Genomic DNA, 54,989 nt, shown 5'->3' with positions numbered 1-54,989 from the left:
GCTCGGAGATGTGTATAAGAGACAGATCCGGGGGTTGTCACCACCGCCGTCTAGCGTTCGCGACATGGTGACGAACACGCAGACGAATCCGACCGCGGTGCAGGGCTGCCTCGACGATCTCGGCACCCCGTTGCACGACGTCACCTTCGTCATCGTCGACCTCGAGACCGCCGGGGGTCGCCCGGGCGCGCAGGGCATCACGGAGATCGGCGCTGTCAAGGTCCGTGGCGGCGAGGTGCTCGGCGAGTTCGCCACCCTCGTCGACCCCGGCTGCGCGATCCCACCGCAGATCCAGCGGCTCACCGGCATCACGACGGCGATGGTGCACGACGCGCCGAAGCTGGCATCGGTGCTGCCCGCATTCTTCGAGTTCCTCGGGCCCGACGCCGTCCTCGTCGCCCACAACGCACCCTTCGACGTCGGCTTCCTCACGGCGGCCGCACGGGATCTCGAGGTCCCGTGGCCCGCTCCTGCGGTCGTCGACACGGTCAAGCTCGCCCGCGCCCTCGTGCCGCGCGACGAGGTCCGCAATCACCGCCTCGGCACGCTCGCGGCCCACTTCGGCGCAAGTGTCAACCCGAATCACCGCGCCCTCGCTGACGCCCAGGCCACCGTCGACGTCCTGCACGCCCTGCTCTCGCGAGCCGGCAGTCTCGGCGTCACCTCGCGTGAGGAACTGCTCTCCTTCAGCGCGAAGGTGCCGGCGGCGCGGCGCCGCAAGGCCACCCTGGCCGACGGCCTGCCCGCCGAGCCCGGCGTCTACGTCTTCGAGAACGAGGACGGAAAGCCGCTGTACGTCGGCACGTCCGGCAACCTCCGCACCCGCGTGCGTTCGTACTTCACCGCGTCGGAGAAGCGTCGCGAGATGGGGCTCATGGTCGATCTCGCCGCCCGCGTGACGCCCATCCCCTGCGCGACGGCGCTCGAGGCACACGTGCGTGAGATCCGGCTCATCGCCGAGCATCGGCCACGGTTCAACCGACGCTCGAGCCGGCCGGAGAAGATCGCATGGCTCAAGATCACCGACGAGAAGTTCCCGCGCCTGTCCGTCGTGCGCGAGCAGCGAGCCGACGAGGCGACGTACCTCGGCCCGTTCCGCACGATGGTCGCCGCGCGGCTCGCCCGCGATGCGGTGCACGACGTCCGCCGCATTCGCCAGTGCACCACGCCCATCCGCGCCAAGGGCGGCACGGCGTGCGTCCTGGCGGAGATGGATCGGTGCGATGCGCCCTGTATCGGAGGCATCACCCAGCGCGATTACCTCGACCTCGTGTCGAGGTTGAGGCAGGAACTGCTCAACGAGCCCGGGTCCATCGTCAATGACGTCGAGGCGCGCCTGGCCCGCCTCGCGGGGCAGGAACGCTTCGAGGAGGCCCGCGCTGGGCGCGACGCCCTCATCGAGCTCCTGCGTGGGCTCGACCGTCACCAGCGCCGGGCACCCATCGTCAACAATCCGCATCTCATGGCGGCACGGCCACGTCGGGGCGGCGGCTGGGAGTTCGCCGTCATCCGACACGGTCGGCTCGCGGCGAGCGGTGCCTCACGACCCGGTCAGGATCCACGGCTGACGATCGAGGCCTTGCGGGCGACGGCCGAGGCCGTCGCGACCCCGCCTGCACACCGTTCCGCAGCGCTCGAGGAGGAGACGGAGGTGCTCCTGCGCTGGATCGCGCGCGCAGGCACCCGCATCGTCGAGACGGACGCGCCGTGGGTCAGCCCGCGGGATGCCGCGACACGCTACCTCGACGATCTCGATCCCGTCGTCCGCCGCGCGCACGAAGCGGCAGCCGTCGAATCCGGCGTGCTCGCGCATCCCGGACAGGGGCGGGCGACGACCCGTCAGTCGTCGAGCCCCAGATCGAACCCCGCGTCGAGATCGCGTTGGGAGTAGGTGCGAAAGGCCAGGTGCGTGTCGGTCTCGAGCACGCCGTCGACCTTGTTGATGCTTCCGGAGATCACCTCGGCGAGTTGCTCGTACGCCGTGACGCGCACCATCGCGATGAGGTCGACGCCTCCGGTCACCGAGTAGACCTCCGTCACCCCGGGCACGTCGGCGACGTGCTGGGCCACCTCGGGGATGCGTGCGACGTCCGCCTTGATGAGGACGATGGCGGTGATCATCGGGTCTCCTTCATGAGGGGCTCGGAATCGGCGTCTACGGCACTCGAACCGTGGATCCAGACGTCGAGGGTGCGTTGCGCGGCGCTGGAATCGACGGCCTCGGCAGCGCGCGTCATGCCCGCACGGATGCCGGACGCGAGGTCGTCCGCGCCACCGAAGAGGCTGCCGCGCTCGTACTGGGCGACGAGTGCGAGAGCCGCGCCGGCGTTGAGCAGGACGGCGTCGCGCACGGGCCCGCGCTTCCCGGCGAGGACGTCACGGACGACCTGAGCGTTGAACGACGCGTCTCCGCCGCGCAGCGCCTCGATCGGGGCTGGCGACAGCCCGACCTGCTCGGGCGAGATGCTCTCTTCGATGACCTCGCCGTCGTGCACCCACCACAGGCTCGACGTCGTCGCCAGGGTGAGCTCGTCGAGGCCGTCGTCACCCCGGAAGACCGCCGCATCGGCGCCGCGTTGCGCGAAGACGCCAGCCATGACCGGTGCCATCCGACGGTTCGCGCAACCCACAGCAGCGATGGCTGGGCGCGCCGGATTGGTCAGGGGGCCGAGGAAGTTGAACGCGGTCGGGACGGCGAGCTCCCGCCGCGTCGCGGCGGCGTGCCGCATGGCGGGGTGGAAGCTCTGGGCGAACAGGAACGTCATCGGGGCATGCGTCACGTCTTGCTGCAGCTCGTCGACGTCCGCGCTCAGGTCGACCCCGAGCGCTTCGAGAACGTCAGCCGTCCCGGTCGAGCTCGAGCTGGCTCGGTTGCCGTGCTTGGCCACCTTGACCCCGGCACCGGCGCACACGAGCGCGGCCATCGTCGAGATGTTGACGGTGTGTGCCATGTCGCCGCCCGTGCCGACGATGTCGAGGGCCGGCACGTCGAGCCTGAACGGCCGGGCGTGCTCGACCATGACGTCGGCGAGCCCCCGCAGCTCCTCCACCGTCTCGCCCTTGCTGTGAAGTGCGACGAGGAACGCCGCGAGCGGAACGGGGGCGACCTCCCCGTTCATCACGGCCGTCATCGCGGCGTGGGTCTGCTCTGGCGTCAGGTCCTCCCCACGCATGAGCTGGGCCACGAGGCTCGGCCACTTCATGACGGATCTCCTTGCACGTCGTTCGTCGTACCACCACCCTAAGCGGCGCCGTGACCGTGCGACAGGCGCGTCCACCGACGTCCCGCGTCACCGTGCTAGGCGCTGACGTGCGGGGTTGCAACCGCGTCAACACACACAGGAAGAACACCCTTCAACACCCAGCGAGCACACAGAGCAGATAACGAATATGTGTCCAATTGGGGGGCCGCTGTCATGATCGCTGCCAGGGCAGGACATAATGTCCGGGTGGCGACCGCAACTACAGCTCAGACGAGCGAACACGGCATCCCCGCCGGGCACGCACCGGCGACCCGACCCAACCTGACTGCCGTAGGCACGATGGTGTGGCTCGGGAGCGAACTCATGTTCTTTGCCGGATTGTTCGCGATGTATTTCACGATCCGCTCCGTGGCAGGCGACCTGTGGCACGAACGCACGTCGCACCTGAACGTGACGCTGGCGGCCATCAACACGACGATCCTCGTGATCTCGTCCGTGTGGTGCCAGCTCGGCGTGTTCAAGGCGGAGCACGGCATCCCCCACCGCACGGGCAAGCTGCTCGAGGTCGGCAAGTGGGGAATGCGTGAGTGGTACTCCCTCACCTACCTGTTCGGCGCGATCTTCGTCTCCGGCCAGATCATGGAGTACGCCACGCTGCACGAGGAGGGCATCTCCCTCGACAGCGACGCCTACGGCTCGATGTTCTACATCACGACCGGCTTCCATGGCATCCACGTGACCTGTGGCCTTCTCGCGTTCCTGCTCATCATCGGACGCACGTTCACCTCGCGCACCTACAGCCACCACCAGGCCACGGGCGCGATCGTGACGTCCTACTACTGGCACTTCGTGGACGTCGTGTGGATCGCGTTGTTCGCTGCCATCTACCTCCTCAAGTGATGCGCGACACCACTAGCAGAACCCGAACCCTGACTCCCCCGACCGCCGACAGGATGTCCTTGTGAGCACTCTCGCCGCCCGCCGCCGACACCCGGCCTCCCTGTTCGTCGTCCTGCTGCTGGCCCTGGTCGTCACCGGTGGCCTGTACGCAGCCTTCGCGCCGAAGAGCGCCAAGGCCGAGACGACGTCCGCCAGTGACGTCAACGCTGGCAAGCAGCTGTTCCTCGCGAACTGCTCGACCTGCCACGGCACGAACGCCACCGGCACGTCCGCCGGCCCCTCCCTCGTGGGCGTCGGCGCTGCCGCCGTCGACTTCCAGGTGGGCACCGGCCGCATGCCGCTCGCCGCGCCAAACACGCAGGCGCAGCGCAACACGAAGCAGTTCAGCGACAAGGAGATCGCCCAGATGGCCGCCTACGTGGCCTCGCTCGGCACCGGTCCCAACGTCCCCGAGAAGCAGTACACGACCCCGGGTGGCAACTCGGCCAAGGGTGGCGAACTGTTCCGCGTCAACTGCGCCATGTGCCACAACTTCGCCGGCTCGGGTGGCGCGCTGACGCGAGGCAAGTACGCGCCGCCGCTGACGTCCGTCTCGGGCAAGCACATCTACGAGGCCATGCAGACGGGCCCGCAGTCCATGCCGGTGTTCAACGACACGAACCTGTCGCCGCAGGACAAGAAGGACATCATCACCTACCTCAAGGACATCGAGAAGCAGCCTGCGCAGGGTGGTCACACCCTGGGCAACCTCGGCCCGGTCTCCGAGGGTCTGTTCGTGTGGACGTTCGGCATCGGCCTGTGCATAGCGGTGGCTGTCTGGCTCGGACGTAAGGCAGCGTGATGAAATTCCCCCGCTTCGGCTCTGACTCGTCAGACAGGAAACGCAACGAAATGAATGAAACCGGCGCGCATGCGCTCCCCGGTGACGGCCACCCGGACAACGCTCCGGTGAGCCCGAACGACGGGCACGTCGAGCGTTCGGGCGCACTACCCGAGCACTTCTCCGACCCGGGCCTGCCCCCGCACGTCCACCGTCTCGGTGACGAGGATCCGGCTGCGGCCAAGCGCTCCGAGCGCCAGGTCGCCATGCTGTTCCTGCTCTCGATGATCGCGACGATCGCGTTCGTCGTCTGCTACTTCGCGGTCGGCCGCGAGTCGATCATCTCGGTTCCTTTCATCGGCCCGATGAAGGCGCTGCACTTCGCTCTCGGCCTCACGATGGCGATCTCCATGCTGGGCATCGGCCTGGGTGCCATCCACTGGGCTAAGACGATCATGCCCGACGAAGAGGTCGTCGAGGAGCGGCACGAGCTCAAGTCCGACGACGAGGCCTGGGAAGCCGCCGCCAAGATCATGACGGGTGGCGCGGAGGCCGCGCAGCTGAAGCGTCGCCCGCTGCTCAAGTGGACGCTCGGTGGCGCTCTCGGTCTGTTCGCCGTCCCGGTGGCTCTTCCGCTGCTCGGTGGTCTCGGCCCCATGCCGAAGAACGACCTCGCGACGACGCTCTGGGACGAGAAGATCAACGGCCGCGGCCGCCGCCTCATGCGCGACCCCGAGGGCACCGCGATCCGCGCCTCGGACGTCACGCTGGGTTCGGTCTTCCACGTCCTGCCGGAGGGCATCAACACGACGGAGCACCCCCTCAACGAGAAGGCGAAGGCCTCCGTGCTGCTCGTGCGGCTCGACGAGGAGAAGATCAAGTCGGAGCGTCAGCGCAAGTGGGGTGTTGACGGCATCGTCGCCTACTCCAAGATCTGCACACACGTCGGCTGCCCCGTCGGCCTGTACGAACAGCAGACGCACCACCTGCTGTGCCCGTGCCACCAGTCCACGTTCGACATGACGGATGACTGCAAGGTCATCTTCGGCCCCGCCAAGCGTCCGCTGCCGCAGCTGAAGATCTCGGTCGACGACGAGGGCTACCTCGTTGCTGACCAGGGCTTCAAGCGCCCGGTCGGCCCGAGCTTCTGGGAAGACAACGGGAAGGAACTCAAGTCATGAGCACCGCTGCCTCTTCCGCGAGCGCAACGCACCCCACGACACAGCGTCAGGACCCGCAGGGCGGCCTGGCTGGCATGTCCAACTGGTTGGACGAGCGCACGGGCGGCGCCAAGGGCGTTCGCTTCCTCATGAAGAAGGTGTTCCCCGACCACTGGAGCTTCATGCTCGGTGAGGTCGCGCTGTACTCCTTCGTCATCCTCATGATCACCGGTACGTTCCTCACGTTCTGGTTCGTGCCGTCGCAGGGCGAGACGATCTACAACGGTCAGTACGTCCCGATGCAGGGCATCCAGATGTCGGAGGCCTACGCCTCCGCGATCGACATCTCGTTCGACATCCGTGGTGGGTTGCTGATCCGTCAGCTCCACCACTGGGCGGCGCTGCTGTTCATCGTGTCGATCATGATGCACATGTTCCGCGTGTTCTTCACGGGCGCGTTCCGCAAGCCCCGCGAGATCAACTGGGTCATCGGCACCCTGCTGTTCATGCTCGCGATCATCGAGGGCTTCATGGGCTACTCGCTCCCGGACGATCTGCTCTCGGGTACGGGTATCCGCGCCATGGAGGGCTTCATCCTTTCGGTCCCGATCGTCGGCACGTACATCTCGTACGCGCTGTTCGGTGGCGGCTTCCCCGGCGAGATGATCATCCCCCGCTTCTTCACGCTCCACATCCTCATCATCCCGGCGATTCTCGTCGCGTTGCTCGCCGCACACCTCATCCTGCTCGTCGTGCACAAGCACACCCAGTACCCCGGCCCGGGCCGCTCCGACAAGAACGTGGTCGGCTTCCCCCTCATGCCGGTGTACATGGCGAAGGCCGGTGGCTTCTTCTTCGTCGTGTTCGGTATCACGGCGCTGATCTCGGGTCTCATCACGATCAACCCGATCTGGATGTACGGACCGTACGAGCCGACGCAGGTGACGGCCGGTTCGCAGCCTGACTGGTACATGGGCTTCGCCGACGGTGCTCTCCGTCTGCTGCCCGGCGTGTTCGAGTTCCAGCTGTTCGGCCACACGTGGAGCATGAACATCTTCCCGGGTTCGATCGCCTTGCTGCCGTTGTTCTTCGGCGCCATCGCGGTCTACCCCTTCATCGAGGCCTGGGTCACGGGCGACAAGCGTGAGCACCATGTGCTCGACCGTCCGCGCAACGCTCCGACGCGCACGGCGATCGGCGTGGCGTTCGCGACGTTCTATGCGGTCCTCATGTTCGCGGCCGGCAACGACCTGATGGCGATCAAGCTGCACATGTCGATCAACGACATCACGTACTTCTTCCGCGTCATGGTCTTCCTCGGCCCGATCCTCGCCTACCTCCTGACTAAGCGCATCTGCCTCAGCCTGCAGCGTCGCGACCGCGACCTGGTGCTGCACGGGCGCGAGTCCGGACGCGTCATCCGCACGCCGGAGGGTCGATTCTTCGAGGCGCACGAGCCGCTCGACGAGTACACGCGTTGGCAGCTCGTGAGCTACGAGGCCGGTACTCCGAGCCAGATCGAGCTCGATGGTCTTTCGGGCAAGGAGCGGAGGAAGGCGAAGCGTCGCAACCGCTGGACCAACTTCTACTACAAGGACAGCATCGCCCCCGTCACTCCGGCCGAGCTCGAGGCAGCTCACCACCACGGTGACGACCACGCTCTCGAGGGCGCTCACTGAGTCGCCCGCGAGGATAACGCCGAAGGCCCCCGACATCACTGATGTCGGGGGCCTTCGGCGTATCTCGGCCGGGAGGCGTCAGGACGACGCTCCATGGCCACCTCAGGTGGGCCGGCCAGGGAGGAAGGGCAGCTTCCCGGGTGCAGGCGTCTGCGGGTGCCAGGTCGCCACGCGCTTCGGGTGGCGGAGTTCCGCGAGGCTGCCGGCCTCGCCCGGGATGGTGCTCTGGACGCACCGCATCGCCTCGATCCCCCTCGCCCGCGTTTGTCTCGCATTCGTCACCGGTCGTGAGGGTGTCGCCCACGCATCAGCTCATGCGTCCACGTGGTCCGGAGGGATTCTCCCCCGTCTCATCGTGCCGTACAGCGGTGCCTCGCTCGGCGGCCGGAGCCGTTCGCTCATCGCGCCCGGAGCCGCCTCGTGCTCACGTCAGGGCAACGTCGACATCGTGGCCGGAGCCGCCTCCTACTCGCGTCAGAACAATGTCGCCATCGTGCCCGGGGCCGTTTCGTCGTCGCCTCCCGGCCCCGGTCGTCGCTCAACGGCTGGTGGTCGTGGGGAGACGGCCGACGCCATACCAGCCTGCCCTGCCCCCGCCTGCGAGCGGGCACCCCTACAAGCGGGCATGAGGGCGCCGCCTCGGGAGGCAAGGAGCGCGCACCACGCTGTGAGAGGCGGCGGGCGCCCAGCAGCGTCTCTGCATGGTCCTTCGCCTGAGCTGATGGCGGCGCGCCCAGCAAGTCGCCCGTCGGTGCCCTGCGATGACGGCGGCGATTGGCCCTGGCCTGCTGTGCCGGCAGCGTAGCCGCGGCGCAGATGAGTCCCTGATTGTGGTGAAACACCGGTCGTCGCGCCCCCGGCCTCTTGGACGTGGGCGCAGCCACCGCGTGATCCTTCGAGTCAACCTCCTACAGAATCCTCGAACGGAGTCATCACGATAACCGCACCTCACATTGTCGACCCTGCCAGCGTGCTGGGCGAAGCCTTGTCCGAAGCAACCCGGACATGGTGCGCCACCTACTGCAAACCATTGCTCAACGCTCTGCCGTCCGCCGACGCTGACGCCGTGATCGGCGCCGAGTGGGGCCTACCCAGCCCGACACGCACGACCCACCGCAATGGCTACCGCCACCGCGACCTCGACACCCGCCTCGGCACCCTCGACATGGCTGTGCCGAAGCTGCGCTCAGGCGCCTACTTGCCGGACTGGCTCATGGAACGACGCAAACGAGCCGAGTCCGCACTCATCACGGTCGCCGCTGACTGCTACCTCGCCGGCGTGTCCACGCACCGCAGGGCTCCCCCGCTGCGCGGGACGCGGGGTTCGTAGCGGGTGGTACCCCCAAGCTGGCGAAAAACCCTCGGCACCAACGCGCCGTCGAGTCCCAGGTCAGCCGTATGGGCGCCGACCTCGACCCGCTCCACGACGACTTCCGCCACCGCCCCCTCGACGATGCAGGCCCGTTCACGTTCGTCACCGCCGACGCCCTCACGATGAACGCGCGGGAAGGACGCCGCGTGATCAACACCGTCGTCTCGCTCGCCACCGGCGTCAACAATGACGGCCACCGTGAAGTGCTCGGCCTGCGCGTGGCCACGAGCGAAACCGGGTCAGCGAGGAACGAGTTCTTCGCCGACCTCGTCGCCCGCGGCCCGAGCAGTGTCCTGCTCATCACCAGCGAGGCCCACCGGTCTGTGCGAAGCGATCAGCGCGAACCTGCCCGCCGCGAGCTGGCAACGATGCCGCACTCACGACGCCGCGAACTCGTCGGAATCTTCCCCAACCGCGACGCGATCGTGCATCTCGTCGGCGCCGTCCTGGCCGAACAAACCGATGAACGGGCCGAAGGACGACGCTACCTCGGCCTCGACGTCCTCGCCCGCTCACACGCGGCCATCCTCACCGACCCGCCCACCGAGCCAGGACACGAACCCATGCCCGCACTCACCGCCTGAACCCACCCCGCGAAGGAACACACCGTTACACCACCGCCAGAGACTTGACCGCCGGCGCGCCCAGGAGCGACGCGCGCGAGCGCGAGCGAGCCGCCGCGATCCCCGCACTCTCGCAAGATCCGCTGCGTGAGTTGATCGTGCTTCGCAGTAGTTTGATCGTGCTTCGCAGTTGCCGACGCGATTCGCAGATGTGCACGTCATTGGCGAAAGGGGGACGGAAATCGCAAACGTGGACGAAAATCGCAGGTACGCACGGGCCGCTGTGGGGCGCCCGGGCGGCTTTGCCGGCCCCGCCACTGTCATCACCGCATGCTCGCGTGACGTCGCACAGCCGAACTAGCGAGTCCGCTTCATCCCAGACATGCAGATCGCCCCGCCCTTCCAGAGGAAGGGCGGGGCGATCTTTGGTGCGAGTGATCAGATGGCGTGCTCGCCACTGAAGTATTCGAACGTCCACAGCACGACTGCAACGCAGACAAGCGGAGCGGCGATGAACACGATCCACCAGCCGACAGCCATCCCGAACGCGAGCAGCGCAATCGCAGCGGCGAGCCACAGCGGCGTCCACGAGTAGGGCGAGAAGAAGCCCTGCTCGCCGGACACTTCGCTGATCTCGCCCTCGGGGCGGTCGCTCGGGCCCGCACCCAACTTGCGGTCGGTGACCGCGAAGTAACCGGCGATCATGAGGCCGAAGCCGGTGCTGAGCGCGAGGCCGACGACACCCACTGGCTCGTCCCAGTGGCTGAAGTGACCGTAGATGAAGATCAGCGGCAAGTAGAAGAGGCCGAGCACGAGGAAGAGCTTGTATGACGTCTTCATGCGGTGTGAGCCTTTCCACCCAGCTGGTCAACCGTGTCCTGCGCCGGCAGGACGGAGAAGACCCCGACCTCCGGGTGGTGCAGGTCGAACGCGGGGCGCTCGGAACGGATGCGCGGGATGCTGTTGAAGTTGTGACGCGGCGGCGGGCAGGACGTCGCCCACTCGAGCGAGGCCCCGAAGCCCCACGGGTCGTCCTCCGTGACGAGCGGCGCCTTCTTCCACGTGATGTACACGTTGTAGAGGAACGGCAGCATCGAGGCACCCAGCAGGAACGAGCCAACGGTCGAGACCTGGTTCAAGGACTGGAACCCGTCCTCCGGGAGGTAGTCGGCGTAACGACGGGGCATGCCCTCGACACCCAGCACGTGCTGAACGAGGAACGTCAGGTGGAAGCCGACGAACAGCAGCCAGAAATGGATCTTGCCGATCGTCTCGTTCAGCATGCGGCCGGTGAACTTCGGCCACCAGAAGTAATACCCCGCGAACATCGCGAACACGACGGTGCCGAAGACGACGTAGTGGAAGTGCGCCACGACGAAGTAAGAGTCGGACAGGTGCAGGTCGAGCGCCGGGCTGGCGAGGATGACACCCGTCAGACCACCGAAGAGGAAGGTCGCGAGGAAGCCGAGCGCCCACAGCATCGGAGTCTCGAAGGTGAGCGAGCCACCCCACATGGTGCCGATCCAGTTGAAGAACTTCACGCCGGTCGGGACGGCGATGAGCATCGTCATGACGGCGAAGAAGGGCAGGAGCACCTGGCCGGTCGCGTACATGTGGTGAGCCCACACCGAGACCGACAGCGCGCCGATGGCGATCGTCGCGAAGACCAGTGTCTTGTAACCGAAGATCGGCTTGCGCGAGAAGACCGGCAGGACCTCGGAGATGATGCCGAAGAACGGCAGCGCGATGATGTACACCTCGGGGTGCCCGAAGAACCAGAACATGTGCTGCCAGAGCATGGCTCCGGCCGTTTCCGAGTCGAACACGTGCGCATTCATCGTGCGGTCGAGGCCGAGGCCGAACAGCGCAGCGGCGAGGACCGGGAAGACGAGCAGCACGAGGATCGAGGTGATGAGCACTGTCCACGTGAAGATCGACGTGCGGAACATTGTCATGCCGGGAGCGCGCATGCAGACGATCGTCGTGACGAAGTTGACCGCACCCATGATCGAGGCGAAACCGGTCAGCGCGAGGCCGTAGACCCACAGGTTGCCGCCGAGACCGGGGCTGTAGGTGGTGCTCGACAGCGGCGCGTACGCGAACCAACCGAACGAGGCCGCACCCTGCGGCGTCAGGAAGCCGGCCACTGCGATGAGGCTGCCGAAGAGGTAGAGCCAGTAGGCGAACATGTTGAGTCGCGGGAAGGCGACGTCGGGCGCGCCGATCTGCAGCGGCATGAGCGCGTTCGCGAAGCCCGAGAACAGCGGCGTCGCGAACATCAGGAGCATCACCGTGCCGTGCATGGTGAACAGCTGGTTGAACTGCTCCGGGTTGTCGACGATTTGCAGGCCGGGCGACCACAGCTCGGCACGGATGACCAGAGCCATCGCACCACCGAGCAGGAAGAAGATGAACGACGTGATGAAGTACAGGTTGCCGATGACCTTGTGGTCGGTCGTCGTCAACCACTTGACGATGGTTCGGCCCGCGTTGAAGTCCTCAGGACGCCGTGCCTCGGGGCGCTGCTGAAGGCCTGCGGCGGGAGTCGTAGCCGTAGCCATTACTTACCCTCCTTGACGATGTCCGGCGCGCCGACACCCTCGGGCAGGTACTGCTGGTCCTGCGGGGCGACGCTGGAACGGTTGAGGGAGTTCGACAGGAAGCCGGACTTGCCCTGCTTGCGCAGGTCGTCCATGTGCTTGTCGTACTCCGCCTGCGAGACGACCTTCACGTTGAAGAGCATCTGAGAGTGGTACGCACCGCACAGCTCGGCGCACTTGCCCTTGAAGGTGCCCTCTTGCGTCGTGTCGACGGCGAACTTGTTCACCTTGCTCGGGATCATGTCGAGCTTCTGCAGGAACTGCGGCACCCAGAACGTGTGGATGACGTCGCGCGTCGTCAGCACGAACTCGACGCGCTTGTTCACGGGCAGGTACAGCGTCGGCAGTCCGGCCTCGGCGCCCGGCTTGCCGGCCTTCATGTCACCCATGACGCCGGTGTCGTAGGTCTTGGCGTCGACGTAGTTGAAGTCCCAACTCCACTGCTTGCCGACGACGTTGATCGTCACGTCGGGCTTCGGCTTGGTGTCGAGCAGCTTGTTCTCCAGCCCGACCGTCTTGCCGAACAGCACGGCGACCATGAAGATCGGCACGACCGTGTAGAGGATCTCCATCGGCACGTTGTACTGCATCTGCGCCGGGAAGCCCGTGTCGCTCTTGCGACGGCGGTAGCGCAGGATGCACCAGAGCATGAGGCCCCAGACGAGCACGCCGACGGCGAGCGCCCAGTACCAGGTGTCCACCCAGAAATCGATCACATGGTGGGAGTTCTCGGTGACGCCCTCGGGCAGCCAGCCGCGGCTGACCTCTCCGGAGCACGCGGTCAGCGGCAGTACCGCTCCACCGACACCGACAGCAGCAATTCGACGACGCCACGAGGGGCTCGTCTTCCGTAAGGGCCGACGCACAGCGTCCACCTTCCTCAGATCCATACCAGGCACATTCAAACCTTATCCCAGGCTCAGACTTCGCCAAGGGTCGGGGGGTATCTCCTGGCTCTAACGATTGCCTAACGGCACCCGCGCGCCCGGCACCAGACCGGTGATCGGCGGCGAGGTGACGAGGTGCGCGACGGCGTCGCGGTACGCCGGACGCTCCATGGTGGTGATGCCCAGGCTCGCGAGGTGGTCCGTGCGCCACTGCACGTCGATCAGACGCGGCCCGGGCTCGGCGAACACGACCTCGCTCAGCGCCCACAGCGCCACCTTCGATGCGTCAGTCGCGACGTGGAACTTCGACTCGCCGGCGAACAACCCACCGAGCGCGAGCCCATAGAGGCCGCCGACGAGTTCGCCGTCCTGTCTCACCTCGATCGAGTGCGCCACCCCGAGGCGGTGGAGTGCGCCGTAGGCCGAGGCGACGGCGGGGGTGATCCACGCGCCGTCACGGCTCGGGTCGGCGCAGGCGGCGACAACGTCGTCGAACGCGGTGTCGATGCTCACCTCCATCGTCCGGCCCGAGCGACGCAGGCTGCGGGAGACGTGGAAGTCACCGCGACGCAGGACGCCGCGCTCCAGCGGCGACCACCAGCCGAGCGGTTCGCCGCCGCCCTCCCCCAGACCCATCGGGAAGACGCCCTGGGAGTACGCCCCGACGATCGTCGCCGGTTCGAGGTCGGCGCCGAGGGCGACGAGGTCGTCATCGGCGTCGAAGTCGGCGTCGGCGAAGTTCCACCGGCACTCGAGCTCGAGCGGGTTCACGACCGCCGATCACGCAGGCGCGCCGCCACCTCGCCTGCCGCGGCGTCACCGTAAGCCGCGCGGAAGCGGTCGAGGAAGGCGGGCGCCTTCAGCACGTACTCCTGGGTGCCGACGGTCTCGATGACGTGAGCGGCGAGCACCGAACCCAGCTGGGCGCAGCGCTCCAGCTCGAGCTGCCACGACAACCCGGCCAGGAATCCAGCGCGGAAGGCGTCGCCGACGCCCGTCGGGTCGACCGCCTGCGCGATCTGGGCGACGGGCACGTCGATCGTCGGCTCACCGCGGCGGTGGATGCTCGCGCCGTCCTTGCCGCGGGTGATGACACGTACCCCGACGCGGTCGAGGATCTCGTCGGCGCTCCAGCCCGTCTTCTGCTCCGTGAGGTGCGATTCGTACTCGTTGGTGAACAGGTACTGCGCGCCGTCGATGATGTCGCGGATGAACGCGCCGTCGCCGAAGGCCAGCTGCTGGGAGGGGTCCGCGACGAACGGGATGCCCCGACGCCGGCACTCCTGCGTGTTGCGACGCATGCCCTCCGGGTCGTGCGCGCCGATGAGGACGAGGTCAAAACCCCCGTGGCGCTCGGCGATCGGGCCGAGTTCGACCTCGCGCCCCTCCGACATCGCACCCGGGTAGAACGACGCCATCTGCGCCATGTCGTTGTCGGTCGTGCAGACGAAACGCGCGGTGTGCTGCGTCTGCGAGATGCGCACCTCAGAGGTGTCGACGCCATGACGCTCCAACCAGGAGCCGTAGTCGGCGAAATCGGCGCCCACGCACCCGATGAGGATCGGGCGCAGGCCGAGGTTGCCGAGGCCGAACGCGATGTTGCCCGCCACGCCTCCGCGGCGGATCTGCAGGTCGTTCACGAGGAACGAGACCGAGATCTTGTCGAGCTGCTCGACGACGAGCGAATCGGCGAAACGCCCGTCGAACGTCATGAGATGGTCGGTTGCGATGGAACCCGTCACTGCGATCTTCACCGCATCAACCTACCGTGAAACGCGTTCGGCGCCCACGCTGCCATCGCAGCAGTGGGCGCCGAGGCGGAGCCGATCGGATCAGCTGAAGCTGTCACCGCACGCGCAGGAGCTGCCCGCGTTCGGGTTATCGATCGTGAAGCCCTGCTTCTCGATCGTGTCGGCGAAGTCGATGGAGGCGCCGTCGAGGTACGGCGCGCTCATGCGGTCGACCACGACCTCGACGCCACCGAAGTCGCGCACGAGGTCACCGTCGAGGGTGCGCTCGTCGAAGTAGAGCTGGTAGATGAGGCCCGAGCAGCCGCCCGGCTGCACGCCGACGCGCAGGCGAAGGTCGTCACGGCCCTCCTGCTCGAGCAGGCTCTTCACCTTGGCTGCGGCGACGTCCGTCAGAATGACGCCGTGGGTGGCCGTCTCGGCCTGGGTGTTCGTCTCCACCGTCATCGTGGATCGATCCTCTCTCACGTCTTCGGTCCTGGTGGTCTCCAGGCCGTTCTTCGTGCAACACCGCGGCGGCCCGCCGTGTTCCCGCCCCACCTTACGCGCCGCCGAGGCGCGCCAGTGACGAGCGGACCGGCTCGAGCACTCCGACGACGGCGGCAGCCGCCGTCAGGCACGCAATGGCGGCGAGCAAGAACACGAACCGCCAGACGAACGCAGGGACGTGACCGACGCGCGCGAGCTCCATCGCGTCGTCACGCCCGACGTGGGGGCGGAACAGCTCGAGCGCGGAGCGCAGCCCGCCGACGAGCAGGAACCACGACGCGCTCGCCACGACGACGTTCGTGACGGGATCGGAGGCCCAACGTAGCGTCGCGACGAGCAACGCCCCGACGCACGCGATGACGACGACGCCGAACGCGTTGCGCAGGAGCAGTGCCATGAGTGCGACGACAACGGCGCCGGCGACGAGCCAGATCCGCGCCTGGTCTGCGCGCAGGGCGACCAGACCCCCGAGCCCGACGATCCCGGGCGCCGGGTACCCGGCCAGGAGGGTCAGCACGACGCCGAGCCCACCCTGTCGGCCGACGCTTACCGCCTCACCTGACGAATCACGGTTGAGCCGCACCGAGCGGACGCTGCGCCCCGCGAGAAGAGCGACGAGGGTGTGCCCCGCCTCGTGGACCGCGGTCACGGCATGACGCAACGGGCCGAACAACCAGCCTGCCAGCGCGCACACGGCACCGACGACGGCGCTCAGCAGCATGAGGTCGTCATTCATGTCCCGACATCGCCCCCTCGGGATGGATGAGGCTCTTGACCCTGGCCTTCACCACAGGCACCCGACAGCGGGTGAGGCCACGCGCCATCACGCAGGCCTCACCCGTCGTCGTCGAGCGCCCGGTGTCACGCGCCGTCCGAGGCCTTCGCGACGCGCTGCAGGAGAACCGCCTCGGCGAGGCAGACCTTCGCGAACTCGCCGAGGTGCAGCGATTCGTTCGCGCCGTGCGCGCGGGTGTCGGGGTCTTCGACACCGGTGACGAGCAGCGCAGCGTTGGGCATCATCTCCGCGAACAAGGAGACGAACGGGATCGAGCCGCCGATGCCGACGTCGACGGGGTCGCTGCCCCAGGCGTCACGGAAGGCGGCGCGGGCCTCGTCGTAGAGCGGGCCGGTGGCGTCGGCGTCGAAACCGGAACCGATCTCCTCGAGCTCCACCTCCACCTGCGCACCCCACGGTGCGTGGGAGCGCAGGTGCTCGGCGAGCGCCTCGTAGGCGGCCTGCGGGTCCTGCCCGGGGGCGACGCGCAGCGACAGCTTGGCTCGCGAACTCGCCGCGAGCGTGTTGCTCGCGACGTCGACGCCCGTCGCGTCGAGCCCGATGACGGTGATGCTCGGCCCACGCCACAACCGCGCGGCCAGCGGGCCCGTGCCGATGAGCTGCGTGCCCTCGAGCATGCCGGCGTCGCGGCGCAGCTCCTCGGGCGTGTAGTCGATGTCGACGTTCTCGTCGGAGTCCAGCCCGGCGACGGCGACGCTGCCCGCGTCGTCATGAAGCGTTGCGAGCAGGCGGCACAGCGTCGTCAGCGAGTCGGGGACGGCGCCCCCGAACATGCCCGAGTGCACCGAGTGCGCCAGGGTGCGGACGGTGACGACGGCGCGGACGGTGCCGCGCAGGGTCGTCGTCAGCGCCGGCGTGCCGACGGCCCAGTTCGCTGAGTCGGCGAGCACGAGGACGTCGGACGTCAGCTCGTCCGCGTACGTGCGCAGCAGTGCGGGCAGGGAGTCGGAGGCGATCTCCTCCTCCCCCTCGATGAAGAGGGTGACGGTGCAGGGCAGGTCGTCGCCCCAGGCGCGGATCGCGGCGATGTGCGCCATGACACCGGCCTTGTCGTCGGCCGCGCCGCGGCCGTAGAGGCGACCGTCGCGCTCGGTCGGTTCGAACGGCGGGCTCTGCCAGTCGGCGTCGTCACCGGGGGGCTGGACGTCGTGGTGGGCGTACATGAGGACACGCGGCGACCCTGCGGGTCCTTCCTTGTGCGCGATGACGGCCGGGCGGCCGCCCTCGGAGACGACCTTGACGTCCATCCCCTCGGCCTCGAGCAGCTTCGCGACGGCGCGCGCGGAGTCGTCGACGTGCTGTTGGTCGAACGATCCGAGGGAGACGCTGGGGATGCGCGTGAGGGCCTTGAGGTCCTCGACGACGCCGGGCATGAGGGTGGCGATGCGCTGGCGGAGATCCTCCGGGGCGCCCGCGTTCACGGTGGCAGTCACAGCCGCCACGGTATCCCCCGCGCGCCCGTGTCGGGGATGGGAGGCGCGCGGGCGTGACGTAAAGTGGCGCGGGTGCGAGCAGTGAAGAAGAAGACGAGCAGCGGCGCCACCGCCGTCGGAGCCACCGCGGTCGAGAAGGATGCGACGCGCGAGCCGGCCGCCCCGACGAATGATGCGGCGCACACTCCGCGCCCCGGTGCGAAGAACCGCCCGACGCCTAAGCGCAGGGACCAGGAGGCCGCTCGTCGGCGCCCCCTCGTCGAGACCGACCGCAAGGCAGCCAAGGCGGCAGAGAAGGAGCGCGCACGCGAGGCGCGCGCCCAGCAGCGCGCAGCCGCCGATCGTGGCGAGGAATCCGCGCTGCCGCTGCGCGACCGCGGCCCCGAGAAGCGCTACATCCGTGACCGCGTCGACGCCCGCCTCAGCCTGGGCGAGGTCGCGATGCCGCTCATGTTCATCCTGATCTTCTCGTGGTTCCTGCTGCCCAAGCTGGCCGCCATCACCCTGGCGCTCGTGTGGGTCATCGTGCTCGCGGGCCTCATCGACTCTGCCCTGCTGTGGCGCCGCATCAAGAAGGACCTCATCGCCAAGTTCGGTGCCGTGCCGCGCGGCGGCGCCCTCTATGCGGTGACGCGCTCGATGCAGATGCGCCGCCTGCGCTTCCCCCGTCCGACGGTGAAGCGGGGCGACACGGTCGCCTGACGCGCCTCACCTCGGCACGTCCAGAACGAACGCATGACGAAGGGGGTCGCACCATCCGGTGCGAGCCCCCTTCGTCATGTCGTCAGAGGAGACGCCGCCGAGGCGGGAGGCGCTCATCGCGTCAGCTGCTGCGCGTCTGCACCTCGACGAACGGCGGCTTCGTGACGACGGCCTCGAGCATGCGACCACGCACGTCGACGACGACCTGGTCGCCCTCGGCGAGCATCGGCGAGACGAGCGCGAGCGCGACGCCCATGCCGAGAGTCGGCGAGAACGTCCCGGACGTCACCTCGCCGAGTTCAGCGCCCTCGGCGTCACGCACGATGCAGTGCGCGCGCGGGATGCCGCGGCCGGTGAGCTTGAGGCCACGCGAGATGCGGCGCGGGCCCTCGGCCTTCTCCTTGGTCAGGGCGTCCTTTCCCCAGAACGCGTCCTTCTTCCAGCCGACGGCCCAGCCGGAGCGCGCCTGCACGGGCGTGATGTCGAGCGAGAGATCCTGCCCGTGCAGGGGGTATCCCATCTCGGTGCGCAGGGTGTCGCGCGCCCCGAGGCCACAGGGCAGACCCTCGTAGGGGGCCGCGGCCTCGACGAGGGCGTCCCACAGCGCGAGGGCATCGTCCCAGCGGCAGACGAGTTCGTAGCCGCGCTCACCGGTGTAGCCGGTGCGGCACACGGTGACGGGGCGGCCCTGCCAGTCGGCCTCGTCGAAGCTCATGTAGTCGTGGTCGACGGGCAGAGCGAGTGCGGAGACGACCTCGTCGGACTTGGGACCCTGGACGGCGAGCACGGCGTATTCCTCGTGCGCGTCGGCGACCTCGATACCCTCCGGCGCGGCCTCCTCGAGGCGGCGCACGACCTCGGCCGTGTTCGCGGCGTTGGGGATGAGGAACAGATCGTCCTCGGCCTTGACGTAGACGATCAGGTCGTCGACGACCCCGCCGCTCTCGTCGCAGCACATCGTGTACTGGGCCTGGCCGGGCCCGATCTTGCGCAGGTCGTTCGTCAGGCACGAGTTGACGAAGTCGAGCGCGCCTGCACCCTTCACCGTCGCCTTGCCCAGGTGGCTCACGTCGAAGATGCCGACGCGCTCACGCACCGCGGTGTGCTCGCGCACGACACCTCCGCCCGGATACTCGATGGGCATGTCCCATCCTCCGAAGTCGGCCATCTTCGCCCCGAGGGCGCGGTGACGCTCGTCGAGGGGCGAGAGCTTGTTCTCAGTCATGCCTCGAACCTACCGCGCCCACCGCGTCCTACGGGCCGTTAAGCTCGGCCCAGCAGCATGCACGCCGATGACCTCGGCATCACCCACGAAAGGGGCCCCCACATGGTCGACATCACCCTCAGCGACAAGAGCGCGGACGCCATCGCAGCCGACGCCACCGTCGTCCTCACCGCACCGACGAAGGACGGCGCCCGCGTCATCGACCCCGTCGGAGTCTCCCCCGCCGCAGTCAAGGCGCTCAACGAGGCTCTCGCGACGCTCGAGGCGAAGGGTCGCGCCGACGAGGTGCTGCGCCTGTCGGGTGCCGGCGACCTGAGCGGCCTCGTCATCGCCGTCGGCTCGGGCGTCGACGCCGAGCAGGCGCCGACGAAGGCCTCCGCGCTGCGTGACGCCGCCGGTGCCGCCGCGCGTTCGCTCACGGGCACCTCGAGCGCCGTCTTCGCCTTCCCCGCGGTCGCCGACGACCTCGTCCAGGCCATCTGCGAGGGCATCGCCCTCGGCGCGTACGCCTACACCGCGTACAAGAGCAAGCCGAAGGAAGCCCTCGCCAAGGCAACGCTGCTCGTCACCGACGCGAAGTCGCCCGGCGCCCTCGCGGGCGTCGAGACCGCGGCGGCCGTCGTGACCGCGCAGAACTGGGCGCGCGACCTCGTCAACATGCCGCCGCTCGACCTCAACCCCGCCTCGTTCGCCGACATCGTCCGCAAGCGCATGTCGGGCACCAAGGTCAAGGTCGACATCATGGACGAGAAGGCCCTCGCGAAGGCCGAGTGCGGCGGCCTCATCGGCGTCGGCCGCGGCTCGGCGCGTCCGCCGCGCCTCGTGACGCTGACGTACAAGCCCGCGAAGGCGACGAAGCACATCTCGATCGTCGGCAAGGGCATCACGTTCGACTCCGGCGGCCTGTGCATCAAGCCCGCCAACGGCATGGCGACGATGAAGTGCGACATGGCCGGCGCTGCCGCCGTCGCGGCCTTCCTCGAGGCCGTCGCCGCGCTCGAGCTGCCGGTCGCCGTCACGGGCTACCTGTGCCTCGCCGAGAACATGACGGGCGCCGACGCGCAGCGTCCCGGCGACGTCATCCGCATGCACGACGGCACGACCGTCGAGATCGACAACACCGACGCCGAGGGGCGCCTCGTCATGGCTGACGGCCTGTGCTACGCCACCGAGGAGGAGCCCGATCTCATCATCGACATCGCGACGCTCACCGGCGCGGCCGTGCTCGCGCTCGGCAACCGCACGGCGGCGATCGTCGGCAACAACGACGAGGTGCGCGACGAACTGATCGCGGCCTCCGAGCGCGTCGACGAGCACATGTGGCCGATGCCGCTGCTCGAGCACCTGCGCCCGAGCATCGACTCCGAGGTGGCCGATCTCAAGCACACCGGCGAGCGCATGGGTGGGCTCATCACCGCGGCGATGTTCCTCAAGGAGTTCGTCGGCGAGAAGAACGGCGAGCAGATCGACTGGATCCACATGGACATCGCGGCGCCCGCGTTCAACGAGGGCAGCCCCTACGGCGTCAACCCCAAGGGCGGCACCGGTTTCGCCGTCCGCACCCTCGTCGAGCTGGCTCGCGCCTGATCGAGCAGGCCCGCGGGTGGGAACGGCCGTTTTCCTACCCGCGGGTATTCGGGGCGGGTTTCCGCAACCCCGTCCGCGAGTGACAAGATGGCCTTGATCGGGGAGATCCGCTCGCTGCGAAGTGCCCCGGAGTTCACAACTTCATCCGCGAAACCAAAGTGAATTTTGGATTGAGGAGACCTCCACCCATGTCTGACCGCGTGACCATGCCGGCCCTCGGCGAGTCGGTGACCGAAGGCACCGTGACCCGCTGGCTGAAGAACGTCGGCGACACCGTCGCCGTTGACGAGCCGCTGCTGGAGGTCTCCACGGACAAGGTCGACACGGAGATTCCGTCGCCGATCGCCGGAACGCTGCAGGAGATCCTCGTCGAAGAGGATGAAACGGTGCCGGTCGGCGCCGACCTCGCCGTCATCGGCGACGGCGACGCTCCCGCGTCGTCCGACTCCGGTTCCGACTCCTCCTCCGACGACTCGCAGGAGGCCGAGCCGCAGGCCGAGGCCGACGAGAAGAAGGACGAGGCCGCCGAGAGCGCGCCGCAGGCGTCCGAGAGCTCGAACTCCTCGAACGACTCCGCCGCTGAGGTCTCCGGCGGCGAGAAGGTGACGATGCCCGCGCTCGGCGAGTCCGTCACCGAGGGCACGATCACGCGCTGGCTCAAGTCCGAGGGTGACGATGTCGCCGTTGACGAGCCCCTGCTCGAGGTCTCCACGGACAAGGTCGACACCGAGGTTCCCTCCCCCGTCGCGGGCAAGCTGACGAAGATCCTCGTCGCCGAGGACGAGACGGTGCCCGTCGGCGCCGACCTCGCCGTCATCGGCGGCTCGGCCGGCTCGAGTTCCTCCGACGACTCGGCCGAGGCCGAGAAGGCGCAGAAGAACCAGGACGAGGTCGACTCGAAAAAGCAGGACGAGGCCGTCGAGGCCGCGGAGTCGAAGAACGAGACGCCGGCCCCGGTCAAGGACGACGAGGCCGCCGAGAAGGAAGCCCCGGCGGCCGAGTCGTCGGCGAGCGAGGCGCCGAAGGACGAGGCCCCCAAGGCCGGCGCCGGCTCCGACAAGCAGCAGGAGACGTCGACGAAGGTCGACAACTCCGGCACCTACGTCACGCCTCTGGTGCGCAAGATCGCGGCCGAGAACAACATCGACCTGTCGACGATCACGGGCACCGGCGTCGGTGGCCGCATCCGTAAGCAGGATGTCCTCGACGCTGCGAAGAAGGCCCAGGAGCCGAAGCAGGAGGCCGCCCCGGCTGCGTCCGCCGCGGCTCCGGCAGCATCCTCCACCCCGGCCGCGTCGACGACGACGCCGCAGCCGTCCGCCGAGGCTCAGGCCAAGCGCGGCACGACAGAGAAGATGTCGCGTCTGCGCAAGGTCATCGCGCAGCGCATGGTCGAGTCGCTCGCCGTCTCCGCGCAGCTGACGGCCGTCGTCGAGGTCGACCTCACGAAGGTCGCGAGCATCCGTGCGCGCAACAAGGAGAGCTTCAAGTCTCGCGAGGGCGTCAACCTCTCCTACCTGCCGTTCATCACGACAGCTGTCGTCGAGGCGCTCAAGGCGTTCCCGCAGGTCAACTCCTCGGTCGACGGTGACAACATCATCTACCACAACGCCGAGCACATCGGCATCGCGGTCGACACGCCGCGCGGCCTGCTCGTGCCCGTCATCAAGGACGCGGGTGACCTGTCGATCGCCGGCATCGCGAAGAAGATCGCCGACCTCGCCGCTCGCACGCGTGACAACAAGGTGACGCCGGACGAGCTGGGTGGCGGCACGTTCACGATCTCGAACATCGGCTCGAACGGCTCGCTCATCGACACCCCGATCATCAACCAGCCGCAGGTCGCCATCCTCGGCACCGGCGCGATGGTCAAGCGTCCCGTCGTCGTCACCGATGAGTTCGGCAACGACTCGATCGCGATCCGTCAGATGATGAACCTCGTCCTCACCTACGACCACCGCGTGGTCGACGGCGCCGACGCCGGTCGCTTCCTCTCGGCCATCAAGGCTCGCCTGGAAGAGGGCGCCTTCGAGGTGTGATCGTCGCGGGCTAGTCTGACCGCATGACTGGACAGCGCATCGCCATCACCGGTTCCTCCGGAGTGATCGGCGGTGCGCTGTCATCATGTCTGCGTCGCCGCGGCGACACCGTCATCCGGATCGTCCGACGACCGGCGGTCACACCCGGCGAGGTGACGCTGCCCGAGGCCCGCAGCTCGAACAGCCGATTGGTCGAGACGCTCGCCACCGTCGATGCGGTCGTCAACCTGGCCGGGGCGGGCGTCGGGGATCATCGGTGGAGCCGCGCGTACAAGGACGCGATTCGCGAGTCGCGGATCGAGACGACGTCGAGGCTCGCCGACGCACTGGCGGAGGTGCCCCAACGGATTCGTCTCGTCTCGGCTTCGGCGATCGGCTTCTACGGCGATCGCGGTGACGAGGTGCTCGACGAGACGAGCGCACCCGGGGAAGACTTCCTCGCTCGCGTCTGCATCGAGTGGGAAGCTGCGGCGATGAGGGCTGCGAAGCGCCACGACGTCGCCCTCTCGCGCACCGGTCTCGTCATGACGGGCGAGGCCGGAGCGTTCGCTCCCCTCCTGACGACGACGCGGCTGGGCGCAGGGGGCCCATTGGGTTCGGGGCGGCAGTGGTGGAGCTGGATCACGCTGCGTGACGAGGTGCGCGCGCTGGTGTTTCTTCTCGACCACCCCGACGTCGTCGGGCCCGTCAACCTCGTCGCACCGCGCGCGAGTCGGCAGGCCGATCTCGCACAGGCACTCGCGCGCTCGCTGCGGCGCCCCGCTGCCCTGCGCGTACCGAAGGGGGCACTGCGCTTCGTCCTCGGTGAGATGGCCGACCAGGTGACCGCGTCGACGCGGGTACGCCCCCACGTGCTCGAAGCTGCCGGGTTCGACTGGCAGGACGAGAACCAGGACCAGGCGCTCGACCGGCTCGTCGCGTCGGCGCTCTGACCGGCGCGCGTCGGGAGGCTGATCGGGCGCGTGGCGCGCTCTCGTCCGGTTCATGGCGGAGATGCGCCTCAGCTCGCTGACCAGGACGAGATGCGCCAGCCCGTGCCGTCGTGGCTGAGGACGAGCCGGACGTCATCGTGACGCGCAGCAACACGCTCGCTCGCGGTCTTGGTGCGGACGTCGTACCCCGACGTCGTGATTCGGCTCGTCAGGCACACCTGGCCACCGCTGCATGACGTCGGCGTCAGCGCGCCGATCGCGTAGCCGAGGCCGTCGTACGACGCGCCCTGCGCGCTCGCCCGCGTGAAGGCCTGCAGGTCGTGCGTGTGAGCAGCCGAGCCCGGCACGAGGCACCGGCCCAGGCCTTCTCGATCCAACGTCGACCAGGCCTTGGCCCGGCAGTCGAGCAGCGCGACGACCTCCTGACGCGTCGGAGCCGTCATCGTGGGCGTCTTCGCACCGGACGCGGGCACCGCCGTCCCCGCCTCCGGGTTGGTCGAGGGCGACACCGCGTTCAGCATCGTCTTCGACGGCGGTGCGGGCGTCACCGTCGTCGAGGACGTCGTCGAGTTCGCCGGTGTCACACCAGGGTTGGCGCGCGCGTAGGCCGCGCTCGTCGAAGATCCGGCGTCATTCGCCGAGTCTCCGCCTGCGTGAACGGGCCACATCGCTGCTGCTGTGACGACGCACGCCCCCAGCAGCGCCGCGGGCACCCAGCGACCAGCTCTCCAGCGCGCGCCCGCCGCGTCAGCACGTCGCCCAGCGTCGACGGCCCCTGGACGCCACGTCCGTCTTCCCCCGACCTCGCCGCGGGTTTCAGCGCCACGACGCCCCCGTCGCCCACGACGTCCGCCCCTGAGTGACGACCCATGGCGCTCCGCGTCGGCCGGCTCGAGGAACTGCCGCCGCTGCGCCTCGTCCCGCAGTCGTCGCGTGATCGACTCACCAACGGCAGGGGTGTCACTCCCCTCGCCAATCGGCACGGCGGTCGGCACGGGCACCGGGCGTGCGGTGGCGACACCGCGCAGCCGGGTCGCCAGCTCCGCGGCGTGCGGGCGCGACGACGGCGTCTGTGCGAGGCACGCCGTGATGAGGTCGACGAGCGCGTCCGGCGCGTCGGGCAGGACGTCGACGAGGTGCGGCCGCAGCGCTGCGACGGGCGGCGGCGTCCCCAGGAGACAGAACCAGGCGAGCGCCCCGAAGGAGTACACGTCGGCCGCAGCGCTGGGCGGTTCACCGTCGACGATCTCGGGTGCGACGAACCCGTAGGTGGCCCAGTCGGCCCCGTCGGCGCGTGCCGCGACACGCGTGGCCCCCAGGTCTGCGATCGCAGGGCGTCCCTGGTGATCGAAGAGGATGTTGGACGGGGTGAGGTCGGCGTGCACGCATCCTCGGTCGTGGAAACCCGCCATGGTCGCCGCGACCGGAGCGAGCGCCGTCACGCACTCGCCGACGGTGAGTCCGCCGCGTCCTCGCACGACGTCGTCGAGGCTGCCGCCGGCCATGTACTCGAGCACGAGCGCGCTGTGGCCCTCGGCGCTCGTCGTGAGATCGAGGGCCTCGACGACGTGGGGCCCCGCGTGGCGCCGCAGCATCCGCCATTCCGAACGCGCGGTGATCGCGGGTTCCGTGCTGACCTTGATCGCGACGGTGCCCTGCGGCCCGGTGGCGCGCCACACCGACGAGCTGCCGCCCTGCCCGATGCGCGCTTCGATGGTGTATCCGGCGATCGTGGGTGCGGTGGCGTCGGGCATGGTGACTCCTGGGTTCGGCGTGCGAGGGGCGCCGCGGTCGGCGTCACTGGTTCCACCATCGCCCAGGCGGGCCGAAGCGTGCGTCGAGTTATCCACAGGCAGGCCGGCGGCCGTCGCGGCGTGTCGGAGAGTAGGCTCGGGGGATGCGTATCCAGCACCTCGGCTTCGCCCCTGACTTCGTCGACTACGAGCAGGCGTGGGAGGTGCAGCGTCAGGTCCACGCCGACGTCGTCGCGGGCGGCGAGGACACGGTGCTACTGCTCGAGCACTCCCCCGTCTACACGGCGGGCAAGCGCACCGAGGCGCACGAGCGTCCCTTCGACGGCACGCCCGTCGTCGACGTCGACCGCGGCGGCAAGATCACGTGGCACGGTCCAGGTCAGCTCGTGGGCTACCCGATCATGGCGCTGCCCATCCCCATCGACGTCGTCGCGCACGTGCGTCGCCTCGAGCAGCTCATGATCGACGTGTGCGCCGAGTTCGGCGTCGACGCCGACCGCGTGGAGGGACGTTCCGGCACCTGGGTGCTCGCCGACGACAAGGGCCCCGACCGCAAGATCGGCGCCATCGGCGTGCGCGTCTCGAAGCGCGCGACGATGCACGGTTTCTCGCTCAATTGCGACTGCGACCTGTCGTGGACGCAGACGATCGTGCCCTGCGGCATCGCCGATGCCGGGGTGACGACACTGAGCCGCGAGGTCGGTCGTGACGTCACCGTCGCCGAGGTGCTCCCTGTCGTGGAGCGTCACCTGTCGGCGATCGTCGCCCCGTCGAAGGCGGCGTGAGCGCCGTCCGCGTACTCGCCGGGAAGTTTTCACCCGCGTACGCTGTTGTTCTGAGCGCTGGCGCGCATCTTCGCGCCGTGTCGCCCTCAATCGCCAAGCTGAGGAGTGCTTTTCTGTGACCGTCGCGCCCGAAGGCCGTCGACTGCTGCGCGTGGAAGCGCGCAACGCCGAAACGCCCATCGAACGAAAGCCGAGTTGGATCCGCACCACGGCGAAGATGGGCCCGGAGTACAACTCGCTGCAGAATCTCGTCAAGGGTGGCGGCCTGCACACCGTGTGCCAGGAGGCCGGCTGTCCCAACATCTTCGAGTGCTGGGAGGACCGTGAGGCCACGTTCCTCATCGGCGGCGACACCTGCACGCGACGCTGCGACTTCTGCGACATCGCGAGCGGCAAGCCGTCCGCCCTCGACCTCGACGAGCCGCGCCGCGTCGCCGAGTCCGTCCGTGAGATGGGCCTGCGCTACGCCACCGTCACCGGCGTCGCGCGCGACGACCTGCCCGACGGTGCCGCGCAGCTGTACGCCGACACCGTGCGCCTCATCCACGAACTCAACCCGAACACGGGTGTCGAGATCCTGCCGCCCGACTTCGGCGCCGTCCCCGAGCTCGTCGGCAAGGTCTTTGACGCCCGCCCCGAGGTGTTCGCCCACAACCTGGAGACGGTACCGCGCATCTTCCGACGCATCCGCCCGGCGTTCACGTACGAGAAGTCGCTCAAGGTGCTGACGATGGCGCGCGAACAGGAGCTCGTGACGAAGTCGAACCTCATCCTCGGCATGGGTGAGGAGGAGCACGAGATCGACCAGGCGCTCGTCGACCTGCACGAGGCGGGCTGCGACATAATCACGATCACGCAGTACCTGCGCCCCTCGAAGCTGCACCACCCGATCGACCGGTGGGTCAAGCCGGAGGAGTTCGTGCACTGGTCCGAGCGTGCCGAGGAGATCGGTTTCTCCGGCGTCATGGCGGGTCCGCTCGTGCGTTCCTCCTACCGAGCCGGCCGTCTGTACGCCCAGGTCATGGCCAAGCGCGGCCAGGAGCTGCCGGAGAACCTGCTGCACCTCGCGGAGGCGGCGTCGTCGCCGGCGCGTCAGGAAGCTGCGTCTTTGGTGGCCCGCGCCGAGACCCGCGTATCCTGACCCCATGGCATCAACCTCCCCCACCAACGAGCCCAAGAAGTCGCGGTTCCGCCGCGGTTCGAGCGGCGGCGCCACGAAGGCCGACGGTGCGTCGAGCACGAGAGGCGAGGCCAAGGAGCCGGGCCGCTCCGCTCAGTTCCGTCAGGTGTTCGAGACGGCGCGCGCCAACGACCCCGCGCTGCTGGCGTGGATGATCGGTGCGTTCGCGCTCGTGTTCGTGCTGCTGCTCATCATCGGCTTCAGTATCGGCCACCCGATCTACCTCGGCATCATCGGCGTGCTGCTGGGTGTGCTCGCCGCACTGCTCGTGCTCGCCCGCCGCGCGAACACCGCGATCTACAAGTCGATCTCGGGTCAGCCGGGCGCGAGCGTCGCCGTCATGTCGTCGCTGCGCAAGGGCTGGTTCGTCGAGCAGGAGCCCGTCGGCGTCGACATGGGCCGCAACCGCCAGGTGCGCGACCTCTCGGGTGCCGCGATGGTGTACCGCGCCGTCGGCAAGCCGGGCGTCGTGCTCGTCGCGGAAGGCCCCAAGGGCATGGCCGAGCGTTTGCTCTCCAGTGAGAACAAGCGCACGACGCGGGTGCTCGGCCCCGAGGTTCCGGTGCACACGCTGCGCGTCGGCACCGACGAGGGCTCCGTCCCCGTCGAGCGTCTGCAGAAGGACATGCAGAAGATGCCCAAGGTGCTCACCGACGACGAGGCCGCTCGCATCACCAAGCGCTTGCGCGCCCTTGGGTCGGGCCGCCCCGCAGCTCCGGCCGGTATCGACCCCACGAAGGCACGCGTCAACCGCGCCGCGATGCGTGGCCGCTGAGCCTCCACGCACGAACACGAGAGCCCGCCACCTCGAGGTGGCGGGCTCTCGTGTGTTCTGGGGCTTGTCGCTTGTTCCCGCGCCCACGTGGTGCGACGCGGCGATGCATGTCGTCCCATCCGGGTGACGGGGCGTGAGGCGGGGCAACCCGCATGGGTCGTGCCATGAAGGTCATGCTGCCTGGGGCGTGCGCGCGGCGAGCGTCAATGTCGCATCGAGTTCAGCGCGTACGGACGATGACGGTGCCGGCAAGCTTGTCGTGCAGCCCGCGTCCGCTCGAGTCGGTGACGACGGCGGGGATCGCGAGGCAGAGCAGCACGGTGCGGACTGCGCCGGCGAGTAGACCGGGGGCGGCGCCGTCGCTGACGCGCTGCACCTGCATCCCCATGACGCGGTGCCCGAGCGTCATCCCGAGGGTGCTGACGAGCAGGAGGTTCTCGACGGCGAAGACGGCGAGCGGTTTGAAGCCCTCGGCGCCGCTCCCGCCCCAGCGGTAGCCCAGCAACCCCATGGCGATGACGGAGCAGAGCGCCCAGTCGATGAGCAGCGCGACGGCGCGCGGGGCCAGCCGCGCGAAGGAACCGGGGCCCTCGACGGGGCGGTTCTCGGCGGGGTCGGCATCGGCGAGGGGGGCAGCTGGGGGCACGTTCGTTTCCGTTCGGTGGTGTCTCGCACTGTGAGTCGTAGCGCGCCCTCCAAGACTAGAGGTGAGGTGCCTGGATAGGTTGGAGGGGTGGTCGCGCGCCGTGCGCCGACCGGCGTGAACTGTTCACATGTTTCGTAACACCGACGAAACATGAGGGCCATGCCCGGGTAATCGGGGGGTCCTAGCATCATGGGCAACACGTGGTGTGGTGTCGACCGGCATCGCACACCCCAGTCAGGAGGATCCATGTTCAAGACCGCTGAAGAGGTCGTGAAGTTCATCGAGGATGAGGACGTCAAATTCGTCGACATCCGCTTCTGCGACCTGCCGGGCGTCATGCAGCACTTCAACATCCCGGCCGAGAGCTTCGACGCTGAGGCGATCGAGACCGGCCAGATGTTCGACGGCTCGTCCATTCGCGGTTTCCAGGCCATCCACGAGTCCGACATGAAGCTCATCCCGGACCTGCAGACGGCCTACCTGGACCCGTTCCGTGAGTACAAGACGCTCATCATCAACTTCTCGATCGTCGACCCGTTCACGGGCGAGCAGTACTCGCGCGACCCGCGCAACATCGCGGCGAAGGCCGAGGCGTACCTGAAGTCGACGGGGATCGCCGACACGGCGTTCTTCGGCGCCGAGGCCGAGTTCTACGTCTTCGACGACGTGCGTTTCGAGACGAAGCAGAACGCCGGCTACTACTACATCGATTCGATCGAGGCGGCCTGGAACACGGGCCGCGTCGAAGAGGGCGGCAACCTGGGGTACAAGACCCGGTACAAGGGAGGTTACTTCCCCGTCCCGCCCGTCGACCACTTCGCCGACCTGCGCGACGAGATGGTGCTGAAGCTGCACGAGGTCGGCCTCGAGGTCGAGCGCAGCCACCACGAGGTCGGCACGGCCGGTCAGATGGAGATCAACTACAAGTTCAACACCCTGCTGCAGTCGGGTGATGACGTCATGAAGTTCAAGTACGTCATCAAGAACGTCGCGTTCCAGAACGGACGCTCGGCGACGTTCATGCCGAAGCCGTTGTTCGGCGACAACGGTTCGGGTATGCACACGCACCAGTCGTTGTGGAAGGACGGCGAGCCGCTGTTCTACGACGAGCGTGGTTACGGTGGCCTGTCGGACATCGCTCGCTGGTACATCGGTGGTCTGCTCAAGCACGCGCCGTCGCTGCTCGCGTTCACGAACCCGACGGTCAACTCCTACCACCGTCTCGTACCGGGTTACGAGGCGCCGGTGAACCTCGTGTACTCCGCGCGCAACCGTTCCGCGTGCGTGCGTATCCCGATAACGGGCACATCGCCGAAGGCGAAGCGTGTCGAGTTCCGTGTCCCGGACCCGTCGGCGAACCCGTACCTGTGCTTCGCGGCGCAGCTGATGGCGGGCCTCGACGGCATCAAGAACCGCATCGAGCCGCCGGAGCCGGTCGACAAGGACCTGTACGAGCTGCCGCCCGAGGAGCACGAGGCCATTCAGCAGGTTCCGGGTTCGCTCGGTGACGTGCTCGACGCGCTCGAGGCCGACCACGAGTATCTGCTCGAGGGTGACGTGTTCACGGAGGACCTCATCGAGACGTGGATCGAGTACAAGCGTCTGAACGAGATCGACCCGATTCGTTTCCGTCCGCACCCGCACGAGTTCGAGATGTACTACGACATCTGAGCCTGGGAGGCAAAGGCCGAGCGGGTTCAGATGTCGGAGAAAAAATGGTCATCTGAACCACCTCTGCATCTGGAGGCGAAGGTTGAGGGCCCGAGGCGGGCAGCGAGCGTGAGCGAGCTGCCCCCCCGGGCCCTCTGTCGTGGCCGAGCGGGTTCAGATGCCGGAGAAAAAATGGTCATCTGAACCGATCTTCAACGCCAGCCCCGCCGTAGCCGAGGAGGATGACCAACGGCCAGCTACGGTGGGCGTCATGGCTGACAACCTCGAATCTGAGATCTTCATCGCTGCTCCCCCGGAGCAGGTGTGGCCGCTCGTCAGTGACCTGCGGCGGATGCCGCAGTGGTCACCGCAGTGTCGCAAGGTGATTGCGCGGGGCCCGATCCGCCGTGGCACGTTCATGCTCAACGTCAATCGTGACGGCAATCTGTGGTGGCCGACGCGTGCCAAGGTGACTGATTTTCACGACCTGCAGCGCGTCGCTTTCCGGGTGCTCGACAACGGCACGACGTGGAGCTTCACGCTCACGCCGCAGGACGGCGGCACCGTGCTGACGCAGCGACGTGACGTGCCGCCGAGCGGTACGTCGAAGGTGTCGGCGCTGCTCGTCGACAAGGTGCTCGGCGGTGAGGACCACTTCGAGGCCAACCTCGTCGCCGGCATGAACACGACGCTGCAGCGCATCCGCGCAGCCGTCGAGGCGCGCTCAGCTCAGGAGTGATAGCCGACGGCTTGGCGCAGCGGGCCCGTCCTCGACCTGAGCCGGCGCCACTCGCGTCGTGCCCAAGAGATGCAGCCCCCGTTCTTGCGCCCAAGTGCACCCGGGTGCACTTGGGCGCAAGAACGGGGTTCACTTCCCCAGGGTGCCGGTTTCTCAGGGCGTGAGTCAGACGTTGGCGGACGCCGGGTGCACGATCTCGGACGCGTCGAGACGGTCGAGAATCCACGCGGTCTCGAACGCCGCTTCCTTCCACGCCTCGTACCGCCCGCTGACGCCGCCGTGGCCCGCGACCATCTCGGTCTTGAGCAGAATCGGTCGCTCGTTCTGGTCACTCGTGACGGTGCGGCGCAGCATCTGCACCCACTTCGCGGGTTCGACGTAGAACACGCGCGTGTCGTTGAGGCTCGTCGTCGCGAGCACCGACGGGTAGTCGACGTCGCGGACGTTCTCGTACGGCGTGTAACTCTTCATGTACGCGTACACGTCCGGGTCGGCGAGCGGGTTGCCCCATTCCTCCCACTCCCCCTGCGTCAGCGGCAGGGACGGGTCGAGCGTCGTCGTCAGAGCGTCGACGAACGGCACCTGCGCGTGCACGGCGCAGAACAGCTCAGGCGCCTCGTTGAGCGCCGCGCCGATGAGGAGGCCGCCGGCCGAACCACCCTCGGCCGCAAGGCGATCGGGGGCCGCCCACCCCGTCTCGACGAGGTGACGCCCCGCCGCGACGAAGTCGGTGAATGTGTTCTTCTTGTGCTCGAGCCGCCCGTCGAGATACCAGGATCGGCCCATCTCACCGCCACCGCGCACGTGCGCGATGGCGAACACGACGCCGCGCTGCAGCAGGCTGAGCCGCAGGACGGAGAAATACGGGTCGATCGACGACTCGTACGAGCCGTACCCGTACAGCAGCACGGGGTTCGTCCCGTCGGGCGTGACGTCGCGGTGCGCCACGAGCGAGACCGGCACCTGGGCGCCGTCGGGAGCCGTCACCCACAGACGGTGCTGCTGGTAGTCGGCCGGGTCGTGGCCGCCCAGCACCTCGCGACGCTTGAGCAGCGTCACCTCGTCCGTCGTCGTGTCCCAGTCGTAGATGGCGCGCGGCTCGATGAACGACTCTGTTGCGACCATGAGCGTCGTCGCCTCGTACGTCGGGTTCGCCCCGACACCGACGACGGTGAGCTCCCCCGCGAACGGCAGCTCGCGCGCCGCCCCGAAACCGTCGCCCTCCTTGGGCAGGAGCCGCACGGTCGGCAGGCCGCCGGCGCGCAGCCCGACGAGCATGAAGTCGCGGTAGGCGGAGACCCCGAGGATGCGCTCGCCCTCGGCGCCCACGAGCAACGGCTGCCAGTTGTCGACGCCGGGGTCGGCGAGCGGCGCCACGGCCACGTCGAAGTCGACGCGGTCACGGTTGTGCACGATGTAGAGCCGGTCCCCGTCGATCTCGATGTCGTAGTCGAGCCCCTCGGTGCGCGGCTGCACGACGCGCCAGCCGGCGGCCTCGTCGTGCAGATCCATGAGGTGGAACTCGGAGGTGTTCTTCGACCCCATCGACAGGATGAGCCACCGATCGTCATGCGTGCCGCCGATGCCGAGCCAGAAGGCCGCGTCGTCCTCCTGGTAGAGCAGCACGTCCTCGCTCGGGTCGGTGCCGACGACGTGACGCCACACCTGGTGCGGGCGCCACGACTCGTCGACGCGCGTGTAGAAGTACGCATCCCCCGCAGCCGACCACACGAGGCCGTACCCGACGTCGGTGACGCTCTCCTCGATCGTCTCGCCCGTGGCGATGTCGCGCACCGTGACGGCGTAGCGCTCGTCACCCGCGAAGTCCATGAGCGCGGCGAGCCGGTTCTGGTCGGGCGTCAGCGCGAGTGCGCCGACCGAGTAGAACTCCTTGCCCTCGGCCTCGACGTTGCCGTCGAGCAGCACCTGCTCCCCCGCGAGCGCCTCCCCCGGCCGCGGCGTCGGACGGGCCTCACCGTCACGGTACGGTGCGCGGCAGCTGATGCCGTACTGCTTTCCCTCGAGGGTGCGCGTGTAGTACCACCAGTCCTTGTCGCGCACCGGGATCGACAGATCGGTCTCCTTCGTGCGCGACTTGATCTCGTCGAAGAGACGCTCGCGCAGCGGCTCCTGCGCCGCGAGCACGGCGTCGGTGTAGGCGTTCTCCGCGTTCAAATGAGCGATGACGTCGGGGTTGCTCTTGTCGCGCAGCCACTCGTAGTCGTCGACGAAGACGTCCCCGTGGTGGGTGCGCTGCGTCGGCACGCGACGAGCGATCGGCGGCATCGGCTGATTCGGCTGAGTCGCAGTGGTGTCGGTCATGGGTGTTCCTTCCGAACGGTCGTCGTGCGTCAGCCGAGGCACGAGGGGCCCAGGAGGGCCTTGAGGTCACCGAACAGCGCGGGCGTCGCGTTGACGCGCAGGCTGTCGTCGAGCTTGACGGTGAGGGTGCGCCCCGGCCGCGAGAGCTTGAGGTGCACCTCGGTGATGCCGGGGTGCTCCCCCAGCACCTCCCTGAGCCGCTCGGCCAACCCCTGCGTCGCCCGCGCGTACGGCAGGTGCAGCAGCACCGGGCCGCGTGGGCCGTCCGTCAGCTCGGGCAGCGTCAGCTCCATCGCGTTGAGCGCGACAGACTCGTCACGACGGTTGACGCGCCCCTTGACGGCGCACACGACGTCCTGGCTCAGCATCGTCGAAACCGTCGCGTACGTCGAGGGGAAGAACAGGCACTCGATCGCGCCGTCCATGTCCTCGACGGTCGCGATGGCCCACAGATCGCCCTTCTTCGTGCGCTTGATCTGCAGGCCCGTGATGAGCCCGGCGATCGTCACCGTCGCGCCGTCGGGCAGCGCGTCCTCGGCGAGCAGGCGCGCGACCGACGTGTCGGAGAACTGCGCGAGCGCGGCCTCGATGCCGAACAGCGGGTGGTCGGAGACGTACAGGCCGAGCATCTCGCGCTCGAACGCGAGCTTCGTCTGCTTGTCCCACTCGATCGGCGGAATCTGCGGTAGCGCGGCGAACTCGATGCCCGGCGCGTCGTCACCGAAACCGGCGAACAGCGAATCCTGCCCGTGCTCCTCCTTGCGCTTCTCGTCGATGAGCGCATCGACGTACGACTCATGGATCTGCACGAGCCCCTGACGCTGATGGCCGAGGTCGTCGAACGCGCCCGCCTTGACGAGTGACTCGACCGTGCGCTTGTTGAGCACCGTCGCGGGGCACTTGCGCAGGAAGTCCTCGAACGAGGTGAAGCGGCCCTTCTCCTCACGTGCCGCGATGATCGCCGCGACGACGTTGGAACCGACGTTGCGGATCGCCTCGAGCCCGAAACGGATGTCCTCGCCGACGGCCGCGAAGTTGCCGATCGACTCGTTGACGTCGGGCGGCAGCACCTTGATGCCCATGTGGCGGCACTCGTTGAGGTACAGCGCCGACTTGTCCTTGTCGTCACGCACCGAGGTGAGCAGCGCCGCCATGTACTCGGCCGGGTAGTTCGCCTTGAGATAGCCCGTCCAGTACGACACGAGCCCGTACGCCGCGGTGTGCGCCTTGTTGAACGCGTAGTCGGAGAACGGCAACAGGATGCTCCACAGCGTCTGCACCGACTCCTTCGAGAAGCCGTTGTCGAGCATGCCCTTCTCGAAGTTGACGTACTCGGCGTCGAGCACCTCCTTCTTCTTCTTGCCCATCGCGCGCCGCAGCAGGTCGGCGTTGCCGAGGGTGTACCCGGCGAGCTTCTGCGCGATCTCCATGACCTGCTCCTGATAGATGATCAGGCCGTACGTCATGTTGAGGATCGGCTCGAGCGCCTCGGTCAGCTCGGGGTGGATGTAGTCGATCTGCTGCTTGCCGTTCTTGCGCAGCGCGAAGTTGGTGTGCGCGTTGGCGCCCATCGGGCCGGGACGGTACAGCGCGAGAGCGGCGGAGATGTCCTCGAAGTTGTCGGGCTGCATGAGACGCAGTAGCTGGCGCATGCCGCCGCCGTCGAGCTGGAACACGCCGAGCGTGTCACCTCGCGCGAGCAGGTCGTACGTCTTAGCGTCCGTCATGTCCTTGCTCAGCGCGTCGAGGTCGATGTCCTCGTCACGGTTGGCCTTGATGTTCTTGAGCGCGTCGTCGAGGATCGTCAGGTTGCGCAGGCCGAGGAAGTCCATCTTGACGAGGCCGAGCGTCTCGCAGCTCGGGTAGTCGAACTGCGTGATGACGGCGCCGTCCTGCAGGCGACGCATGATCGGGATGACGTCGATGAGCGGTTCGCTCGACATGATGACGCCCGCCGCGTGGACGCCCCACTGACGTTTCAGCCCCTCGAGGCCGACGCCCGCGTCGAAGATGTTCTTGAACGTCGGGTCGGAGGCGATGAGCTCACGGAACTCGCCGCCCTCGGCGTAGCGCGGGTGGCTCTCGTCGTACATCTTCGCCAGCGGCACGCCCTTGCCCATGACGTCGGCCGGCATCGCCTTCGTCATCTGCTCGCCGATGGCGAACGGGAAGTCCATGACGCGCGAGGCGTCCTTGACGGCCTGCTTCGCCTTGATCGTGCCGTACGTGACGATGTACGACACGCGATCCTCGCCGTACTTGTCGACGACGTACCGGATGACTTCCGAGCGCCGACGCTCGTCGAAGTCGACGTCGAAGTCGGGCATCGACTGACGTTCGGGGTTGAGGAAGCGCTCGAAGATCAGACCATGCGGGACGGGGTCGAGGTCGGTGATGCCCATCGCGTACGCGCACATCGAACCGGCACCCGAACCACGCCCCGGCCCGACGCGGATGCCGTTGCGCTTCGCCCAGTTGATGAAGTCGGCGACGACGAGGAAGTAGCCCGGGTAGCCCTTGCCGATGATGACGTCCTGCTCGTACTTCGCCTGCTTCACGGCGTAGTCCGGCACACCCTCGGGGAAGCGACGGCGCAGCCCCGTCTCGACCTCCTTGATGAACCAGGACGTCTCGTCCTCACCCTCGGGGCAGGGGAAGCGCGGCATGTAGCGCCCTTCGCCCTCGGTGAAGGACACCTCGCACTGCTCGGCGATGAGCAGGGTGTTGTCGCACGCGTCCGGGTGGTCGCGGAAGAGGTGGCGCATCTCGTCGGCCGACTTGAGGTAGAACTCGTGGCTGCCGAACTTGAAGCGGTTGGGGTCGGTCAGGCGCGAACCCGAGTTGATGCACAGCAGCGCATCGTGGTGGACCGCGTCCTCCTTGTTCGTGTAATGCAGGTCGTTCGTCGCGAGCAGCGGCAGGTTGAGGTCCTTCGCCAGCTTGAGCAGGTCACTGCGCACGCGCCGCTCGATGTCGACGTCGAGGTCGTGCTCCATCAGCTCGCAGTAGAAGTTGCCGTCACCGAAGATGTCGCGGAACTCCGCCGCGGCCTCGCGCGCCTTGTCGTACTGCCCCAGACGAAGGCGCGTCTGGATCTCCCCCGATGGGCACCCCGTCGTGCCGATGATGCCCGTGCCGTACGTGTTGAGCAGCTCTCGGTCGAGTCGCGGATACTTCGAGTACACCTGGTCGAGCGAGGCCTGCGAGCCCATGCGGAAGAGGTTGTGCATGCCCTCGTTGTTCTTCGCGAGCAGCGTCATGTGCGTGTAGAGACCCCGGTTGGAGACGTCGTCGGCCTCCTGGCCGCGCTCGCCCCACGTCGTGCGCGTCTTGTCGGTGCGGTGCGTGCCCGGCGTCATGTACGCCTCGAGGCCGATGATCGGCTTCACGTCATACTTGCGCGACTTCGACCAGAACTCGTAGGCACCGAACAGGTACCCGTGGTCGGTGGTCGCGATCGCGGGCATGCCGAACTCCTGCGCACGCGCGAACATGTCATCGATACGGGCTGCACCGTCGAGCATCGAGTACTCGGTGTGGTTGTGCAGATGGACGAAGCTCTTCGACTGACTGGACATCGCCCTGAAGTCTACGACCGGCCACCGACAACCCCGCCGGATGCGCGACGCCCGGCTCCCGGGGCGAGCCGGGAGCCGGGCGGAACGTCGCGGAATTCCGCGTCAGGCGCTGATGCGATCGAGCGCGCGCTGCAGGTCGGCCGGGTACGGCGAGGTGAACGTCACACGTTCGCCGCTACCGGGGTGGTCGAATCCGAGCTCGACGGCGTGCAGCCACTGACGCTCCAGCCCGAGCTTCTTCGCGAGCGTCGGGTCGGAGCCGTACAGCGGGTCGCCGACGCACGGATGATGCATCGCTGAGACGTGGACACGGATCTGGTGGGTGCGCCCCGTCTCGAGATGGATCTCGAGCAGCGACGCCGACCGGAACGCCTCGAGCAGTTCGTAGTGCGTCACCGACGCGCGGCCGGAATCCATGACGGCGAACTTGTAGTCGTGGTTGGGATGGCGCCCGATCGGCGCGTCGATCGTGCCCTCGATCGGGTCGGGCAGGCCCTGCACGAGCGCGTGGTACGTCTTGTCGACCGTGCGGTCACGGAATGCCTGCTTGAGCAGGGTGTACGCACGCTCGCTCTTGGCGACGACCATGAGACCGCTCGTGCCGACGTCGAGGCGCTGCACGATGCCCTGACGCTCCGGTGCGCCCGAGGTGGAGATGCGGTACCCCGCAGCGGCGAGGCCACCGACGACATCCGGGCCGTCCCAGCCGACGCTCGGGTGCGCGGCGACGCCGGCCGGCTTGTCGACGACGACGATCTCGGTGTCGTCGTGCACGATGTTCATGCCGGGCACGGGTTCGACGCGGGGCGTCGCCTCACGCGGCCCGGTACGCTCCGGCATCGCGACCTCGAGCCACGCGCCGGCGCTCACGCGCTCGGACTTCGCGACCCGCTTGCCGTCGACGCTGACGGCGCCCTCGGCCGCGAGTTCGGCGGCGCGGGTGCGGGAGAAACCCAGCAGGCGGGCGATGGCCGCGTCGACGCGCTCCCCCTCGAGCCCTTCGGGGACGAACAACGACTTGACCTCGCTCATCGCTGAGCCTCCTCGGTGGTGGGCGACGCGCCATCATCTGCGCCGTCGTGGGCGCCCTCGCGCGTTCCGTCGAGACCGATGCCGCGGAAGGTCAGCAACACGACGAGGGCCGCGGCGACGCAGATCGCCGAATCGGCCAGGTTGAAGATCGGCCAGTGCGGCAGCTCGAAAAAGTCCACGACGTGGCCACGCCCCCCACCCGGCTCACGAAAGAACCTGTCGATCAGATTGCCAACGGCTCCTCCGATGATCAGCCCGAAGGCGAGGGCCCACGGGAGGCTACGCAGCTTGCGCGCGGTCACGGCGAGCACGACGACCACGACCACCGCGATCGCGGTGATGAAGAGCGTCGAATTCGTGCCGAGGCTGAACGCGGCGCCGGGGTTGTACGTCAACCGCAGCCGCAGGAACGAGCCGAGCAGATCACGCGGGCGGCCGTCACTCAGGGCGTCCTGCGCCCATTGCTTGCTGGCCTGGTCGGCCGCGATGACGCCGAGCGCCGCCACGGCGACGAGCGCGAGAGGGCGCCCCGAGACGCGGGACGGGGGGACGGTGGGTGTGGCGCCCGAGTTCAGCGGCGCTCCTGCTTCTTCTTGCATGTCATGCATAGGGTCGCACGAGGGAAGGCCTGGAGTCGAAGTTTGCCGATCGGGCCGCCGCACGATTCGCATACGCCGTACGTACCGTCGTCCATCCGCTCGAGGGCGCGTTCGCTCTGACGCAGCACCTCCGCGGACTTGCGGGCCAACGAGATCTCGTGCTCGCGCTCGAAGTTCGCGTTGCCGACGTCGGCCTGGTCGTCGCCCGCCCCGTCGCCCGGGTTGCGCAGCAGCCCCTCGAAGTCCGTGGCGAGTTCGTCGAGCTCGGCGCGCACGCGGGCCACGTCGGCCTCGAGCTCGGCCCGCACCTCGGCGAGTTCGGCGTCGCCCCACGGCTCCTCGGCGCCGCCGACGGCCAGGTCGCTCGCGGCGGTCTTCTGTGTCGCCATGGTGGTCACTCCAGTCTCCCAGCGGCGCCCGCTCGGCGCGCACGATGATGCGGATATTACGCAGAGGATAGGCCACATCAGGCGGGTCGAGGCGAACAACAGATGAAGTTTTCCGTACCTGCTAGTAGGACCAGCAAAGGGACGCACGAAGCGGGCTCGTGGACGACAGATCGTGCACGAGCCCGCTTGGTGACGGCCATCAGGCCGCGGTCATCACGCTTTGGTGTCGGGCGTCTGCTGCTTCTCGTCGAGCTTGCGCAGCTGCTCGCTCAGGTAACCCTTGAGGTTCGAGCGGTAGTCGGTCTCGAAGCCCTTGAGCCGCTCGATCTCGGCTTGCAGCGCCGTGCGTCGCGTCTCGAGGTCGGACAGGATGCTCGTGCGACGCTGCTCGGCCTCGGTCACGAGCGCGGCCGACTTCTCGGTACCCGTGCGCACGAGCTTGTCGTGCTGGCTCTGCCCGCTCGAGACGAGTTCGTCGTGCTTGGCCTGAGCCTTCTTGACGAGGTCGTCGTGCTCGCTCTGGCCGCGCTTGACGAGGTCGTCGTAGGTCGACTGGCCTGTCGTCAGCAGTTCGTCGTGGCGCTGCTTGGCGCTCGACAGCAACTTCTCGCTCTTCGCGTTCGCCTCCGTGACCACCTTGTCGCGGTGCGCGGTGGCTTCGCCGATGAGACGATCACGCTCGGTCTCGCCGTCACGCACGTGCTGGTCGTGCAGACGCTGTGCGAGGGCGATGACGCCCGCCGCGTCGGTGCCGGCGTTGGTCTCGTTCGTGGCCGGCTGCGTCGACGTCGCCGAGGCGGCCTCGCGGGCCTGCTTCAGCTCGTTCTCCAGCTGCGTGATGCGCGCGTCGGCCTCGGCCAGCTTCGCCTGCGCGTTCTTGGCCTCCTCGCGGGCGCTCTGGAGGTCGCGACGGGCGCTCGTGGGGTCGGCGCTCGCCGCGTCCTGACCTGCGTCGGCAGCCTCGTTCGCCTTGGGGGCACGCGCCTTGTCGAGTTCGGTGCGCGACGTTTCCAGTTCCTTCTTGAGGCGCGCGATCTCCGCCTTGTCCTCGTCGCTCGAGCCACCCGCGGCTGGAGCCGCAGCGTTGTTCACCGGCGTGAGGGCCGGGACGGCCGTCGTCTTCGACTGGCCCGCCATCGTCGCGTCGCCGTCTCCGCCGTGGCTGCGGCGGCAGTCGTCGAGCTTGTCGCTCAGCGAGTCGTTCTCGGCGTTCAGCCGGCGCAGCTCGACGACGATCTCGTCGAGGAAGTCGTCGACCTGGATCTCGTCATACCCGTTGCGCCCGAACCCCTTCGGCTTCGAGAACTCCTTCTTGACGACGTCTTCCGGCGTCAGCGCCATGTATTCACCTCAGTAACGCTCGAAGCCGAGGCGGGGCCTCGGCAAATCCGTTTCGTGCACGCCGATGCGGGCACGCTCAAAAATTTCCCGACTTCACCTTAGGAGATTAGCCGCGACTTGCACAGCCAGCGCCACGATCAGGAACGCCAGGTCGATGCCGACGCCGCCGAGGCGCAGGGGCGGAACGACGCGGCGCACCGCCTTGATCGGCGGGTCGGTGACGGTGTAGACCGCCTCCGCGACGACGAGCACGACGCCACGCGGCGTCCACTGCCGCGCGAACACCTGGATCCAGTCGAAGACGAGGCGCGCGATGAGCACGACGAAGAACACGTCGAGCACGGTCGCGAGCGCCGTTCTGACGCCGTTCATCGAGTCTCCTTCATCACCATGACGCCATCCTCCCACGCATGGGCGCGGCCGCCGTCATCCAGGGGACAACGGCGGCCGCGGCCCGAGCGCGAGGCGACGATTCAGCTCTGGTTGAACAGCCCGCGCGTCGCCTTGGCGACCTCGGGCCCGCTCGTGGAGACCTCGACGTTCTCGGGCGAGAGGAGGAAGACCTTGCTCGTCACGCGCTCGATAGAGCCGTGCAGACCGAAGACGAGACCGGCGGCGAAGTCGACGAGACGCTTGGCGTCCGTGTCGTCCATGTCGGACAGGTTCATGATGACGGGGACGTTGTCGCGAAAGGCCTCACCGATCTCCTTGGCCTCGTTGTACGTCCGAGGGTGGATGGTCGTGATGCGACTCATGGTCGAGGCCTCCGTGTCGGAAAAGTCGTGGTGGGTCACCTCGGGGCGCAGCGGCGTGACCTCGGCAGGGGCGCGACGTTCGTACGCGTCATAGTCGTCGTGACGCTCGTCGTCGTAGGCGACCTCGTACTCCTCGACGTACTGCTCGCTCGCGCGAGGCGCGTGCGTGTCCACGTCGGACAGTCCGAGGTATTCCATCGTCTTGCGCAGTGCGCTCATTCTTCCTGCTCCTGTGTCCGCCTGGCCCCTCGCGGAAAGGGCACCACATAGCTCGTCGGTGTCAGGCTCGAAGTTACCCGGCGAGCGGACGCGAACCGAGTATTGCGCTTCCGACACGCAGGTGTGTCGCGCCGATCTTCACCGCGTCCTCGAGATCGCCCGACATCCCCGCCGACAACGACGTGGCCTGCGGGAAGTTTGCGAGGAAATCTTGACGGACGTGCGCGAGACGCGAGAACGCGGCGGCCGGCTCCTCGCCGAGCGGCGCGACCGCCATGAGCCCGCACAACCGTAGGTGCGGCGCCTGCTCGACCGCCGCGGCCACCTCGTGCAGCTCGGTCTCCTGCGCGCCACCGCGCCCCGAACCGTCACGCTCGAGAGCGACCTGCACGAAGATGTCGAGGGGGTTCTCGCGATCCGCGGCGCCGGCGTCGAGCAGCGGCACGAGCTTGAGCCGGTCGAGCGACTGCACGACGTCCGCGTGCCGCGCGATGCGGCGCGCCTTCTTGCTCTGGATCTGGCCGATGAAGTGCCGACGCGGTGAGGCGATGAGATCCGGACGCTCGGCGCGCAGCGCATCGACCTTCTCGACGAGCTCCTGCTCGCGGTTCTCCCCCACGTCGCCCACCCCGAGGTCGGCGAGCGCGACGAGGTCGGTGACGGGGAAGAACTTCGTGACGACGACGAGCGTCGGGGCGTCGTCACGCCCGGCCGCGCTCGTGGCGGCGGCGATGCGGACGCGCACGCGCTCCAGGTTGGCCTGCAACTCGGCGCGACGCGCGGGCGAGGCGTCGAGACCACGGCGACTGGGGTCGGAATCGGCGGTGCGTGGCGGCGTCGGAGGCTGCATCACGACACGGCCGCCTTGCGGACGATGAGCCCGGCGAAGCGACCCGTCGCGCCGTCGCGACGATACGAGTACAGGCGAGGCTCCTCACGCGTGCATCCCGGCACCCATTCGAGCGGGACACCGGCGTCCGCGAGCTGCGACGCGACGCCCGCCGCGACGTCGATCGCCGGCGTGCCCGTCCACGTGATGGCGGCGCTGGCCGGGTGGGCCTGACGCGCGGCGTCATGCATCTCGCGCGGCACCTCGTAGCAGCGCCCGCAGACCGACGGGCCCAGCACTGCGCTGATGTCGCGCGCTCCGAGGTGGCGCATCGCCTCGAGCGCCGCCGGCACGACGCCGGCGAGCATGCCGGGACGCCCGGCGTGCGCGACGCCGATGACGCCGGCCGCGTCATCACTCAGGAGAACCGGCGTGCAGTCGGCCACCATGACGCCGAGCGCGAGGCCGCTGTCACGGCTGACCATCGCGTCAGCGCTCGGTCCGGCCTGACCGGAGGCGACGTCGGCGAGGGTGACCTCCGCGACGCTCGCGCCGTGGACCTGATCCATCCAGGCGATGGGGACGCCACCCAGCTGCGCGGAGACCCGCTCCCTGTTCACGCGCACCGCACGCTCGTCGTCACCGACGTGCAGCCCGAGGTTCAACGCCGAGAACGGCGCCTCACTGACCCCGTCGAGGGAATCGGTGAAGCACCGTTCGAGCGAGCCGCTCGGCGACTCACGCCGGTCGTGCCAGAAGAACATCGACCGGGCTCCGGATCACTTGAGGAAGTCGGGGACGTCCAGGTCGTCACGATCCTCGAACGTGACCTCCTTGGGCGGACGCACGACCTCGGGGGCCTGCTGACCGCCCTGCTGCGACTGCCCTTGCTGCGCCTGGTCCTGCTGAGCGTCCTGGGCGTGCTGCTGCTCACCCTGACCCGGCTGGACGCGGGCCGGCGGCGCGGAGACGCGCGTCGGACCGGCGGTCGTACCGGGAACGGCGACGGGCTTGATCGTCGCCGGGGCGGCAGCCTGCGGCTGGTAGGACTGCTGCGCCTGCTGGGACGGCATCTGCGCGGACGTCTGCTGCTGCGCGGGACGCTGCTGAGCGCCACCCTGCTGAGCAGGACGCTCATCGTTGCGCTTCTGCGGCGCACCACCGTCGAAACCGGCGGCGATGACGGTGACGCGCACCTCGTCGCCCAGGGCGTCGTCGATGACGGCACCAAAGATGATGTTGGCCTCGGGGTGCGCCGCCTCCTGCACGAGGCGAGCGGCCTCGTTGATCTCGAACAGACCGAGGTCGGAACCGCCCTGGACCGACAGCAGGACGCCGTGGGCGCCGTCGATGCTCGCCTCGAGCAGCGGGCTCGAGATAGCGAGTTCGGCGGCCTGCACCGCGCGGTCCTCGCCACGGGCCGAACCGATGCCCATGAGCGCCGAGCCGGCACCCTGCATGACGGACTTGACGTCGGCGAAGTCGAGGTTGATCAGACCTGGGGTCGTGATGAGGTCGGTGATGCCCTGGACACCGGACAGGAGCACCTGGTCGGCCGAGCGGAAGGCGTCAAGCATCGAGACGGCGCGGTCGCTGATCGACAGCAGCCGGTCGTTCGGGATGACGATGAGCGTGTCGACCTCTTCGCGCAGCGCGGAGATGCCGAGCTCGGCCTGGTTCGCGCGACGACGGCCCTCGAAGGTGAACGGGCGGGTCACGACACCGATCGTCAAAGCACCGAGGCCGCGGGCGATCTTCGCGACGACGGGCGCACCACCCGTGCCCGTGCCACCACCCTCACCGGCGGTGACGAACACCATGTCGGCGCCCTTGAGGACCTCTTCGATCTCCTCAGCGTGATCCTCCGCCGCCTGACGACCGACCTCGGGGTCGGCGCCGGCACCGAGACCGCGCGTCAGCTCACGGCCCACGTCGAGCTTGACGTCGGCGTCACTCATGAGCAGGGCCTGGGCGTCGGTGTTGATCGCGATGAACTCCACACCCTTGAGGCCGACCTCGATCATCCGGTTGATGGCATTGACGCCACCGCCGCCGATACCGACGACCTTGATGACGGCCAGGTAGTTCTGGGGAGTTGCCACGAGAAGAGGCCTTTCGAAAGCGGGTGCGAGTATGCAGAGCCGATGCTACGCGACCGGATGCCCGGACGCGAACATCTCGACGTCAACTCGAACGTGACCCCGTCAGGCACGTGGCCCGCCGACCCGAGCACGAACGTACCCCCTCGGCGACCCGGGACCCCTGAGGCAACGGAAGACCCCCGGCATTCCGCAGAATCCCGGGGGGTCTTGGCCGCCGAAAAGATTAACCTTCGACTTCACCTTCACGCGTCTTGAGGCCAGTGAGGATGCGCGGGCCGAGGTGCGTGACATCGCCCGCGCCGACGGTCACGACGAGGTCGCCCGGGCGAGCCACGTCGAGCACGCGAGCGAGCGCGTCGTCGGCCGTGGGGGTGAACTCGCCGCGTCCGGACGTCATGCGATCGGTGATCAGCGCGCCGCTCACCCCGGCGACGGGCTGCTCGCGCGCGCCGTACACGTCGAGGACGAAGGCGTGGTCGGCGCCATCGAGCGCCGCGGCGAGACCGGTCGCTGCGTGCTGCGTACGCGAGTACAGGTGGGGCTGGAAGATGACGATGAGTTCGCCGTCGTCCTTGAGCCCGGCCGCCGTACGCACGAGGGCGTCGAGCTTGCCGGGGTTGTGGGCGTAGTCGTCGACGACGCGGACGCCGCCCGCCTCACCACGCGGCTCGAACCGACGCGAGGTGCCGCGGAAGGCCCCGAGCCCGCGCGCGACATCGGCCGGCGCGAGACCGAAACCGTGGACGAGGGCGGTGTAGACGCCCGCCGCGTTGAGCAGGTTGTGGGCACCCGGCACATGCAGCGCGACGTCGTGGACGGCGTCCCCGTCGCGAAGGCTCATGCGCCAGTCGAAGCCTTCCCCGCTCTCCGCGACGATACGCACGTCTGCGTCGGTGTCGCGCCCGTACGTCAAGACGCGCGCGCCCGCGGCGCGACGGCGCTGGGCCAGGGCCAGCGAGCCCTCGTCGTCAGCGCAGGCGACGAGCAGACCCTGCGGCGCGATCGTCGCCGCGAAGCTCTCGTAGGCATGAGCAAGGTTGGCCGACGTGCCGTAGAAGTCGAGGTGATCGTCCTTGATGTTCGTGACGATCGCGACCTGCGGGTGGTAGACGACGAACGAGCCGTCGCTCTCGTCTGCCTCGACGACGAAGATCTCGCCCTCGCCCGGTGCCGCGTTGACACCGAGCCCCGCGACGTTGGCGCCGATCGCGAACGACGGCTTCTCCCCCGTCGCGACGAGGGCGGCCGTCGCCATTCCGCTCGTCGTCGTCTTGCCGTTGGCGCCCGCGACGGCGAGCCCGCGACCCGCGCGCATGAGCATCGCGAGGCCCTGGCTGCGGTGCAGCACCGGCAGACCGCGCCGTCTGACCTCGACGAGTTCGGGGTTGGCCTCGTTGATGGCGCTGGAGATGACGACGACGGCGCCGTCCGGCACGTCGGCAACGTTCGCGGCGTCGTACCCGAGCTCGATGCGTGCTCCCTGGGCACGAAGGTCGTCGAGTACCGGCAGGTCGACGTTGTCGGAGCCGCTCAGGGTGACGCCCGCGGCGAGGAACAACCGCGCGACGCCCGACATGCCTGAGCCGCCGACCGCGATCATGTGCACGTGTGGCACGTCCGCGAGAGCGGGCAGCGGCGCGGCGAAGTCGAACCGCTCGTTCACACCGTTGCTCATGCCCGGCCCCCGGTCGCTGCAGCGTCTTCGACGAGGTCGACGAGGCGTGCGGCGCCATCCGCGTGCCCGCGGCTGCCGGCTGCCGCACGCATGCGGGCCAGCTCGTCGGCGTCCGTCACGAGCGGGATGACGACGCGCTCCACCCACGTCGCGTCGACGTCGCCGTTGTCGACGAGCAATGCTCCCCCGGCCTCGACGACGTCCTTCGCGTTGAGTCGCTGCTCGCCGTTGCCGATGGGCAGCGGCACGTAGATCGCGGGGATCGCGAGCGTGGACAGTTCGCTCACCATGCCGGCGCCGCTTCGCGTGACGACGAGGTCGGCCACCGCGTAGGCGAGGTCCATACGGTCGCAGTACTCCTCGACGACGTAGCGCGGCCCCGAGGCGGTGGCCGGGGCCTCGAACCCCTTGCCCCGCCCCGTGATGTGCAGGACCTGCACCCCGGCCTCACGCAGCGCTGGCGCGGCCGCGGCGAAGGCCTCGTTGAGACTCGCTGCACCGAGCGAGCCACCGGTGATGACGAGCGTCGGGCGTCCGGGTTCGAGACCGAAGTACGTCATCGCCTCCGCGCGCAGCATCGCGGGGCGAAGCTCTCGGATCTCGCGTCGCAGCGGCATCCCGACGACCTCGGCGCCCGCCAGCGGGGTGCCGGGGAACGTCGTCGCCGTGTGCGCGGCCCATCGCACGCCGAGCTTGTTCGCCAGCCCCGGCCGGGCGTTCTGCTCGTGGATGACGATGGGGATCCCAGCCTTGCGCGCCGCGAGGTAGATGGGCGTCGAGACATACCCGCCGAAGCCGACGACGACCTGCGGGCGGCGTTCGGCAACGAGCGCCTCCGCCTGGCGCAGCGCCCCCCGGAACGCGGCGGGAAACCTCAGCGCGGCGACGTTCGGCCGACGCGGGAAGGCGACCTTCGGCACGTAAGACAGCGTGAAACCGCGCTCGGGCACCAGTCGCTCCTCGATGCCGTCAGGGGAACCGACGACCGTGATGACGGCTTCGGTGTGGCGGTCGGTGATCTCCTGCACCGTCGCGAGCAACGGCAGGACGTGACCGGCCGTTCCTCCTCCGGCGAGCAGAACGCGTTCGAGCGTCATGTCAGTCAGCCTTTCCGTCGAGGGAGCACGGCGAGTGTGCGCGCCACGCGGCGCGGTTTGAGGGTGAGAGCTTCGGCGGCACCTGGTTCCTGCCTGGCGAAGGCCAACAGGATGCCGATGCCGAACAGTGTCATGACGAGCGCCGACCCGCCATAGGAGACCAGCGGGAGCGGCACACCGACGATCGGGAAGATGCCCAGGACCGAGCCGATGTTGACCACTGCCTGGAAACAGATCCACACCATGATGCCGGCACTCGCGACGCGGACGAACATGTCACGCGTCTGCGCGATGAGCCGGTAGCACGCGTAGGCGAGCACGACGTACAACGCGAGCACCGTGAGGGCACCCGGCAGACCGAGCTCTTCGCCGATGATGGCAAAGATGAAGTCGTTGTGAGCCTCCGGCAACCACTGCCACTTCTCACGCGAGGCGCCCGGCCCGAGGCCCCACACTCCGCCCCCGGCGAGAGCGTACATGCCGTGCACCTTCTGGTAGCACCCGTCGAGATCGACGTTGTCGCACCCACCGAGCCAGGCCTGGATGCGCGAGGTCCGGTTACCGCTCGTCCAGATCGCGATGGGCAACGTGACGAGGGCGAGGGCCGCCAGCCAACCGAACAACGCCTTGCGCGCGCCGGCACACCACAACATGCCGAGGTAGATGACCGAGACGACCATCGTCGTCCCGAGATCCTTGCCGAGCATGATCAGCCCGATGAGCAGGACGACATAGGGCACGGTGGGCAGGATCGAGCGACGGGGGTCGTGCAGGTGGGCCTGTCGGTTGGACAGGACGAGCGCCACCATGAGGATCAGCGCCACCTTGCCGATCTCGGACGGCTGGATCTGCAGCCCGCCCACTCGGATCCAGTTGCGGTTGCCGAGTACCTCCACACCGATCCCGGGCACCATGACGAGCACCTGCAGGAAGAGTGCGGCGAGCATGAGAGGAAAGGCCATCACCTTGAACACCCGGATCGGCAGACGACTCGTCACGGTAGCCACGATGACACCGACCACGGCGAATACCGCCTGCTTCGTGAAGTCCGAATACGGCGACTGCGTATCCATGTACGACGTCACGCTCGAGGCGGACAACACCATGACGAGTCCGAGTCCGACGAGCATGCCCGCCGAGCCGAGGATCAGGTAATACGTGGCCAGCGGCGACTCGAGCCACTTCAGGCGTCCTCTGAGCTGACGCGAGGCCCCCTGCACCGCAGGCGAATCCCGCCATGACAGGCGCGTCGCCGTCATGCCCCGGATCCGCTGAGTGCCGCGACCGCGTCGGCGAACGCGTCACCCCGCGCGCCGTAGGAGGCGTACATGTCGAGACTCGCCGCTGCCGGTGCGAGCAGCACGGTGTCGCCGCGCTGGGCGGCTGCATTCGCCGCCGCGACGGCCTCACGCATCGCCTCGTCGGCATCGCTCGTCTCGATGACGGTGACGGGCACCTGCGGCGCGTGGGCCGCGAGAGCGTCGGCGATGATGCCCCGGTCACGACCGAGCAGCACCGCGGCGCGCAGCCGCGAGGCGTTCGCGCGCACGAGATCATCGACCTCGGCGCCCTTGAGCAATCCGCCGGCGATCCAGACGACGGGGTCGAACGCCTGCAGCGACGCCTGGGCCGCGGGCGGGTTCGTCGCCTTCGAGTCGTCGACCCAGCGCACGCCGCCGACCTCGGCGACGCTCGCCATCCGGTGCGGCTGGGGCGTGTAGTCGACCAGGCCCTGACGGACGGCGGCGAGCGTCACGCCGTAGCTGCGGGCGAGCGCGGCCGCGGCGAGCGCGTCGGCGACGTAGTGCGGTGCGGAAGCGTTCGGGCCGAGGTCACTCAGGATGGCGAGTTCGGCTGCGCTGGTGCGTCGTTCGGCGATGAAGGCACGGTCGGCGAGGACGTCGTCGACGATGCCGACCATCGACGGCCCCGGCGTGCCGAGCGTGAACCCGATCGCGCGACAGCCGTCGACGACCTCGGCGTCCTCGACCATCGCCTCGGTCGCGGGATCGTCGACGTTGTAGACGCACGCGACCTGGGTGCGCTCGTACACCCGCCCCTTCTGACGCTTGTACTCCTCGTAGGAGCCATGCCAGTCGATGTGGTCGGGGGCGACGTTGAGGCAGCAGGACGCGTACGGCGACACCGTGCGCGACCAGTGCAGCTGGAACGACGACAGCTCGACCGCGATGACGTCGTACGGCTGCGGGTGCAGTACTGCCTCGAGCAGCGGCATGCCGACATTGCCGGCGGCCACCGCGCGCAGCCCCTGCGCCTTGAGCATCGACTCGAGCATCGTGACGGCCGTCGTCTTGCCGTTGGTCCCGGTGATCGTCAGCCACGGCGCACCGCCCTCGCGCGGGCGCATGCGCCACGCGAGCTCGACCTCACCCCAGACGGGAATGCCGCGCGACATGGCGTCCTGCATGATCGGCGCGCTCGGCGCCACGCCCGGCGAGGTGACGATGAGATGCGTACCCTCCGGCGCCGCGTCCATGTGCTCGGCGCCGAACGCGACGTCGGCGCCGAGGACGTCGAGGATCTGCGCGCGCTCGGCCATGACGTCGCTGTGGTCGCGCGAGACGACGCGCACGCGGGCGCCGCGCTCGAGGAGCGCGTCGGCGGCCGCGAACCCGGACACGCCGAGCCCGATGACGAGCACCGACAACCCGGACCAGTCGGCGTCGCGGTGCGTGAGGTCACGCTCCCCCGCGAACGGTTCGTACGAAGGGTCGAGGGCCCACAGGTCGTGCTGGCTCACTGGCTGACGTTCCATTCCGCGTAGAAGATGCCCAGACCGAACGCGACGCACAGCCCCGCGATGATCCAGAACCTGATGACGACGGTGATCTCGTTCCAACCCACCATCTCGAAGTGGTGGTGCAGCGGCGCCATCCGGAAGATGCGCTTGCGTCGGGCCTTGAACGAGCCGACCTGGAGGATGACCGAGAGCGTCTCGATGACGAACAGCCCGGCGAGGATGACGACGAGGAACTCGGTGCGCGTCGTGATGGCGAGGCCCGCGAGCGCGCCGCCGAGGGCGAGCGAACCGGTGTCACCCATGAAGATCTTGGCCGGCGTCGCGTTCCACCACAGGAAGCCGAAGCAGGCACCCATGAGCGCCGCGGCGACGACGGCGAGGTCGTGAGGGTCGCGTACGTCATAGCACTTGGCGGCGTGCGTCATCATCTCCGAGTACTGGCAGTTCTGGTTGAACTGCCAGATCGAGATGAGCACGTACGCGCCGAACACCATGACGCACGCGCCGGTGGCGAGCCCGTCGAGACCGTCGGTGAGGTTGACGCCGTTCGAGGTACCCGCGATGAGCAGGTTCGCCCAGATGACGAACAGCAGCAGGCTGACGACGGTGCCGCCGACCGCGAGCGACAGGCTCGAGTCGCGCACGAACGAGATGGCGTAGCTCGCGGGTGTGAGGCCGTTGGAGTTCTCGAACTGCAGTGCGAGCACTGCGAAGATGACGGCGACGAGCGTCTGCCCCCCGAGCTTCTGCAGTGACGTCAGCCCGAGCGATCGCTGCTTCGTGATCTTGATGGCGTCGTCGGCGAACCCGACGAGCCCCAGCCCCGCCATGAGGAACATGACGAGTAGGCCGCTCGCGCTCATCGGCGTCATCGTGAACAGGTGGGCGCAGCCGTACGCGAGCAGGCTCGCCGCGATGATGACGGCGCCACCCATCGTCGGCGTGCCGCGCTTGGTGTGGTGCGTCGTGGGGCCGTCGTCGCGGATGAACTGCCCGTATCCCTTGCGCACCAGGAACTTGATGAACATGGGGGTGCCGAACAGAGCGGCGATCAGCGACACGATGGCCGCGATGAGCACGCCCTTCATGAGGTCACCTCCGTGACAGGAAATGCGGGTGTACCGGATTCTTCGACCAACCTATCCCCCAGCATGCGAAGACCCGAGTCACGACTCGACTTGAACAGCACGACATCCCCCGGTGCGATCTGCTCGACGAGCACGTCGTGTGCCGCGTCGATGTCGTCGACGGTGGTGACGGCGTCCGCCGTCATGCCCGCCGTGCGCGCCCCCTGCGCGATGGCCTGCGCGCCCGCGCCGACGACGACGAGGCGGTCGATGCCCAGTTCGGCGGCGAGCTGCCCGACGGCGGTGTGCTCGTCATGCGAGGCCTCGCCCAGTTCGCGCATCTCACCGAGCGCGGCGATGCTGCGGCGTGAGGTACCCATGTGGGCGAGGGCTCGCAGCGCGGCACGCATCGAGTCGGGGTTGGCGTTGTACGCGTCGTTGACGAGCGTCACGCCGCCGCCGACCTCGCTGACCTCCATGCGCCAGCGCGACGCGGCCCCGGCTCCGGCGACGGCCTCGACGACGTCGCCGAGCGCGAGTCCGAGGCTGGTCGCGGCGGCGATGACGCTGAGCGAGTTGCCGACCTGGTGCTCGCCGACGAGGGCGAGACGCACGTCTGCCTCCCCGAGGGGGCAGGTGAGGTGATAGCTCGGGCGACCGGCCTCGTCGATGCTCACGTCGGTGGCACGGTAGTCGGCGTCCTCGCCGAGCCCCACGAGGATGACCTTCGCCTGCGTGCGGCTCGCCATCGCGCGCACCCGCGAGTCGTCGACGTTGAGGATCGCGACGCCGTCCTGCGGCAGCGCCTCCACGAGCTCACCCTTCGTCCGGGCGATTGCCTCGACGGAGCCGAACTCGCCCATGTGCGCCTGTCCGACGTTGAGTACGATGCCGATGCTCGGCGGCGCGATCTTCGTCAGGTACGCGATGTGCCCCACCCCCGAGGCGCCCATCTCGGCGACGAGGTAGCGCGTCGCCTCGTCGATGCGGCAGACCGTCAGCGGGACCCCGACCTCGCTGTTGAGCGAGCCGTAGGGGGCGATCGTCGGCGCGAACCGCGCGAGCACCGCACCGAGCAGATCCTTCGTCGACGTCTTGCCCGACGAGCCGGTGATGCCCACGATCTGCAGGTTGGGTGCACGGTCGACGACGGCGCGCGCCACCTCGGCGAAGGCCAGTTCGACGTCGTCGACGACGACGCACGAAGCACCGTCGACCGCTCGCTCGCCGAGAACTCCGGCAGCGCCGACCGCCAGCGCGGCCGGGACGAAGTCGTGCCCGTCCGCGTGCTCACCGACGCGCGCGACGTAGAGCGAGCCGGCGGCGCACTCGCGCGAGTCGGTGACGACGGGACCGGTGATGCGAGCGTCGGGGCCGACGAGGCGTCCCCCGGTGACGGTCGCGATCTCCTCGAGTGATAGTTCGATCACTGGGACGACGACTCCTTCGAACGGTATTCGATCGGATAGGGCAACTTGTCGCTCTTGTTCGGGGGAATCTTACGGTTCTGCAGGGCGTACCCCATGACCTTGGAGAACACGGGCGCGGCGAGGTCGCCACCGAAGGTGCCCGCCTGCGGCTTCTGCAGCGTCACCGACACGATGAGCTGCGGATCCTTGGCGGGCGCCATGCCGATGAAACCCGCCGTCACGCCGTCGTACGTCTTCTTCTGCGCGTCGTAGCGCTGGGCCGTCGAGGTCTTGCCGGCGACGTCGTACCCGTCTACGGCCGCGAGCGGCGCCGAGCCCTCCTTCGACACGACGCCCTGCATCATGCCGATGAGCTCGCGCGAGGTCTTCTCACTGAACACGCGCGTCGGCGTGCGATCGTCCTGCGGCGCCTTCATCGTCCCGTCGGCGTCCTGCACCTTCGACACGAGGCTGAGCGGCGAGCGCACCCCACCGTTGGCGATGGTCTGGAACAGCGCCGTCTGCTGCACCGCAGAACTCGCGAGGCCCTGACCGAACATCACGGTGTACCACGTGTCCCCCACCCAATTCTTGACGGGCGGGACGATGCCCGCGGACTCGCCGGGAAAGCCGATTCCGGTCGTCTTGCCGAGCCCGAACTTCATCATGTACGAGTACAACGTCTCCTTGGGCATCTTCTCGCCCGCGAGGATCGTGCCCATGTTCGACGATTGTGCGATGACACCGGCAAGGGTCAGGTACTCGACGCCGTGGGGGTGCGAATCCTGGAACGGGCGCCCGGCGCGCTCCAACTTGGCGGGCACCTCGACGTGCGTCGTGGGCGTCGCGAGGCCCTCCTCGAGGAGCGCGCCCGCCGTCACCATCTTCTGTGTCGAACCGGGTTCGAAGGTGTCGGTGAACGCACGGTTCTGCAAGGCGTCGGACGCGGCCGAACTCATGTCGTTGTTGTCGAAGCTCGGGTAGCTCGCGGTCGCGAGAAGGTGCCCCGCCTTGTCGGCGACGACGATCTCGCCCGACTGCGACTTCGTCTTCTTGACGGCCGCGACGAGTTCGTTCTGCGCGTACCACTGGATGTCGTTGTCGACGGTGAGCTGCACGGCCCGGCCGCTGACGGGCTGCTGGTCGAGGTTGTCCCCCGTCGCGATCGGCTCGCCGTTGCGGGCGCGCTCGATCTGGTGGATGCCGTCCTTGCCGCGCAGCTGCGCTTCGAGCATCTGCTCCACCCCGCCGCCGGGCACACCGGCCGAGTTCACCCAGCCGACGAGCGGGGCGACGGAGGTGTGCTGCGGGTATTCACGCTTCTGACGCAGTTCCGAGGAGATGCCGGGCAGCTCCAGCGCCTTGAGCTGGCTCCACTGCGCCGGCGTGATGTCCTTCGCGAGGTACACGAAGCGGCTCTTTCGCTTGCTCGCCTCGTCGAGCTTGCTCGCGTAGTCGCTCGCGTCGCCGCCGAGCACCTGGGCGAGTTGTGCGCTCACGCCGTCAATGCCCTTGGGCGACTTCTTCGAGTTCTTGCGGTACTGCGAGGCCGCAACAGGGTCTCCCGCGATGTCGCGGCGTTCGACGCTGCGGGCGAGGACCGCACCGTTCTCATCGGTGATGGTGCCGCGCGCGGCCGGCACGTTGGTGCGCGTGAGGCGCTGCGTCAGCGCCTGCTGGGACAGCTCGTCCGCGTTCCACCACTGCACGCTGAACAGTTCGTAGGCGAAGATCGCGAACACGAGCGTGAATGCCATGAGCATGAGTCGCGAACGTCGGCGCGGGTGCCCGACGGCCGCGAGACGTGCCCGGGCGGGTTCGTTCCAGCGCACCGGGCGGCCCTGGCCGTCGCTGTTCTGACGAACGCGTCGCGCACCACCACCCGCAGCCGGCCGTTCGCGAGGCCGTTCCTGACCCTGGGGTCGTCCCGTTCGCCGGTTCTGCGCCGGAACCCGACCGCGAGATCCAGGACGTTGGGAGTCGTCGGGACGCGGGCGGCGAGGCTGGCCGGGCTGAGAGCGCCGGGGTCGATCCACGTCAGCTCTCCTCGTCCCGCTCGTCCACGTCGTGCTCGCTCTACGTCTTACTTGCTCGTCTTCTTCGCCGCCTCGGCCTTCTTCGCCGCCTCGGCCTTCTTCGCCGCCTCGGCC

Annotated in this window: 45 protein-coding genes and 1 pseudogene; 15 read left to right on the top strand and 31 right to left on the bottom strand. The window is 68.4% G+C overall.

What is annotated here, in order from left to right:
• Positions 1 to 64 precede the first annotated feature (64 nt).
• Positions 65 to 1,891, top strand: a complete 1,827-nt coding sequence (locus AX669_RS12665) for a DEDD exonuclease domain-containing protein (RefSeq protein ID WP_062258765.1) — start codon at positions 65 to 67, stop codon at positions 1,889 to 1,891.
• Here the strand turns inward: AX669_RS12665 and AX669_RS12660 are convergent.
• Both AX669_RS12660 and trpD read right to left on the bottom strand, forming a co-directional pair.
• Entirely contained in the window at positions 1,840 to 2,121 is a 282-nt protein-coding gene (locus AX669_RS12660) for an Lrp/AsnC family transcriptional regulator (RefSeq protein WP_038567799.1), read from the bottom strand. The two genes, AX669_RS12665 and AX669_RS12660, sit on opposite strands and share 52 nt — an antisense overlap.
• Complete coding sequence (trpD, locus tag AX669_RS12655; RefSeq protein ID WP_006946543.1) at positions 2,118 to 3,203, bottom strand: anthranilate phosphoribosyltransferase; 1,086 nt, start codon at positions 3,201 to 3,203, stop codon at positions 2,118 to 2,120. Before trpD ends, AX669_RS12660 begins: the two co-directional genes overlap by 4 nt.
• 246 nt (positions 3,204 to 3,449) lie before the next feature.
• Here trpD and AX669_RS12650 point away from each other — a divergent pair, with 246 nt between their 5' ends.
• The 5 genes and pseudogenes from AX669_RS12650 to AX669_RS14075 all read left to right on the top strand — a co-directional run bounded on the left by AX669_RS12650 (position 3,450) and on the right by AX669_RS14075 (position 9,718).
• On the top strand, positions 3,450 to 4,103 hold the full coding sequence (locus AX669_RS12650) for a heme-copper oxidase subunit III (RefSeq protein WP_006946553.1): 654 nt from the start codon (positions 3,450 to 3,452) through the stop codon (positions 4,101 to 4,103).
• Positions 4,104 to 4,164: 61 nt separating this feature from the next.
• Positions 4,165 to 4,944 (top strand): c-type cytochrome, encoded by a 780-nt coding sequence (locus AX669_RS12645; protein ID WP_006946652.1) that lies wholly within the window; start codon positions 4,165 to 4,167, stop codon positions 4,942 to 4,944.
• A 50-nt stretch (positions 4,945 to 4,994) separates the two neighbouring features.
• Complete coding sequence (locus tag AX669_RS12640; protein ID WP_006946571.1) at positions 4,995 to 6,104, top strand: ubiquinol-cytochrome c reductase iron-sulfur subunit; 1,110 nt, start codon at positions 4,995 to 4,997, stop codon at positions 6,102 to 6,104.
• Positions 6,101 to 7,762, top strand: a complete 1,662-nt coding sequence (locus AX669_RS12635; protein ID WP_062258763.1) for a ubiquinol-cytochrome c reductase cytochrome b subunit — start codon at positions 6,101 to 6,103, stop codon at positions 7,760 to 7,762. The genes AX669_RS12640 and AX669_RS12635 overlap by 4 nt, the downstream gene beginning before the upstream one ends.
• A gap of 937 nt (positions 7,763 to 8,699) precedes the next feature.
• Positions 8,700 to 9,718 (top strand): annotated as a pseudogene (locus tag AX669_RS14075) (transposase).
• A 417-nt stretch (positions 9,719 to 10,135) separates the two neighbouring features.
• On the opposite strand, the gene AX669_RS12625 reads toward AX669_RS14075, so the two are convergent.
• The 8 genes from AX669_RS12625 to AX669_RS12590 form a co-directional block, all read right to left on the bottom strand.
• On the bottom strand, positions 10,136 to 10,537 hold the full coding sequence (locus tag AX669_RS12625; RefSeq protein WP_062258761.1) for a cytochrome c oxidase subunit 4: 402 nt from the start codon (positions 10,535 to 10,537) through the stop codon (positions 10,136 to 10,138).
• Positions 10,534 to 12,258, bottom strand: a complete 1,725-nt coding sequence (ctaD, locus tag AX669_RS12620) for a cytochrome c oxidase subunit I (protein ID WP_062258759.1) — start codon at positions 12,256 to 12,258, stop codon at positions 10,534 to 10,536. The genes AX669_RS12625 and ctaD overlap by 4 nt, the downstream gene beginning before the upstream one ends.
• Positions 12,258 to 13,187 carry a cytochrome c oxidase subunit II gene (coxB, locus tag AX669_RS12615; protein ID WP_006946600.1) on the bottom strand — a complete coding sequence of 310 codons (930 nt, stop codon included), beginning with the start codon at positions 13,185 to 13,187 and terminating at the stop codon, positions 12,258 to 12,260. The genes ctaD and coxB overlap by 1 nt, the downstream gene beginning before the upstream one ends.
• Before the next feature lie 66 nt (positions 13,188 to 13,253).
• Positions 13,254 to 13,955 (bottom strand): leucyl/phenylalanyl-tRNA--protein transferase, encoded by a 702-nt coding sequence (gene aat / locus AX669_RS12610; protein WP_006946588.1) that lies wholly within the window; start codon positions 13,953 to 13,955, stop codon positions 13,254 to 13,256.
• Positions 13,952 to 14,938, bottom strand: coding sequence for a carbohydrate kinase family protein (locus AX669_RS12605; protein WP_006946602.1), 987 nt, complete (start codon positions 14,936 to 14,938; stop codon positions 13,952 to 13,954). Before AX669_RS12605 ends, aat begins: the two co-directional genes overlap by 4 nt.
• 78 nt (positions 14,939 to 15,016) lie before the next feature.
• Entirely contained in the window at positions 15,017 to 15,379 is a 363-nt protein-coding gene (locus tag AX669_RS12600) for an iron-sulfur cluster assembly accessory protein (RefSeq protein ID WP_006946562.1), read from the bottom strand.
• A 94-nt stretch (positions 15,380 to 15,473) separates the two neighbouring features.
• Complete coding sequence (locus tag AX669_RS12595) at positions 15,474 to 16,157, bottom strand: M50 family metallopeptidase (protein ID WP_006946591.1); 684 nt, start codon at positions 16,155 to 16,157, stop codon at positions 15,474 to 15,476.
• Between the two features lie 125 nt (positions 16,158 to 16,282).
• Positions 16,283 to 17,650 carry a dipeptidase gene (locus AX669_RS12590; RefSeq protein ID WP_062258757.1) on the bottom strand — a complete coding sequence of 456 codons (1,368 nt, stop codon included), beginning with the start codon at positions 17,648 to 17,650 and terminating at the stop codon, positions 16,283 to 16,285.
• 72 nt (positions 17,651 to 17,722) lie between these two features.
• Between AX669_RS12590 and AX669_RS12585 the strand changes: the two genes are divergently transcribed.
• The gene (locus tag AX669_RS12585) at positions 17,723 to 18,352 is read left to right on the top strand and encodes a DUF3043 domain-containing protein (RefSeq protein WP_006946565.1); all 630 of its coding nucleotides are present in this window, start codon (positions 17,723 to 17,725) and stop codon (positions 18,350 to 18,352) included.
• 121 nt (positions 18,353 to 18,473) lie between these two features.
• Here AX669_RS12585 and gcvT read toward each other — a convergent pair whose 3' ends face one another.
• On the bottom strand, positions 18,474 to 19,577 hold the full coding sequence (gcvT, locus tag AX669_RS12580) for a glycine cleavage system aminomethyltransferase GcvT (protein ID WP_062258756.1): 1,104 nt from the start codon (positions 19,575 to 19,577) through the stop codon (positions 18,474 to 18,476).
• A gap of 102 nt (positions 19,578 to 19,679) precedes the next feature.
• Between gcvT and AX669_RS12575 the strand changes: the two genes are divergently transcribed.
• The 3 genes from AX669_RS12575 (at position 19,680) to AX669_RS12565 (ending at position 24,135) form a co-directional block, all read left to right on the top strand.
• Positions 19,680 to 21,164, top strand: coding sequence for a leucyl aminopeptidase (locus tag AX669_RS12575; RefSeq protein ID WP_062258753.1), 1,485 nt, complete (start codon positions 19,680 to 19,682; stop codon positions 21,162 to 21,164).
• A gap of 188 nt (positions 21,165 to 21,352) precedes the next feature.
• Positions 21,353 to 23,203: a 2-oxoglutarate dehydrogenase, E2 component, dihydrolipoamide succinyltransferase gene (sucB, locus tag AX669_RS12570; RefSeq protein ID WP_062258751.1), complete on the top strand. Its 1,851-nt coding sequence runs from the start codon at positions 21,353 to 21,355 to the stop codon at positions 23,201 to 23,203.
• Positions 23,204 to 23,226: 23 nt separating this feature from the next.
• Positions 23,227 to 24,135 carry a TIGR01777 family oxidoreductase gene (locus AX669_RS12565; protein ID WP_062258749.1) on the top strand — a complete coding sequence of 303 codons (909 nt, stop codon included), beginning with the start codon at positions 23,227 to 23,229 and terminating at the stop codon, positions 24,133 to 24,135.
• A gap of 68 nt (positions 24,136 to 24,203) precedes the next feature.
• Here the strand turns inward: AX669_RS12565 and AX669_RS12560 are convergent, their stop codons facing one another.
• A complete protein-coding gene (locus tag AX669_RS12560) occupies positions 24,204 to 25,889 on the bottom strand; it encodes a serine/threonine-protein kinase (protein ID WP_062258747.1) in 1,686 nt (561 codons plus the stop codon).
• Between the two features lie 143 nt (positions 25,890 to 26,032).
• On the opposite strand from AX669_RS12560, the gene lipB reads away from it, so the two are divergent.
• The 3 genes from lipB to AX669_RS12545 all read left to right on the top strand — a co-directional run bounded on the left by lipB (position 26,033) and on the right by AX669_RS12545 (position 28,629).
• A complete protein-coding gene (lipB, locus tag AX669_RS12555; protein WP_006946636.1) occupies positions 26,033 to 26,674 on the top strand; it encodes a lipoyl(octanoyl) transferase LipB in 642 nt (213 codons plus the stop codon).
• Positions 26,675 to 26,789: 115 nt separating this feature from the next.
• Entirely contained in the window at positions 26,790 to 27,815 is a 1,026-nt protein-coding gene (lipA, locus tag AX669_RS12550) for a lipoyl synthase (protein WP_006946581.1), read from the top strand.
• Between the two features lie 4 nt (positions 27,816 to 27,819).
• Complete coding sequence (locus tag AX669_RS12545; protein ID WP_006946616.1) at positions 27,820 to 28,629, top strand: DUF4191 domain-containing protein; 810 nt, start codon at positions 27,820 to 27,822, stop codon at positions 28,627 to 28,629.
• 220 nt (positions 28,630 to 28,849) lie between these two features.
• On the opposite strand, the gene AX669_RS12540 is transcribed toward AX669_RS12545, so the two are convergent.
• Positions 28,850 to 29,275 (bottom strand): RDD family protein, encoded by a 426-nt coding sequence (locus AX669_RS12540; protein WP_062258745.1) that lies wholly within the window; start codon positions 29,273 to 29,275, stop codon positions 28,850 to 28,852.
• Positions 29,276 to 29,521: 246 nt separating this feature from the next.
• Between AX669_RS12540 and glnA the strand changes: the two genes are divergently transcribed.
• Positions 29,522 to 30,946, top strand: coding sequence for a type I glutamate--ammonia ligase (gene glnA, locus AX669_RS12535; RefSeq protein ID WP_006946569.1), 1,425 nt, complete (start codon positions 29,522 to 29,524; stop codon positions 30,944 to 30,946).
• A 250-nt stretch (positions 30,947 to 31,196) separates the two neighbouring features.
• Positions 31,197 to 31,664 (top strand): SRPBCC family protein, encoded by a 468-nt coding sequence (locus AX669_RS12530; RefSeq protein ID WP_062258770.1) that lies wholly within the window; start codon positions 31,197 to 31,199, stop codon positions 31,662 to 31,664.
• Between the two features lie 165 nt (positions 31,665 to 31,829).
• Here the strand turns inward: AX669_RS12530 and AX669_RS12525 are convergent, their stop codons facing one another.
• From AX669_RS12525 to AX669_RS12440, 18 genes are all read right to left on the bottom strand, one after another.
• The gene (locus AX669_RS12525) at positions 31,830 to 33,986 is read right to left on the bottom strand and encodes a S9 family peptidase (RefSeq protein WP_062258742.1); all 2,157 of its coding nucleotides are present in this window, start codon (positions 33,984 to 33,986) and stop codon (positions 31,830 to 31,832) included.
• Positions 33,987 to 34,015: 29 nt separating this feature from the next.
• Positions 34,016 to 37,564 (bottom strand): DNA polymerase III subunit alpha, encoded by a 3,549-nt coding sequence (gene dnaE, locus AX669_RS12520; RefSeq protein WP_062258739.1) that lies wholly within the window; start codon positions 37,562 to 37,564, stop codon positions 34,016 to 34,018.
• A gap of 102 nt (positions 37,565 to 37,666) precedes the next feature.
• Positions 37,667 to 38,596, bottom strand: a complete 930-nt coding sequence (locus AX669_RS12515; RefSeq protein ID WP_006946614.1) for an RluA family pseudouridine synthase — start codon at positions 38,594 to 38,596, stop codon at positions 37,667 to 37,669.
• The gene (lspA, locus tag AX669_RS12510) at positions 38,593 to 39,195 is read right to left on the bottom strand and encodes a signal peptidase II (protein ID WP_082740965.1); all 603 of its coding nucleotides are present in this window, start codon (positions 39,193 to 39,195) and stop codon (positions 38,593 to 38,595) included. The genes AX669_RS12515 and lspA overlap by 4 nt, the downstream gene beginning before the upstream one ends.
• Complete coding sequence (locus AX669_RS12505) at positions 39,168 to 39,584, bottom strand: TraR/DksA family transcriptional regulator (RefSeq protein ID WP_038567752.1); 417 nt, start codon at positions 39,582 to 39,584, stop codon at positions 39,168 to 39,170. The genes lspA and AX669_RS12505 overlap by 28 nt, the downstream gene beginning before the upstream one ends.
• A gap of 213 nt (positions 39,585 to 39,797) precedes the next feature.
• On the bottom strand, positions 39,798 to 40,925 hold the full coding sequence (locus AX669_RS12500; RefSeq protein ID WP_062258737.1) for a DivIVA domain-containing protein: 1,128 nt from the start codon (positions 40,923 to 40,925) through the stop codon (positions 39,798 to 39,800).
• A gap of 93 nt (positions 40,926 to 41,018) precedes the next feature.
• On the bottom strand, positions 41,019 to 41,297 hold the full coding sequence (locus AX669_RS12495) for a YggT family protein (protein ID WP_006946604.1): 279 nt from the start codon (positions 41,295 to 41,297) through the stop codon (positions 41,019 to 41,021).
• Positions 41,298 to 41,398: 101 nt separating this feature from the next.
• Positions 41,399 to 41,899 (bottom strand): cell division protein SepF, encoded by a 501-nt coding sequence (locus tag AX669_RS12490; protein WP_006946575.1) that lies wholly within the window; start codon positions 41,897 to 41,899, stop codon positions 41,399 to 41,401.
• Between the two features lie 73 nt (positions 41,900 to 41,972).
• Entirely contained in the window at positions 41,973 to 42,752 is a 780-nt protein-coding gene (locus AX669_RS12485; protein WP_197418915.1) for a YggS family pyridoxal phosphate-dependent enzyme, read from the bottom strand.
• Entirely contained in the window at positions 42,749 to 43,492 is a 744-nt protein-coding gene (gene pgeF / locus AX669_RS12480) for a peptidoglycan editing factor PgeF (RefSeq protein WP_062258735.1), read from the bottom strand. The genes AX669_RS12485 and pgeF overlap by 4 nt, the downstream gene beginning before the upstream one ends.
• A gap of 15 nt (positions 43,493 to 43,507) precedes the next feature.
• Positions 43,508 to 44,830, bottom strand: a complete 1,323-nt coding sequence (gene ftsZ / locus AX669_RS12475) for a cell division protein FtsZ (RefSeq protein WP_062258733.1) — start codon at positions 44,828 to 44,830, stop codon at positions 43,508 to 43,510.
• A gap of 223 nt (positions 44,831 to 45,053) precedes the next feature.
• Positions 45,054 to 46,505, bottom strand: a complete 1,452-nt coding sequence (murC, locus tag AX669_RS12470) for a UDP-N-acetylmuramate--L-alanine ligase (RefSeq protein ID WP_062258731.1) — start codon at positions 46,503 to 46,505, stop codon at positions 45,054 to 45,056.
• On the bottom strand, positions 46,502 to 47,602 hold the full coding sequence (gene murG, locus AX669_RS12465; protein ID WP_062258729.1) for an undecaprenyldiphospho-muramoylpentapeptide beta-N-acetylglucosaminyltransferase: 1,101 nt from the start codon (positions 47,600 to 47,602) through the stop codon (positions 46,502 to 46,504). The genes murC and murG overlap by 4 nt, the downstream gene beginning before the upstream one ends.
• 5 nt (positions 47,603 to 47,607) lie before the next feature.
• Positions 47,608 to 48,861, bottom strand: a complete 1,254-nt coding sequence (gene ftsW, locus AX669_RS12460; protein WP_006946534.1) for a putative lipid II flippase FtsW — start codon at positions 48,859 to 48,861, stop codon at positions 47,608 to 47,610.
• Complete coding sequence (gene murD / locus AX669_RS12455; protein WP_062258727.1) at positions 48,858 to 50,378, bottom strand: UDP-N-acetylmuramoyl-L-alanine--D-glutamate ligase; 1,521 nt, start codon at positions 50,376 to 50,378, stop codon at positions 48,858 to 48,860. The genes ftsW and murD overlap by 4 nt, the downstream gene beginning before the upstream one ends.
• Complete coding sequence (gene mraY / locus AX669_RS12450) at positions 50,360 to 51,451, bottom strand: phospho-N-acetylmuramoyl-pentapeptide-transferase (protein ID WP_006946613.1); 1,092 nt, start codon at positions 51,449 to 51,451, stop codon at positions 50,360 to 50,362. The genes murD and mraY overlap by 19 nt, the downstream gene beginning before the upstream one ends.
• Positions 51,448 to 52,860: a UDP-N-acetylmuramoyl-tripeptide--D-alanyl-D-alanine ligase gene (gene murF / locus AX669_RS12445; protein ID WP_062258725.1), complete on the bottom strand. Its 1,413-nt coding sequence runs from the start codon at positions 52,858 to 52,860 to the stop codon at positions 51,448 to 51,450. The genes mraY and murF overlap by 4 nt, the downstream gene beginning before the upstream one ends.
• A complete protein-coding gene (locus tag AX669_RS12440; RefSeq protein ID WP_231729606.1) occupies positions 52,857 to 54,596 on the bottom strand; it encodes a penicillin-binding protein 2 in 1,740 nt (579 codons plus the stop codon). Before AX669_RS12440 ends, murF begins: the two co-directional genes overlap by 4 nt.
• Positions 54,597 to 54,989 lie beyond the last annotated feature (393 nt).

It is taken from the genome of Dermacoccus sp. CCH2-D9, assembly GCF_001556795.1.
Classification (GTDB): domain Bacteria; phylum Actinomycetota; class Actinomycetes; order Actinomycetales; family Dermatophilaceae; genus Dermacoccus; species Dermacoccus nishinomiyaensis.
Note: the sequence above shows the minus strand (reverse complement) of the source record. Positions and strands in the feature narration are given on the sequence as shown.

What these genes read in the sequence shown, in the direction of transcription:
- AX669_RS12665 (WP_062258765.1), top strand. Translation starts at nt 65, where the DNA reads ATGGTGACGAACACGCAGACGAATCCGACCGCGGTGCAGGGCTGCCTC.
- AX669_RS12660 (WP_038567799.1), bottom strand. Translation starts at nt 2,121, where the DNA reads ATGATCACCGCCATCGTCCTCATCAAGGCGGACGTCGCACGCATCCCC.
- trpD (WP_006946543.1), bottom strand. Translation starts at nt 3,203, where the DNA reads ATGAAGTGGCCGAGCCTCGTGGCCCAGCTCATGCGTGGGGAGGACCTG.
- AX669_RS12640 (WP_006946571.1), top strand. Translation starts at nt 4,995, where the DNA reads ATGAATGAAACCGGCGCGCATGCGCTCCCCGGTGACGGCCACCCGGAC.
- AX669_RS12635 (WP_062258763.1), top strand. Translation starts at nt 6,101, where the DNA reads ATGAGCACCGCTGCCTCTTCCGCGAGCGCAACGCACCCCACGACACAG.
- AX669_RS12625 (WP_062258761.1), bottom strand. Translation starts at nt 10,537, where the DNA reads ATGAAGACGTCATACAAGCTCTTCCTCGTGCTCGGCCTCTTCTACTTG.
- ctaD (WP_062258759.1), bottom strand. Translation starts at nt 12,258, where the DNA reads ATGGCTACGGCTACGACTCCCGCCGCAGGCCTTCAGCAGCGCCCCGAG.
- coxB (WP_006946600.1), bottom strand. Translation starts at nt 13,187, where the DNA reads ATGGATCTGAGGAAGGTGGACGCTGTGCGTCGGCCCTTACGGAAGACG.
- AX669_RS12600 (WP_006946562.1), bottom strand. Translation starts at nt 15,379, where the DNA reads ATGACGGTGGAGACGAACACCCAGGCCGAGACGGCCACCCACGGCGTC.
- AX669_RS12595 (WP_006946591.1), bottom strand. Translation starts at nt 16,157, where the DNA reads ATGAATGACGACCTCATGCTGCTGAGCGCCGTCGTCGGTGCCGTGTGC.
- gcvT (WP_062258756.1), bottom strand. Translation starts at nt 19,577, where the DNA reads ATGACTGAGAACAAGCTCTCGCCCCTCGACGAGCGTCACCGCGCCCTC.
- AX669_RS12575 (WP_062258753.1), top strand. Translation starts at nt 19,680, where the DNA reads ATGGTCGACATCACCCTCAGCGACAAGAGCGCGGACGCCATCGCAGCC.
- sucB (WP_062258751.1), top strand. Translation starts at nt 21,353, where the DNA reads ATGTCTGACCGCGTGACCATGCCGGCCCTCGGCGAGTCGGTGACCGAA.
- AX669_RS12565 (WP_062258749.1), top strand. Translation starts at nt 23,227, where the DNA reads ATGACTGGACAGCGCATCGCCATCACCGGTTCCTCCGGAGTGATCGGC.
- AX669_RS12560 (WP_062258747.1), bottom strand. Translation starts at nt 25,889, where the DNA reads ATGCCCGACGCCACCGCACCCACGATCGCCGGATACACCATCGAAGCG.
- lipB (WP_006946636.1), top strand. Translation starts at nt 26,033, where the DNA reads ATGCGTATCCAGCACCTCGGCTTCGCCCCTGACTTCGTCGACTACGAG.
- AX669_RS12545 (WP_006946616.1), top strand. Translation starts at nt 27,820, where the DNA reads ATGGCATCAACCTCCCCCACCAACGAGCCCAAGAAGTCGCGGTTCCGC.
- glnA (WP_006946569.1), top strand. Translation starts at nt 29,522, where the DNA reads ATGTTCAAGACCGCTGAAGAGGTCGTGAAGTTCATCGAGGATGAGGAC.
- AX669_RS12530 (WP_062258770.1), top strand. Translation starts at nt 31,197, where the DNA reads ATGGCTGACAACCTCGAATCTGAGATCTTCATCGCTGCTCCCCCGGAG.
- AX669_RS12525 (WP_062258742.1), bottom strand. Translation starts at nt 33,986, where the DNA reads ATGACCGACACCACTGCGACTCAGCCGAATCAGCCGATGCCGCCGATC.
- dnaE (WP_062258739.1), bottom strand. Translation starts at nt 37,564, where the DNA reads ATGTCCAGTCAGTCGAAGAGCTTCGTCCATCTGCACAACCACACCGAG.
- AX669_RS12515 (WP_006946614.1), bottom strand. Translation starts at nt 38,596, where the DNA reads ATGAGCGAGGTCAAGTCGTTGTTCGTCCCCGAAGGGCTCGAGGGGGAG.
- lspA (WP_082740965.1), bottom strand. Translation starts at nt 39,195, where the DNA reads ATGCAAGAAGAAGCAGGAGCGCCGCTGAACTCGGGCGCCACACCCACC.
- AX669_RS12505 (WP_038567752.1), bottom strand. Translation starts at nt 39,584, where the DNA reads ATGGCGACACAGAAGACCGCCGCGAGCGACCTGGCCGTCGGCGGCGCC.
- AX669_RS12500 (WP_062258737.1), bottom strand. Translation starts at nt 40,925, where the DNA reads ATGGCGCTGACGCCGGAAGACGTCGTCAAGAAGGAGTTCTCGAAGCCG.
- AX669_RS12495 (WP_006946604.1), bottom strand. Translation starts at nt 41,297, where the DNA reads ATGAACGGCGTCAGAACGGCGCTCGCGACCGTGCTCGACGTGTTCTTC.
- AX669_RS12490 (WP_006946575.1), bottom strand. Translation starts at nt 41,899, where the DNA reads ATGAGCGCACTGCGCAAGACGATGGAATACCTCGGACTGTCCGACGTG.
- pgeF (WP_062258735.1), bottom strand. Translation starts at nt 43,492, where the DNA reads ATGTTCTTCTGGCACGACCGGCGTGAGTCGCCGAGCGGCTCGCTCGAA.
- murC (WP_062258731.1), bottom strand. Translation starts at nt 46,505, where the DNA reads ATGAGCAACGGTGTGAACGAGCGGTTCGACTTCGCCGCGCCGCTGCCC.
- murG (WP_062258729.1), bottom strand. Translation starts at nt 47,602, where the DNA reads ATGACGCTCGAACGCGTTCTGCTCGCCGGAGGAGGAACGGCCGGTCAC.
- ftsW (WP_006946534.1), bottom strand. Translation starts at nt 48,861, where the DNA reads ATGACGGCGACGCGCCTGTCATGGCGGGATTCGCCTGCGGTGCAGGGG.
- murD (WP_062258727.1), bottom strand. Translation starts at nt 50,378, where the DNA reads ATGGAACGTCAGCCAGTGAGCCAGCACGACCTGTGGGCCCTCGACCCT.
- mraY (WP_006946613.1), bottom strand. Translation starts at nt 51,451, where the DNA reads ATGAAGGGCGTGCTCATCGCGGCCATCGTGTCGCTGATCGCCGCTCTG.
- AX669_RS12440 (WP_231729606.1), bottom strand. Translation starts at nt 54,596, where the DNA reads ATGGCATTCACGCTCGTGTTCGCGATCTTCGCCTACGAACTGTTCAGC.